Raw genomic sequence first — 57,515 nt, forward strand, 5'->3', positions numbered from 1 at the left:
TCGGAATTATGGTGTCTGTAAAATAGTATATGCCTTTCGGTACAAACACAGTTCCACCACCCATCGAAGACACAACGCTGTAGGCTAAATTAAAAACCGCTGTATTGTCCACGATGCCGTTTCCAATTGCTCCGAACCATTTGACATTCAACGCCCCTTCGTATATTCTCTTGAATCGTGCACCTGAAGTTGAGACGACAATGGTGGCGGTATTATCTATTGAGGAGGTATCTGAGGGATCATAATACCACTGCCCTCCGCCATAATCTGTGGTTTGATATACAGTAGTTGCTACAGGTGCTATAACCGCCCGTAAACCAGATAAGGTAGTGTTGAATCCATCGGCCATGTTATGTTTATTTTAAAAGTTAGCTATTTCCAATAGTTGATTCGCTAAGTTAATCGTTTTCTTTTTTAAGAACGGCCTCGATAACACGATCTTAATCTTTCATCCATTTATAAAGGATGTTGATATCGATTGATTACTACTTACACACCAAAACTAAGGAGAGAAATACAAACGGTTTTACGGTTTCCCGTAAGCTTGTAAAAATCCGAGCTTATAGATTTGCAACATGGTTATACGAACTAAAACAATCATCAAAATCATGAAGAAAATTTTACTATTAGTTATCCTTTGCCCTTTAATTGCGTGCGCACAACAGCAGGAAAAAGAACCTGTAAAAAAAGGGAATAAACCTGATAAACCTACGCTCGAAACTTTCTCAGCAGAAACGGGAACTTTAATAGAAAAGACGTTCATAAATGTTGGAAAAATTGGAAGCGCAAAAGTCCAGATTCTCGTCCTGAGAGATTTGATATCAGGTGTAAAAACGAAAGGTCTCCGTTTTGAAAAACCAACTGGTAAGCAGTATGGGGGCAACGCAATATCTTTTATCGATGAAGATGAAGTAGATGGACTAATGAAATCTATCGTCATCATTCAGGAAAAAGTTTTACCTACTGTTCCGTCGGATTACCAAGAAGTGAATTTCAACAGCCGTTCCGGTTTCGCTGCGGGGTGCTATTGGAGTAAAAACAAATGGTCTTCTTACCTGAAAATAGACAAATCAGATGCTGACTCTTATATTTGGCTTGGCGATGGCGAATTGGACACATTCAATAAACTATTAATAGACGCAAAGGCTAAACTGAACAGTATCTAACAGTGCAATATTAGCATCACCCTGATTTTCAGTAAAACCCAAAGGGAGATGATTGCAATAAATGAAACCTTGATGCTATATATCTTACAAGTACATACTTGTCTTATGATACCCGTCCGGCTTCCCAATTGAACAGCCGGCGGGTCTTTTTTATAATCACAAATTCCTGAAGACATCAACGTTTAGACGAACATGATGTTGAGATATGGTTTTTAAACTTGCTTTTGCAATTTACTTAGGAAACCGTTTATGCTCCCATCTATTGTTGGCGGTTCATAGCAGATAGGCGTTTAGCAGTGTTGTAGTATACAAAATGGTTGTAGATTAGCTTGAGCTGAAAAATTTTTGGCAACTTTATTTATGGAAAACAAACAGCATAGCTCCCTAAATCACGCGCAACTTGAGAAAAGCTTACAAGAAACCGGCTGGTATGTGGTTATGATTGAAGGTACGGCATATCAACCATCATTTGCCTATACCATTGGTCTCTGGCGGAATTTTGGGCACCCCGAGTTGATTGCCTTTGGTTTACCCCTGAAAACCATGCATCTTATATTAAATGATATTGGTCAGTTGGTGAAAAGGGGTGAAAAGATGCAAGTAAATAAATCGTACCAAGACTTTCTACAGGACTATCTAACTACGTTTATTACAGTTGAGCCTCGGAACATGAAAGATTATTTCGGTGCAGCCATTGAGTACTATGATTCTTTTGAGATACGTGCTATTCAGTTTATCTGGCCCGACAAAAATCATCACTTTCCTTGGGAACAAGGCTTCGAGCCTAGTTATAAATACCTGCAACCGCTGCTTGACCGAAATGCAGACTTTAAATTTAGGGAAGAGAAGAATTTAGCGGTGTTTACAACCCGCCAATGGCTGGAAGACAATGCGCCGATTCTTGAAGTTTACCACGATGACGACGGTGATTGGCAATTTATTACCGGGCAATGGAAGGAAGATGACATCAGAACGGTAGCGCTGGAAGAGATACTTAAAAGAGATCCCTCTATAAACGATCTATTCAATTTGGATTACGGTGAACAGGCCCTTAGATTAAGTCCGAAAGAAAAATGGCAACGGGATAATCATTGAGGCAACTGATATTTATATTATGGAATTACTATGTTAAACGCATTATTCGCTTCAACATGGTGTTGCGCCCATTGCTCAAACTCGCGGATAAATACTTCACCTTCTGCATTAATGTCCATTTTCAAACGCCACTTCATAGCTTCGGACATGTCTTCGACCATTTCTCTATAAAATCTTTTGTTTCATTCGTTCAAACACTCAACATCGATTTAATATTACTAAATTTGTGATTAGGTTTAGGTTGTGCCCTGGCAGCGAACCCCATTCGCTATAATCCGGGGCACTCTTTTCAGTTCCGTACCTAAAACTATCAACAGGCGACGCAAATCTATTTGTTGATACTTAACAGCCCTGAAAAAAAAGCTGAGCAAGAAAAAATACTCAATAGAGCAAAACAGGACAAGAAAGATCCGCTGACAGACGCTAGTTTGATTTTTTCAACTGCTTTTTATCAAAGCGGTTCTTTGCTATTGTGTGAGCTTCTTCGATAAATTTAAGTGTCTCTTCTAATTTGTCTTCCACTGGATTGAGCACACAAATAAAATGTTGAGATGCATAACTGGGGTGGGGCATAAAAACGTTTGTTTCTGTAAAATCCCACTCCTTCTTCAGGCCTGGAAAAAGCTTATTGAATGTAACTTTCGACACGCCGATATTAACACGGAATACACCTTCGCGACTCAGATTTGATACCTTATCATATTCATTATCCGCATGAGCGATGGTTACGAATGGGAGCACATGGTCTGAACCATAAAAGAAAAAAGTATAGCCAAAATGTGCTGATTTCTGAACATTGAGAAGATTGGAGGTAATGTGATTTTCGATTTTTTCTGCCGACATATCAATAATTTACGAATAGCGAATTTCGCTCACTTACGTTACATTTGCAAGTAACTACTATTTATGCATAGTGTAACCAATATGATGAAAGAAAACCAAAAATTTACCCAAGGATGGATATGGATCGGACTGATAAGTAGCGTTGCATTAATGGTTCTTTCCCTTTCAGCTTCGTCCCAAACAGATCAATTGGGATAAAATCAAAACGGTTTCTATTACGAGTTTTGACCCAATATATGATTTTAAGGAATGGAGAATACGCAAGGGTAGAAATAACGAGAAAGTGTATATTGTTATCTGGGCGCAGAATTGCACATAAAGAATTATGCCATAGTCGTTGGAATTCGTGACTAATCTTTGTATGTCGCAAGAACACCGCTGAATTGACAGATTTACACATATAAGAACTCTCTGGTACTACCTATTTTTGCAAGTAACAAGTACGATATTTTAAATCATAATCATGCGAAAAATCATTTTACAGGAATGGATTTCCCTTGAGGGATATGTTGCTGATAAGGACGACCAGCTCACCTTCTTCACGAGTATCAGTAACGAAGCAAACAAATACTCCGACCTTGACCAGGTGAAGTTTATGGACAATATTGACACTATACTGCTTGGTAGGATAACGTACGAAATGTTTGTTGATTTCTGGCCTACCGCCGATTCGGAAAAAGAGCCAATCGCGCAAAGTTTAAATAGGACGCCAAAACTCGTATTTTCTAACACGCTTAATGAAGCTAACTGGGGTAAATGGGAAAATGCAAAAGTTGTTAATGGTGATGCTGTTGAGGAAATCGCAAAACTAAAGGCTTTACCGGGAAAAAATATGGTCATTTGGGGCAGTGTAACCCTTGCACAGTCTTTAATGAAATGTGGGCTTATCGATGAGTATCATCTACAACTTTGCCCTGTTGCTTTAGGCGGTGGTAGGCCTTTATTCCCTGCCGGTGATGGATACATCAACCTCGAATTGATCGATCTTAAGAAATATGACACGGGTATTGTTCTACTAAAGTATAAACCTAGGTCACCGTTTCTATTATAGCGAAAGCAGTGGGTATTTACTATTAACATCCTTAAGTTTGCAAAAGAACTTTAAAAGCATACCAATCGGTTCTTGAAAATATTTTTGATGCATATGGAAAAGTCTATTCTTTTTCATCCTACTATAAAACGTTATTAATGTTCGTTCGTATTCTTTCCATTTTGATGTTTACCCTAGTTGCATGCGGCAGTCTGCAAAAGAAGTTGGATTCGGAACTCGTGGTGGGTGTGGGCCTTCTTGACAGTGCCTATGGCAGTCCATATCTTTCTTTTGATTCGGTGACGATCTTCAGAAATGATTCGTTGTTAACCGTATGGCTCCCGCAGAACAATCAGCGTGACACTTTACTGGTGTATCCAAACGCGGCTCAATATAATTTTAAGTTTAAAAATGCGCTGGGCAGTGTGGTAGAGAAATCGGTATCGGTGGGAAGTTCACAAAGGAAAAATACAACGCTTTTTCTTGATTCAACCGATTACCTGAAACATCTTGATGAAAGTTGGATCGCTAAACTAAAAGATACTGAAACTATAAAATTTGTCTTCAACCTACAAGGGTGTTTTAACGCGGGTAAAGATTCGGTACTGCTAAGCCGGAATGAGGGGGCATACTTTTTGCAATATGGCAAGGAAGAACGCAAGCTCAACAAGGAAGATATCGAGTACTTAACCAAGTTTGAATGTGAACTTCCGCTGCTTCCTGACCAAGGTTTCTGCACCTCTACGGAAACGTATACCCTGAAATACGGCTCCTTAAAAAAGGAATATGCCGATAGCGACTGCTGCTGGAACGGAACGCAGCGTTTCTTCACACATTTTGGTTTTAAGCGACAAAACCGATAAGCAAATGCGAAGACTGTATGTATGGTTTGGCATATTAAATGGGGTGTATAGTTATGATGGCTAAAACTGTAGATGAACAGATCGAACTTTTGCAAGATAGGACATCGAGTAGTGCTGATTTAATTCACTTGTCGTTTAAAGCTGCAGAACAAAAAATTCTGCTTGGTATTGAAGGGCGTAGTATGGTCTTCCGTAATGCACTTTAATTTATCAAAACCATTTTCGAGTTCTGCTGTCAAAGTTTGCTCGTCGTACTGCTGTATATCCAGTCCACTACACTTTGTTGGTCCGTTTGTTGAAAACGTACCAATGGTCATATAACCGTTTACGCACCGCCTTGCAATATCGAGGTACTTCGCTACCTGCTCTTTGGTCGTCAGAAAATGAAATGTTGCCCTGTCGTGCCAAATATCAAAAACCGTTTCGGACTCAAACTCGGTAATGTCGCTGATCACCCAATTTACTTTTTCGGCTTTGTCGCCCAAGCGGGCTTTGGCTCTGTCCAATGCTTTGGCTGAAATATCTAAAACGGTTATATTTTCATAACCGCTGTCCAGCAGGTGATCCACCAAATTGCTGTCGCCACCGCCAATATCAATAATGCGAGCCGTTTTATCTAAGCCGAACGAATGAATAAAATCCAGTGAAGTTTTCGGTACTTTCTGTGTCCAGCTTACCTGTTCGGGGCCTTTGGTTTCATAAACCGTTTCCCAATGCTGTTTTTTACGTAATTCTTCCATATTGCTCATTATAGGTTACCGGAATATCCTGTTTGCCCAACTTTAGTATTTCGCCGAATGCCAGTGCGGCTTTGTGTACCTGTACTGTCCAGTCTTCTGCCGCATTGCCGTCCGCTCCGTCTGAAATGTATTTGAGGCTGAGGAAAGGGATATTTTCTTTCATTGCCACAAGAGCCAAGGCGTAGGCTTCCATATCCACCACATTGTAAATAGTGGTGGAATGCGCCATTTCAAAATTATCTCCCGTTCCGCAAACGGCTTCGGGTAGTCCGTCCATCTGCAAACCGTATTCAAGGATCGGAGGCAATCCCGACAAGGGTGTTTCGTATTGCTCGTAGCCCAATCCTCTTACATCCATATCCCGTTGTATGAATTTGGAGCAGCAGACGATGTCACCTTTTTTGTAATGGTTGCTTCCGGCAGAACCTAAATTGACAATCAGTTTCGGTTTTTCCTGCTGTATGGCTTTCATCAGGTTATAGGCGGCATTTACTTTGCCAATTCCGCATATCAGATGCTTGTAATCCGTAAATACATCGGCTGCTTCAGATGCCAGTGCGAACGTAAACAGTACATCCTCAACAGAAAAAGCATATTCGGGGTTTATGGTAATCATCAATTCTTTTTAATGGATTAATACCCTGCAAAGTTAAACTTTTAGTGCTAACTGTTGTTGATGCGGCAAACCATCTTACTGTAACTGCAGCTCCGTATCGACAGTAATAAAAACTTTATCACCCAGCAATTTTTCAGGAAACTTGCTGCCTATTTCGAAATCAGAACGACTGAGCGTGCCGGTAACCTTAAAACCGGCCGTTCTTTTTTTCGTTACTGCATGGTTGATTGTTCCATTGTATACCATCTCCACCGTAACCTGTTTAGTTATATTGTGCATCGTTAACATTCCGGTAAGGGCGTACTTATTTTCATCGATTCTTGCTATAGATTTACTTTTAAACTGAATAGTTGGATAGTTTTCCGCATCAAAAAAGTCCTTATCTTTTAAATGCTTGTCACGTGCCGCTACCTCTGTATCAATTGAGCGAGTTTGAGCCCTTAATGCTATGACAGCATCACTGAAATCCGGCTTCGCTGCTTTAACATCTATTTCAAAGTCTTTAAAGATGCCACTAACCTCTGAAATCAGCATATGCGCTATCCTAAAACCCAATCTTGAATGCTCGGGGTCGCTTTTCCAATTTTGTGCCGTAGCATACAGCGTTGTAATCGCAAGAAAAAAAGTTAATTTAAATCTTTTCATAAATTGAGTTCTGTTATGTAAGACAGTGCCGATTTTGATTGACGCTGTCTTACACAAAAGTTGGCAAAAAGGGAGTAATCCGTTATTTATAAATACACCGGATCCCCAATCATAAACTTTAATCCTTGTTATTATAAAACCCACCATAATATTTGAATGGCGACCATACGGGAAGTGTTTCAGGTAATTTCGGAGACAGGCTTTTATACTCATCTGCACCAAAAACCACCCTGCCATCTACAACTGTCAATGAGGAGGCGATTGTTTTTATTTCATCATCTGGTACGGTAAAATAATCTTTATTAAGCAAGATAAAATCTGCGAAATGACCCGGAATGATTTTTCCCATTTCACGCTCCTGATCTTCAAACCAAGTTGGCGCCACTGTAAATAATTTTAATGCTTCTTCTCTTGTTAACCGATTATTTTTTGCCAGTACTTCAGTGCCCGACACGGATTTTCCGGTAACCATCCAACTTATACCAATCCACGGATTAAAGGAAGCGACCCTAAATGCGTCCGTGGTCATCGTAAGCGGAACACCGCTGTCGTACAACTCACGCAATCGCGGGGTTTGTAATGCTTTCTCCACTCCGTAGGTTTTTATAAATGCGTCGCCGTGCATGGCCAGTTTCGTATCTAAGGCAATACCACCTCCCAGTTTTTTTACTCTGGCAGCATTCTCAAGAGATATCGTTTCGGCATGTTCAATACTCCAGCGTAAACCGTCTAATGGTGTCTTTTTGTTTATAGCTTCGAGTTCGTCGAGAAAGGGCGTAATATTTTCGTCGTAGCTAATGTGCATGCGAAAGGGAATTCCTTTTTCAACAAGCTTGGTAATATCTTCCTTAATGTAACGGCGCATTATTTCCGCATCGATAACCACTGCCGGTCTGTCGAAATTTTCGTGGTCATGTAGTTCCATTCTAAGCAATTCGCCGGCACCTTCATATTCATGACCATGCGCCATAGTCGGATGCAGGTTCTCTCCCGGACTGATCGGGGATTTCTTTGTTACTGCGTTAATTTCTGCATCTACCAAACTAGCGCTGTTCGTATCGCCATATTGAAGGTCAATGAATGGCATCCGTATGTTTAGACGATTTTCCTTCGCCAGTTGTTGTATTTGCGTATGACCGTGAGGATGGCCGATCAATGCGGCTCCATCAACGGCTGAGGTAACTCCGAAACGGTTCAGACTGTTTATTACGTTTGCAATTGAACTAAGCTGCTCCTCACTTGAAGGCTGTGGCACCATCGCTTCCAGTGAGATAAATGTAAATGTATACCCGTCTACAACCCCTGTATAATTTCCTTTCTCGTCTTTTTCGAATACAGTACCCGGCAATGCCGGAAAACGATCGGTACCTACGCCAAAAGCTTTCATAGCCATTTCATTTAAAAATGCTCGGTTGTAAGCATACTGTACAATCGCAGGTCTGTTCGGAACTGCCTCTCGGATTTCTTCGATGGTGGGCAATCGATTTTCTTTAAACTGGTACGGCGACCAACCACCGATCACTTTTACCCATTGGCCCTCAGGAGTTCGTTTTGCCTGCTCACTTAACATTTCCAATGCACGCTTGAGTGTTGGTACACCCTCCCATCTGACATTGTAATTGTAACTCCTATCATTTAATATATGGATGTGGGCATCATTGATACCCGGTATCAAACGCTTACCACTTGCATCGATGACCTTGGTGCTGTTGTCTTTCAATTTCAATATCTCCGCATTTGTGCCTACAGCATAGATTTTACCTCGTTTTACTGCGAGTGCAGAAGCTTCGGGTTTGGTTAGGCTGCCGGTAGTAATTTTTGCATTGAACACGATCATATCGGCACCGATCAGTTGTTCGGTGGTTTGTGCTCTACTATGTACAGTACTGATTATAGCGATTGCTAGAACGATTAGTCTTCTCATATTTTACTTTTAAAAATCAATTTTTTGTTGTCTTGTAATCACCCAAAAAGGCACTCGGAAATTGAATTCAAAGTTAATTATGCGCAAAATGCCGGAAGACGACATTTGCCGAAAAATTCAATCGACAAATGTCTACGTCATAATCATTTTTGCAAAATAATTACACATTGTGACTTCAAAAGACGGTCGAGATGGACCAGACTATCTATCGTGAATTTGTTCATATGTATCCAGCCGAACGGCTTTTACTGATCTTATACTGATTATTGCATCATCAAAACATAAAATTATGATGATGAATGCAAAAATAGTAAAGCGACAATCCCTAAAAGTCTGCACACTGGTGATCTTCGGATCAGTTGTGCTCAGCAGCTACATTGCAGAACCGCAAAAAGGGAATGTATTCCACGAAATGAGACCGCTTCAAAGCGATAGCGTATCCTTGGATGACGTATCGGGGTATTTCCGCTTTCCAAACCGAGCTGCGTACATTCGGTTTTTTGATCAGGACGGCCAATTCGTCGCCCAGCAGACATGGGATGGACGGATTTATCCGCTACAGCGCACTGGATCGCTCACCTTCCAGTCGCGTGATGAAGCCTACCGGATTGCATTTATCGCAGGCACTGATGGAAAAATTGATAAGGCTAAGATCCTTGACCGGCTAACGCTGGAAAAAGTTTCCTTCAATCCTACGCAATATGTTTCGCTTACCGCAGACCAACTTACACCGCTTTTGGGGCAATATCGACTCCAACGAGACAGCAATATGGAAATCAACGTAACAACGCAGGGCAATAAACTTGCGATAGAGCAACTATGGGATAACAAAACCATCGTGTTTGAAGCTTTCACCCCTACGGATTTCCTTAATGCGGAATTGTCCTTTCCGCTGACATTCATCGTCTCGAATGGTACCGTCAAAGAACTTATCTGTTTTGAATCAGATCGTTGGGAAAGGATAGAACAATGAATAATCGGATATTCAAATCAATTCTCCTGATCTGGCTGCTCATGCCATTCACCTACCTATCTGCCCAAAGTGTTGCTGATCCGGCTTTTCGGTTTGAAACGGAACGCCCCCGATATAAAAACGGGAAGGCCCCGCTTGTTCTCTATGATGAGGGGCACAACAACCCCTTCACGTTAAAGGGACAGTATGCTGCATTTGCCCAGGTATTGGAAGCTGATGGTTACCGATTGGAAGCCAGCAGCCAAACCATTACTGCAGAAACCTTAACGGGTGTCCGCGTGTTTGTGACCGCCAATGCATTGCACGACCTGGACAATTGGGGTGCCCAGGTAGCAAGTGCCTATGCCGACGAAGAAGTGGAAACTTTGTACGATTGGGTGCAGCGCGGTGGCTCGCTTTTCGTTATTACAGATCAGATGCCTGCAGCAGGTGCCGCAAGTAAACTTGCGGCGCGCTTTGGCTTTGACCTCACTAACGGTATTGCACAGCGCAAGGATGGCCAACCTGAGATCTTCTCCCGTAGCAGAGGCAATCTCACGGCCAATCCGGTAACTGATGCAGCGGGTTTTGCGATAGACAGCATCCGCTTTTGGGCAGGAACGGGATTTGTTCCGCCGCCAGAAGCTATCATCGTTTCTTCGTTGGACGAAGACTACGAGCTCTTGCTCCCAGCTGATGGATCCAAAATATCGGGTAAAGGTTTAGCAAACGGTGCGATCCTGCAATTTGGGCGTGGACGGGTATGTCTGATTGCTGATGCGGGTCCGTTTTACGCGCTCTTAAGGGGGATCAAAAGTGAAAAACGAGGTATGAATCATCCCGATGCAAGGCAGAACGCCCAGTTTCTTTTGAACATTCTTCATTGGCTGGATGCACGATAAAGAGGCGATATCCCTGAAATCTGGTATATGATCTTTGTGCTGATGAAACTATTTTTGTACTTCAAGCGCCATCATTCTTCAAAGTCCGGGGAGAATAGTAATGGAGATTATTAAAAACAACTATGGGAACTGAAATGTCCTTTTATAAATTTATCATCTTGCTTTCGCTAATGTCTATCAATTTTTCTACTGCTTATGCTCAATCTCTTCAGTTAGACACCACCCTTTCAGACGTCTATCAGTTCCATATCAGGAAAGAAGATGAGGAAGGCTTTTTAATAACTTATTACGATGCCGTAGACACCAAAGACAACTCCAAACCCTTCGAAATCATCATTACCCAAACGAGCAGTAAATTAATGAACATGAATGGCGTAGCTGACGGTATTGAGAAAAACCTTAAGAATTATAATCCGGACAGCAAGTTAATGCTCATCAAACAGGAAGAACAGGGAGGTAAAAATCGTCGGCTTTATCAGTTCTCGAGCATGAATGCCACAATACTGATGCTGATGCAAGAAAGCAACGATTGGTTCGCTATGATAGAAGCTGAATTTCCGGATGATGAACTTAAAAAGATGTCTATCCAAAAATGGCAGGACATCTTTTGGAAAGCCGAATAGTGAATTTTTAAAGTGAGGTTGCAGTAATTTGGGGACGTGGTAGAAAAATTGCTGTAAGCGCTATTACAATTTATTTTGCCGTTATTGCTTTAAATTGGGTAGGCCTCATATTGGTCAATTGGCGAAAATTATTGCTGAATGCGGCTATATTTGAATACCCAACTTCATAGGCAATCTCCGTCATATTCAGGTCGGAGTCTTTGATCAATTCCATCGCCCGAATAATCCGCAACATTTTTACATGCTGAATAAAGGTAGTATGGAGTTTTGTTTGAAATAGTCTTGTCAGACTTCTTACGCTCATTCCGGACAGCTTTGCCGTTTCTTCTAAGCTCAGGTTTTCATTTAACCGATTTCTAAGATTATCAACAATTACATGGAGTCGTTGATCGTCGGTAGTGGGAAGTTGGATCGAAAATTTTTTAAGATTCTCTTTGGGCAGCAGCTTCTTCAATGTTGTCATAAATTCAAACTCCCAGGAACCTTGGCAATAATCGCCTTGCCATGTTTCGCTGAAAGCAAGCATTTCTGATAGTAGCTTACTCACGGGATAGATGCCCAACTCATCGTAAAAACCACCTAATCTTTCGCCGGGAAAATAGATATTGATAATATACAGATCCTGTGTATTAAACATCAGGTTGTGGGGATAATTTTTCGGTATCCAGATATAATGATTGGACGGAATATAGAAGTCCCTTTCGTTTGTTTGCAAGTAAGCAATTCCTCCATACACCAATAATAACTGAGCTTTAGCATGTTGATGTGAAGGCAAACGCTGCTCGGTTTGCTGTCGCATCACCAAAATAGATTCAGGATTTTGGTCAACAGCATGTATAAGTTGGTCCAGAATCTCCATATGGCCAAATATAACAAATATTAGGCTAATTATATAAAATGATACTTTGCCATCATGAATAATTTTGCTCAGTAAATAAAGCAATTATCATGAAACAGAAAATCAAAAGCCTCGATCAAAATCTTGAGTTTGTGGCTCAAAATAAAACCGCTGATAATAACGAACTCCATTCGACAGAAGAAATGGACGCCCTGTATCGCTACTGGCTGGCTTATTCTTATCCTTTTGTGCCTATGATCGATTTAACCATCATCTATGATGAAATAAGAAAAATGGTAAAGCATTGGCTCGTAAAGAAAAGAGAACATAAAAACAAGATTCATGAAAACATATAGGTCGATCGCGATATTGGGAGCCATAATACTGCTGTTGGCATCATCGCTCCGTGCACAAGATGCAGGAACTGTCCAGACGATGAGTTTGGAAGAAATATGGAAGCTTTCTGAAGCAAATAACCGCCAACTTAAACTATCAGCCTTCAATCTTCAGCAAAGCAAATTAGAAGAACTTGAGGCCAAAGATCGCCTGCTACCGGAGCTTTCGATAGGTGGAGATGTAAAACTCAATTCCAAATTCCTTATTTATGAAGGTGGATTTTTTTCCTCCCCAAGGGATGTACCTGTAAAAGGCTATGGTTACGGAGTGGGTTATAACTTAAACGTTAACATCTTTAATGGTGGTAATGAAAGAAGAAATATCAAGATAAAGCAGGAGGAAGAGGCACGTCGGCAATACGAAGTTGACCTGCAAAAGCACAGTGTAAAATACCATGTTGCCGTGGCTTATTTCGATCTGTATAAACTGCTACACTTCCGGGATTTTATCAACGCTGAAATTGTAGCAGAGAAAAGGCAGCTATCACGGATAGAAAGCCTACACAAAAACGGCATTGTACTAAAGAGTGATGTGCTGAGGACCTCGGTAAAACTGTCGCAACTGGAATTAAATCTGTCGGATATTGAAAAGAAGATCGATATCGCAAAGCAGCGTCTGAACATTTTTATGGGGCGCGATCACGAAGAGGAATTGCAAATCTCCTATCAAAACAAGGCTGAAATGGATCGCATCACAGATTCCGGTTACGGGACTTATATTGACATTGCGCGCAATCAATCGCCTGATTATAGGATTGTGAATAGCGACATTAAACAGAGTGAGCTAAATATCAAACAACTAAAAGCGACGCTATTGCCAAAAGTTTCCTTGTATTCTTATTACAATTATACCTATCCGCAGATTTCTTTTTATCCCTATTCGAATGATTTATGGGGATTTGGTCAAACAGGGATCAAAGTGCAATTTTCTATTGATAATTTATATAAAAGCAAGCATTCCATTGCCCGTGCTCAGATCGTCAATAATCAGGCAAAAGAAAAAGCCAGGATTAAAAAAGATGAAATTTCCCTCCAGATAAAAGAAGCTTATTTGCAACAGCAACAGGCATTGGAAAGCGCAGAAACCGCAGCGAAAAACATCATCAAAACGACCGAAACGGTTCGGGTCATCCGGAACAGTTATCTCCATCAGGAATCACTGTTGACCGATCTTTTAGACGCAGAAAACACCTTGCTGGAAGCAAAATTTAATTTGACAACTGCGCAAACAGATGTAAAACTTAGCCATATCCGACTACAGGCAATTGTAGGGATTCTTTAATATGAATAATCATGAACAAAAATAAAACAGATAAACTGATTGTCAACCTAACCAAATGGTTTGGCATCGCCTTCTTTATGGCAATCATCATTTGGGGAGCCGTCTATTTCTTTAAGGGCTACCGCTGTGAACAGACGAATGATGCACAGGTGGATGCATATCTGTCACCTATTAATGCAAAAGTAGGTGGCTATATCAGCAAGATTTATTATAAAGACAATCAGCGGGTTCAAAAAGGAGATACGCTTGTGGTGATTGAGCTTGATGAATATGGCCTCAAAAGAGACGCCGCATCAGCAGAACTGTTAAGCTCGCATGCCAAATTACCTATTTTGACGGCGAATGAAGAGACGCAAATCAAAAGTATTGAGGTTATAAGGGCACAATTGGCAGGAGTAAAAGCGAGATTGGACCAGCAGCAAAGAGAGTTCGACCGTTATAAGAATCTACTGGCGGATGAATCTACCACACAACAAAAATTCGATAATGTCAGCGCGTCTTTGGAGATCACACAAGCTGATTATAAACAGACAAAAGCGTCTTTGCAGGTAGCCGAATCCAAGCTAAACGATCTCAGCGCACAACGTAAAGCGATAGCGGCAGAGATAAAACTAAAGGAAGCGCTGCTGGAAAGACAGGAATTGGATATTAGATATACAGTAATCACGGCCCCTTTTGATGGACAGATCGGTAAAAAGACCATTCAGGAAGGGCAGCTGATACAAGCTGGTCAAACCCTGGCATTTTTGGTCAACAGCGCAGAAGAAAAATGGGTGATCGCTAATTTCAAGGAAACGCAGGTGGGCAGCTTCAAGGTGGGACAAACCGTAACGGTAGAAGTAGATGCTTTTCCGAATGATACGTTCAGTGGTCTTATCGAATCACTATCGCCAACCACCGGTTCGCGTTATTCATTACTGCCACCCGACAATGCCACCGGCAATTTTGTTAAAATCATCCAACGTATCCCGGTACGCATCAAACTTACCGATACTGCTGAAAAATTAGCAAAACTCTCTGCCGGAATGAATGCCAATGTTTACGTTTTAAAAGATTAAGTATGCAAGCACATAAAATTCCGATTTTCAAACCTTGGGTTTCTGAATGGATGGCAAGATCCGTGATATTTGCCATTTTAATGACCTGCCTGTTCAGTTTCGCCTACTATAGCAGTCCCGTTTCGGCAATGGGTTTTTACGGTGTACAGGCTACAGATGTCCAATATGCCATGGTGCTTCTCTACGGTTCAACCGTGGCCTTTTTGGCGTTGGATTTTCGCATTGTGAAGTATTTTGCACCGAGGAAATACTTGTTGATAGCGCTTGCCATCAATGCCCTCTGTTCTGTCATCTGTTTTCATTCCAAAGACTGGACACTGTTTGTGATCTGTCAGTTTGTACAAGGTATTACCTGCGCATTGATGTCCGGAATCGTCCTACAGCTCACCTTTCCAAGATTGCAGTCGACACGTGCACGGGTAATTGCCTATAGTCTGCTCTACGGAAGTATACAGATCGCCGTTCCGTTTTATTCCATCTATTCCGGTATAGTGCTTCATTTTTATAATTTCAACTGGCTATTTTATGGTCTCATTATCATACTCATCGTACTCACGCTGCTTGTATTGTTGACCATGAACAGCAAAGCACGGTTTACCAAAAAGATACCACTTTATCAGGTCGATTGGGTCGGTTATCTATTTTATGTTTCGTTTATTTTAATACTTGGCTATATCCTTGTTTACGGTCGGCAATTGGGCTGGTTTGATAGCCGTTTAATTGTTCTGCTTAGTCTGGGTAATTTAGCCATTCTTACCCTGTTTATCGTCAGAGCATCAAAGCTTAAACGTCCATTGATCAACCTGCAAATTTTTAAGGTAAAGAATTTCGTCATCGGGTTACTGTTGCTTTTTACGTTTTATATTTTCAAAGGAAGTACCGGACTTGCTTATGGTTATCTTGAAGTTGTTTTAGGCAATGATCCGCTCACTACGATCCCTATTTGGCTAGCCGTCATTTCAGGAACTGTACTGAGTATGTTTATCGCCTCCCGGTTTATACTGATGGGGTTTAACCTGATAAGAATCATCATCGTAGGTTTTAGTTTTATGGCCTTGTATTATGCGTATATGCTTCTCTTTGTTTCTGTACAGAGTGAAACAATGTATTTCATCCTGCCGATGTTTATTTATGGTGTAGCCACAGGCGTTTTATTTGTCCCAATTGTTTCGTTTACCGCATCCACAGCACCGCCAAAGATTGCGATCAACGCATCACTTTTAGGAATATTGGCAAGATTCACCGGTTTTACAACGGGCTTGGCACTCAATAACGAACTTCAGTTGTTTGCCAAATCGGCCGTTAGGGAAAAAGTTCGGGAAACATTGACTGGAATGAATCCGCAATTGCCTGTTACTTTACTGGATATTCAAAACCAATATATAAATGCCGGTAATGATGTGTATACCGCAAGGGGCATTTCAGGGGGATATTTTAATCAATTTGTAGGGCAACAAATATTGGCACGTGCCACCCGGGATTATTATGATTTGATGCTTCTGGCAGTAGTATGTGTTATTGTGATACTCTTATTGTTTCCACAGATTCAACAGGTAATACTTCGATTAATGAAAGGAAATATACCGTATTAAATCGTCTTCAAACCGCTCAAAACATTGTGTATTCTATTGTATATGCCGGATCTGGTAGTACAATGGCGAAAAGACGCTCGTATCAAATTGATGTAAAGCCCTTTTGGGGCAATATCAACTCCAAGGAGACAGCAATATAGCCCGCCAACGTCATCATAAATAACGTAAATTTATAATATGAGCTTTAAAATTACCGGATGAACCAAATCCACTAATAATTGACCTAATTCATAAAACGCTTCTACTTTCTATGCTGCACCTTTGTACTGTCAATACCGACAATATAATTTAACATATATAGAAATGAAACGTACAGCAAAAGCACATTGGGAAGGAAGCGTAAAAGAAGGCAAAGGCAACTTAACGACCCAAAGCGAAATTTTAAATCAGACGAATTATAGTTTCAGAACTCGCTTCGTAGGAGATGAGAAGGGAACTAATCCCGAAGAATTATTAGCGGCAGCACATGCAGGCTGCTTTACGATGGCAGTCAGTTTTGCATTGACGGAAAAAGGAATAACACCAACTTCGTTGGACACGGAAGCGATTGTATCAATGGATGGTGCCGGAATCACCGGAATCCATCTTTCCATTACTGGAAACGTACCGGATACCAACGCGGAAGAATTTGAAACCATTACAAAAGGAGCGGAACAAAACTGCTTAATTTCAAAAGTTTTGAAAGTACCTATAACTTCAGAAGCAATCCTGGTTTCATAATAACCAGTTATAATCAATAGGTTTTGCATACTGGCGAGCAATGTCCCATTCAACATTTTTATCTATATTTGATTGGGTGTTGAATGGGCATTCCGTATTTAATTTCATCGGCTATCTAAATCACAATAATTAAATAATCGGCATTTAAAAAGAATTAGCTAAGAATGGTTACTGACTACAAAAAATTTGACTTATTCGGGAAGACCTTCATTCAGAAAGTGGATTTAAAACCGCCTTTTGAGTTCGCCTTCCCGGTGGCAGAACAAGCGTGTTTCTTATATATGCTGAAAGGTGAGATGGAATACCAATCGGCTGGTGATCATTTGAAGGTACCTACCCATCACTCCCTGTTACTTAACTGCATCAACTCCGGTAAACAGATACATGATACTGGTTCAGATAGCGAAGGCGAGGTTGTCATTGTTACCTTCCACCCGGATATACTGAAAAAAGTTTATGATAAAGAAATCCCACTCATCTTTAAGCCAACTAACCAGGTAACCAATCAGTCTAGAAAGACAATTAATAATGATTTTTTGATTCAAAAATATATTGAAGGATTGCTCTTTTATTTTGAGAATCCATCTTTGGTCAATGATGAAATTTTGGTTTTGAAGTTAAAAGAAATCATACTTTTATTATCCCAAACGCAAGATGCGGAAACCATACAAATCATCCTATCGCAACTTTTCTCGCCGGTAGCCTATACGTTCAAGCAAATTATAGAAGCCAACCTATTTGAACAAGTCGGTGTAGAAGACCTGGCGCAAAAAACCAATTTGAGCGTTTCTTCGTTTAAAAGGGAATTTAAAAAATTATACGACGATTCGCCTGCCAATTATATCCGAACGAAACGATTGGAAAGAGCCGCCGAATTGCTTTTGGTTTCTAATGAACGTATCACTGATATTGCGTTTGCTTGTGGATTCAACGACTTGGCAAATTTCACTAAAAGTTTTCACGATAAATATGATAGTACACCTACAAATTATCGGGTAACGCCAAATAACAAGCAATAGCGAGCAAGGTTTTTCCTCTCTATAAACGCTGACTATCCTTTTCGCCAGATTATCCGTTAGTATTCCCCTAAATCTTAGATTCGGAAATGAACTTCTGAGATTTGGCAAATTTGGTTCTGTAGTTTTGCCGCAATTTTGCAGTAATAAAAATATTAAAAATGGAACTAAATGGAAAAGTAGCCTTGATTACCGGAGCATCAAGCGGTATAGGAGAAGGCGTAGCAAAAACTTTAGCTGCAAAAGGTGTTAAAATTGGTTTAGCAGCACGTAGTATTGACAAATTGAAGAAAATTGAAGGTGAAATTCAGCAAGTGGGTGGCGAAGCTTTTTCAGTAGAAGTAGATGTGACTAACAAAGTAAGTGTAAACGCTGGGGTGAAACGACTAATAGAAAAGTATGGTACTATCGATATTCTGATAAATAATGCAGGTATTATGCCTGCCTCAGATATTGATGCGTTTAAAATCGACGAATGGGACGAGATGGTTAATATAAATATAACCGGAGTGTTGAATGTTACTGCAGCTGTGTTGCCCGAATTAATAAACAAACACAGCGGACACATTGTCAATTTATCGTCTATTGCCGGAAGGAAACTGTTCAAAGGTCTAGCCATTTATTGCGCTACTAAACACTTTGTCGCAGCTTTTTCGGATATTATGCGGATGGAAATTGGCAAGAAACACAATATTCGTGTAACGAGTATCCAGCCTGGTGCCGTTGCTACAAATCTATTTAACCAAATCACAGATGAAACGTATAAAGAAGGTATGGAAAGCTTACGCGATCAGATGACCTTTTTAACCTCCAATGACATAGCCAATAGTATGGTTTATGCTTTGGAGTCTCCCGACAATGTGGATGTATCAGAAATCTTTATACTACCAACAGATCAAGAATGGTAAAATGATTTTCTCGGGGCATAATCTGGCTTCTACAAATTATGCTCCCTTTCTAATTAATTTTTAAATTTACGGAATGCAGGCGAATATAAAGTTAAATACCATTTATGAATTTCATCAATTTGCTCGCTTGCCCAAACCGGAACATCCGTTGGTGAGTTTGATTGATTATAGTCTTGTAAAATATCCCCCGGAATATACCGATATCAGGTGGGTACAGAATTTTTATTCCATCGGACTGAAACGAAACGTAGCTAAAAAATTCAACTACGGACAACAACCTTATGATTTTGACGAAGGCGTACTTGCCATGGTTGGCCCACAACAAGTCATTCATATAGAAATCGATCCGAACGCAGAAGCAGAACCTTCAGGCTGGTTGTTATTGATTCATCCTGATTTTTTATGGCAAACTGCATTGGCGGCAAAAATACGTAGTTATGCGTTTTTCGGTTATGCAGTGAAAGAAGCATTGTTTTTATCAGAAAAAGAGGAGCAGATGATGGTAGCGGTTTTCAAAAGTATCCAACAGGAATATCAATCGAATATAGATAGGTTCAGCCATAATATTATTATCTCCCAAATCGAATTATTGCTCAACTATACCGAACGGTTTTACGAAAGACAGTTTCTCACCCGCCGAATTTCAAATAATAAAACCCTCAGCCGTTTAGAAGCATTATTAGATAGGTATTTCAATTCTGGGGACCTTTTGGAAAAAGGAATTCCAAGTGTGCAGGATGTGGCAAAAGAGTTAAACCTAACGCCTAATTATCTGAGCAGCTTGTTGAAAGTCCTGACGGGACAAAGTACTCAGGATCATATTCACGATAAGCTAATAGAAAAAGCCAAGGAAAAACTTTCAACAACGGATTTATCCGTAAGTGAAATCGCTTACGAATTAGGTTTTGAATACCCCTCTTCATTCAGTAAATTATTTAAGCAAAAAACGAATCAATCGCCTTTAGTATTTAGGCAATTGTTTCATTAAATAAGGCAATATTCTGACCTTCAAATAAAATAGCGAAGTTTTAGTCCGCTTCCTTCTGGCCCAAATAGACAGATTATTGGACTGATTCACAAAATGCTTTCCTTCCTTGAATTGCAATTTTGCATTGTCAATAGTGACGTAACGAATTATTTTATCAGACAATGAAAAATTTAAAATTAGCGATGACAGTAAGCATTTTTACTATTCTGTTTTCAGTCAATGCCTTTGCGCAAAGCGCTCCCAAAATTATCGCAGTCATAAACAAAGCCAATTGGTGCAGTGTATGTAAGGCAAACGAAGAAAGAGCAATGGCCGCCTTTAAGGAAAACAACAAGGATGGAGCCTATCGGTTTGTGGTTAACGACCTCTCTAATGCCGAAACTGCGAAAAAATCGGCGGTAGCAATTAATCAGCTCGGGCTTACGAAATTAATGGAACCTTATCAGGCAACAGGCATCGTGTGCTTATTTGACGCCAAAACCAAAAAACCAATCAATCAATTACTCATGTCTCTGTCTTCTGAAGATATTGGCAGGGCAATGGCTATGCTCAAAAAAGACAGATAATTCTGTTAATACTCCTCTTGGAAAGGCAGCCTGAAACGAGGCTGCCTTCCATGCTTTTATGGAGGAATTAGGTAGGTAATAAGTCTTATGGTGAAAAATGAAACAATTCCATACTGTTCATTCCTCTAAATAGTAACAATTAAATAATCAGAATATGTCAGTTATGAAAAGAACAATCTTTTTTTCAATATTGCTTGTATGTCTTGTTGTTACCAAAAATTATGCGCAGCTACAAGAAAATCCGGTGGGATGGAAAACAAGTATCCGGCAAGGAAAAGGCGATACCTTATTGGTAAACCTTAGAGCAACTATAAAAGAAGGATGGCATATCAACAGTCAGTTCAATGCCATTCAGAACGGACCGCTGCCGACAGTTTTTGATTTTGAGCAATCGGAACAATATACGGTAGTAGGTAAAGTAATTGAGCCGAAACCACGCAGCAGAGTCGAAGAAGCATATAGCAACCAAACACTGTATTACTTTGAGCATGAAGTTAATTTCATCCAGAAAATAATTCCCAAAACGAATGATAGTCTCGCTATTAAAGTTGCCATAACGTATATGTCTTGCAGCAGTACCATGTGCCTACCACCGGAAACGGAAGAAGTAGCCTTAGTATACAAACCTCAACATGTGCTTACCCTGGCAGATCAAACGGCTCTTTCTGTAAAAGAAACCAATATCGGATGGATTTTTTTAGGTGGGCTATTGGGTGGATTTTTGGCCTTGCTTACACCTTGTGTATTTTCTATGATCCCGCTTACGGTAAGCTACTTTACCAAAAACGGTGGTTTAAAAAAAGCTATTCTATATGCTGTATCTATCGTTGTTATTTATGTCGCATTGGGATTAACCATTACACTTACGCTAGGCCCCGATGCTCTGAATGCGTTGGCGAGCAATGGGATTGTGAATCTAATTTTCTTTTTGATATTCATGGCATTTGCCCTTTCATTCTTAGGTGCATTTGAAATAACCCTACCTAGTAGCTGGTTGAATAAATCAGACAAAATGGCTGATAGAGGTGGATTTATCGGAATATTCTTCATGGCGTTTACACTGGCGTTGGTTTCGTTTTCCTGCACCGGACCTATTATAGGAAGTTTATTGGTAGAAGCAGCAATTAATGGAAGCATAGCGGGGCCTGCAGCCGGAATGTTCGGTTTTGCACTTGCCTTGTCTATTCCGTTTATGCTCTTTGCTGCATTCCCGAGCATGCTGAAAAAGTTACCAAAATCAGGCAGTTGGTTGGGTAAAGTAAAAGTGATATTGGGATTCCTGGAATTGGCTTTAGCCATGAAATTTCTATCCACATTTGATTTGGTGTATCAATTGGGCTTCTTAAAAAGAGAGGTTTTTATAGCGGTCTGGATTGTGATTTTCACCTCGTTCGGTTTTTACATGCTTGGCAAATTATCTTTTGAAGATGGGGAGTCGAAATCAAAAACATCGATAAGTGGATTTATATCTTCTGTTGCGATCTTCAGTTTTGTGGTGTACCTCATTCCTGGACTGTGGGGAGCACCCGTGAAATTGGCAAGTGGCTTTTTACCTCCTTCATTTTATAAGGAATGGAATCAAAATACCCCGACGGCCAATACAAGTATCAGTGCAAATGCTGTCCCTACAAAAAAGCATACGCAACCCTGCCCGCAAAACCTGAATTGCTTTCACGATTATGAAGAAGGAGTAGCTTATGCGAAAGAAATGAACAAACCCATTTTACTTGATTTCACCGGGTGGAGCTGTGTTAATTGCCGCAAGATGGAAGACAATGTATGGAGCGACCCAATGGTTTGGGAAAAATTAAACAATGACTATGTGTTGATTTCACTTTATGTAGATGATACAACACCACTGCCGGAAGACGAGCAATATGCTTCCGAAACTACAGGGAAGAAGATAAAAACTATTGGTAATAAATGGAGTGATTTCCAAACGACTAAATTTCGCACCAATTCGCAGCCGTTTTATGTTGCTGTCGATACGAAGGGAGCAATACTTCATGAACCCGTAGCCTATGAACCCAATGCAAAAACGTACGCCGCATTTCTACAGGAGGGCATGGAAAAATTCAAATAAATGCAAGCAAAGCGTTCTGAACCAAATCACCAAATAATTGGACTGATTTACAAATTCATCCTGTTTCGGGCGGTGTAATTTTGCACTATCAATAATTGTTAAATTTTAAAACTAAACTCATGGGACTATCACATTTAGGTATTTTTCATACTGTTATAGGTGTTGCTGCTATTATTGCAGCCATTGTATCTTTAATAAGAAGGGGTAAAATAGATTTAAGCCAATTGAGTGGCAAGATCTATTTTTATGGTACCTTAGTTACTTCATTAACCGCTTTAGGACTGTCCAGTGTTAAGGGTTTGAATCCGGGGCATATTCTGGCCTTGCTAATTGTTATATTAATTTCGGTGGCTTACTATCTTTACGCAAAAAAAAAGGGAAACAATCGATCGCGTTTTATTGAAAACTTTTTCCTTACGTTCAGCTTTTTTCTGTCGCTGATTCCGACAGTTAATGAAACTTTTAACCGTATTCCGGTAGGTCATCCTTTAGCCAATGGACCGCAAGATCCACTAATCGGAAAAACCCTCCTCGTCCTTTTTGTACTGTTTGTGATCGGTTCTATTTTGCAATTCAGGAAGCAAAAGAGCATAAATAAAGTGGTGTAATTTAGATCCATTTGCAAGAAAGTCAATTAACGGGACGATCGTTCCGTTATTGCTTTGCTAAATGCCCATATGGGCATTTTCTGCTTATGGGATTGCTAATTTGTATGTCCTTTTCATTCTGATCAAAAGCACAATAAAGTTCAAATCCTGCATGTAGTGCTTATTTATTATTCCTCCATTTATGAAATCTTACTAAAAATTGCATCTTCTAAAGAGATAGTACAAAACACCATACATGACCTTATAATCCTTAAACTTATGATTAAAAAGAGACAATTATTGGATCTTACCATCTTATCGGTACGCATTTTACTGGCGCTTATTTTTATTTCATACGGAATCGGAAAATTGTCCGGCGGACAGTTCGGCAATTTGACTGAAGAAGAACTAGCTACACCCATCAAGGAGCTGAGCCTATTTAAAATTGCCTGGTATTTATTTGATCATCAACCATTCAAAATATTCATAGGCATCTCTCAAATTATAGCCTCCCTCATGTTATTGTATAACAGAACAATGATCTTGGGAGCGCTGCTACTTACCCCTATTGTGCTGAACATTTTGGTCATCGATCTGACAATTATGCCCTATGGTCTCAAAATTGCGTTTGCTTTCAGATTAACTGCTTATTTGTGTTATATAGGTTTTTTATTGTTTTATTACAAAAATCAATTGGCGCCAGCCTGGAACGCTGTCTTGAATATAAACCCCTTCCGTTATGCGAATCACACGAAGATTTCTTATTTTCTTGTTATTCTATTTATTCCGGCTTTGGAGCTTGCGCCCGCAGTATTGAAAATGATATATTTTGCCCTAAGCCACCCCCAATCTTTCTGGAATGGCCTTAAAGCCCTGTTTTGAAAAATTATGCGCCTTTAGCCATTGACCGTACAATAACTATTGCCCACAGTTTTCCATTTCAAGCCCCAGTGATGTAAATCCAAAATGATGGCTAAGAGTTCCCTGCCCTTTTCAGTTGTTGCATAACGAATCTGTGGTGGTGTGGTTTCCGGAATATCGCTGGCCGTAATGAGTGACTCTGCTCTTAATTCTTTTAGCCTCTTGCCCAAGATCTGATCGGAAAGTGTGGGAAAGGTTTTTTTTAAGGTGGTGAACTGAGCCACGCCCTCGTTGATACAGTATAATAATTGCATTTTCCATCGCAATGAAATACCAGCCAGGACGTCATTTACGTCGCAGGCCGCTGCTAATGTCTGCCGATTTTCACTATTGGTTGATAGCTCTTTTCTGGGTGTTGCCATATGTAGTCGTCTTATCCTTTACTCACTTTGGGATGAGTTATTGTGTCGCGTAATGCGTCACCATACTTTTGTAGTCGTCATTTAATCATACAAATTTATTAAAAATGAAAAAGTTTAAAAGCGTAGTATTGCTCCTATTATTGGTAGGTGTCCATGCCTTTGCAACGGCAAAAGCTCTCAAAAATGATCCTGTTTTTGTACTTGTCCATGGTGCTTGGCATGGGGGATGGTGTTGGTCAGATGTAAAGCGAGACCTCACCCAGAAGGGCTATGAGGTTTTCACACCTACATTGACCGGACTTGGTGAACGTAAACATTTGGATAACGGAAAGGTAAATCTGGATACACATATTGACGATATTGTCCACTTGATAGAGATGGAAGATTTGCACGATGTTTACCTGGTCGGACATAGTTATGCCGGCGCTGTTATTGCGGGGGTTGCCGACCGTATTCCGGAACGATTGTCGAAATTGATTTTTCTTGATGCCATGATTGTCGAGAATGGACAAAGTCCTATTTCGCTACAGCCGGATAGTGTGCAACGATTACAGTTAAAAAATATCAAGCGGAAGGAAAATTTTGAGCCTTTTGATGTGGCCTTATTTGGCGTTACCGATACGACTATAGCTGCTTCGGTGAAGAAAAGATTGACACCTCAACCTTTTAATACATTTGTTCAACCATTGAAACTGAAGCATCAGTATGGAAATGGCTTACCGCTCGTGTATATCGCTTGTACGAATCCGCAGTTACCGATTATGAAAGAAATGAGTGATAAGGTACAGGCGGACAAAAACCTGGATTGGCAACACATCGCATTTCACACCGGTCATGATGCGATGATTACGGCCCCAAACGAATTGACGGATATTTTTGTAGGGTTGATCGATTAGTTAGCCCTGAACTAGAGTTTACCTCCTTTTCGACCGGAAGAAAAGCTATTTTTTAGTAATTAGCTTATAGCAGTCTTCAAAAATGACCAAGGGAAGGGTTGTGGAAGACTTAGCGATGCAAACTCGTGCCAAGTTCGTATATTCGGGTGCATCGCAAATTAGTTGGGGACATTATCGCATTTGAACGAAATGAAAACGCACGAAAAGTATATGCATCGCTGCATCGAACTTGGTAAAGCCGCCAAAGGACATGGCGAAAGTCCGGTAGGCGCAATATTGGTGAAGGATAATAAGATACTTGCCGAAGGCATAGAGGCCGTAAAGAATCATAATGACATTACCTATCATGCCGAAATAGAAGCAATACGACGTATTATACACAATTATGGAGTTACCGATCTCTCGGATTATACCCTTTACACTACGCATGAACCTTGTATTATGTGCGCCTATGTTATCCGGCATCATAAGATCGGTAGGATTGTCTGGGGAATATCCATTGATGAAACGGGTGGACACAGTTCTGCTTACGATATTCTACAGGACAAGACAATAAAAAAATGGGGAAGCATTCCCAAATTGATACCTCGGGTATGTGAATCAGAATGCAGGGAGCTTCATGAATAAGAACGAGCTGTTTATCGTGTATAGATAGTTTCTTGTGCTTGATTTAAGAGAGTAAGGCCTATATGCAAACAAAGTCGTCAAGATATCAATATATTTGATGCACAGAAAGCCTCCATTTTTATTAAAAAGAACAGGAATGAAACAAGGCCGAATCATTATAATTACCGGTTCGCCAGGGACCGGTAAAAGTACAACAGCATCAATCGTTGCCAAAGAATCTACCTTATCAAAGTCGGTACATATGCACACCGATGATTTCTATCACTATATCCGCAAGGGGGCAATTGCACCATTTTTACCGGAATCGCAGGAGCAGAACTTCATTGTTATTGAAGCCTTTTTAGAGGCTGCAAAACGTTTTGCACGGGGTGGCTTCGATGTAATCGTTGATGGAATTGTTGGCCCCTGGTTCTTAGCACCCTGGTTAAAAGCCGTACAAGATAATTATGAAGTCCATTACATAGTCTTAAGGGCAACAAAAGAGGAAACCTTGAAACGGGCAACCAGCCGTCCCAAGCTGGACGAAGAAGCCAATACGGAGTTGGTAGAAAAAATGTGGGAGCAGTTTAACAACTTGGGTCCCTACGAATCAAATATCATTGATATAACAAATCAATCAATTGAACAAAGTGTTTTCAGCATAAAAGCGACGATTGAAGAAAAATCTTCTTTACTTACTGCTTGATGCGATGAAAAAGTTAAATAAAGGCATGCATCCGTAGCTTCTATTTTCAACTGTCATAGTTTCGCATGATGTATGTGAAGTAATGGATCATCTTCTGATAGTTTTCGATGCTAATGTATTCATTGGTACTATGAATGCTTTGTTGCTCGGCACTATTAATTTTAAAAGGTATAAATCGATAGACATTTTCACTGACTATCTGGTACTTATACGCATCTGTTCCGCCAACGGTAAGGTAAGGTGTGGTTAGAACATTAGGGAAGATTTGCCGGATACCGGCCACGATCATTTGGTAGGCTTTTGTACTGGTTGGGGAGACATTAGAGGCTGCCCTTGTATTATCAATTTCCTCGACTTCTACATCGAAACCCTTTGTCGCTTTTGCAATGTGCTCCTTCACCTCCTGAATAGAATTGCCGGGCAACAGCCTGAAATTGACAACAAAGGAGACTTCCGGTGAAAGAACGTTTGTGCCATCGCTTCCTTTCATCATCGTTAAGGCTGTGGTGGTGCGAACCAATGCGTTGGTGGAATTGTTTTTTGTTAATTGCGACAGGAAGACGGGCTTCAATAACCATTTATTGGCAATAGCCATCCGTGTACTGAAGGACATCGCTCCGCCAACGTTATCAAAAAATTCTTGTATAAGTGGTGTAATCGCTGGTTTCATCTGGTCGTCTTCTAGTCGCTGCATAATGATGGCAGCCTTACCAATAGCACTTTCTAGTGGCGGCATGGATGAATGCCCGCCTAAGCCTTTAACTTTTATCCTGGCTGATAGAAATCCTTTTTCAGCGCAGCCGATCAGGGCCACATCGGCATCTATGCCGCCGATGCTCCCCTTTTCTAATATGACGCCCCCTTCATCATAAACAGCATCGAACTCCAATCCTTTTTGTTTAAAATCCGCCACAATTTTTTCAGCACCTTTTCTTCCGCCAACTTCTTCATCAAAACCAAAAGCCAAATAAATATCGCGCTGTGGGGTATAGCCTTCTTTAATCAAACCGGTCATAGACTCCATCAACGAAAAAAGCATCCCTTTCATGTCCAAGGCTCCTCTCCCGTATATCCTTCCGTTGGCAACAGCTCCGGAAAAAGGGGGATAGTCCCATTTTTCGGCCACTTTTTGTACAGCCGGTAAAGCTTTATCCAGCGGATTAAAAACGGCTCCTTCTTTATGGATAATAGGCGCATCTCCCGGAGGAACAACATCCATGTGCGATAAAAATAAAATGGGTTTCAAGGCAGGGTTACTTCCCTTCAACTTGAAAACCAGTCCATAGCCATTTACTTCATAATAAGCTGTTCGCTGATACACCAAGGAATAGGTTTGCATTAAGTATTTTTTGAACACATCGAAACTCGTATAATCAAAGTCGCCGAGTTCACCGGTAGAAATTGTCGGAATCTTTATTCCACCGGAAAAGCGATAGATAACAGAATCATCCTTTTGAATAGTGAAAGCCTGAGATTTGCTGATCGGTACTTCCTTAAAAGGGTAGGTAATGGTGCGAATTAGCATGAAGCCTATTAAAATGAGCAGCACAGTTAATAAGCCGAAAAATACCTTTTTCATAATGGATTATAATTTTCTCAATTCTTTAACGCTCATTCATAATAGCGCTCGCAACATGCGTCCTTATCAAATATAATTAAATTCGTGACGGATAAAAAAGAATGCAATAGCCCGGAATGATTTTTTCATTCTTTGCTATGCACTGAAATCACCGATGCACACAATTCATCCCTTAAAAAATGAAGTTCATCAGAAAAGTAACGGATTTGACCATAAATCTTGGATGGAAGTTTTACTTTTGAAAATGAGCAAGGCAAAAGGAATCAATATAAAGAAAATGTTCATTTTTTTCTGTTCCTCATTGATTTATGCGTTGTGTCAAATGCTTTTCAGCATTATTTTAATGAAGGAAGATTTATGGAACAATTTTCATATACAATTATCCGCTCATTATGTCGTAATCTTTACCATGTGTATTGCTGATTACGGACTATTGGTATTCTTGAATAAATACCTCCCCTATTCTAAAAACATATTGCTTCGGATACTGGCTGACCTGACGGGATTAACCGTCATATGTTTGGTTTTATTATGGTTATTCAATTACCTGATTTACGATGTGTTTCTCATTCCTGAAGAGGGCCTCCCCTCTTTCTCGGTAAAGTTTGCCTTTGCGATGGCAGCCAATATTCCCATTCTGCTGGTATTCGAACTTATTTATTATTTCCAGTCCGAACAAAAGGCGATCGCTGATTCTGAAATAGCAAAACGTAAAGCGTTGCTATTTCAGCACGAAACATTACGCGCACAGATTAATCCACATTTTCTGTTTAATTCACTGAATGTGCTCTCCTCCCTAATATACATCAATCCCGAAAATGCCAACAAGTTCACAAAAGCGCTTTCAAAGACCTACCGATATGTGCTTTCCCTTAACCGACATCCCTTAATTTCTGTTGCGGAAGAGTTGGATACATTGGATTCGTATATTTTCCTGATGAAGATGAGGTTTGAAAATGCCTTTACGTTTACCGTAGATAAAAAATATGCCGGTGAAAAAAACAACATCATTCCGCTTACACTGCAATTATTAATAGAAAATGTATTTAAGCATAATGTGGCGACAGAGGAAATGCCTTTAACTATAAAAATTACGATCAGTAGCGAATACATTATGGTAGAAAACAATATTCAGCCATCCAACGATATCGATAAGGGCGGAATCGGACTTAAATACCTTACGAAGCAATATAAATTGTACAACAAGGAAGTGATTGTTACGCATACAGAGCACCTATTTATTGTAAAAATCCCTTACATACAAGTATGAAGTACCTGATTGTAGAAGATGAACGGTTTGCATACGAAGAACTGAAACGTATGATGACGAAACTGCGTCCCGATTACGTATTAGAGAAACAAACGAAAACCGTCATCGACACCATTGGATTCCTGAAAGCAGCTACCGTTGATTTGATTCTGATGGATATCCGTCTTGCTGACGGTAGCTGTTTTGAGATATTCAATCATATAAAGGTTTCCACACCGGTTATATTTACCACCGCCTATGACAAGCATGCGATTAAAGCGTTTAAGTTGAACAGCATTGATTACCTGCTGAAACCTTTTGATGAACACGAGTTAGCCACGGCACTAGTTAAATTCGAAAATATCTATCATAGCCAAGCGCATGCAACCGACCCGAAAGATTTTGAGCAACTATTATCTTTCAAAACAAAAAATCGCTTCCTGATCTCAAAAGGAGAAAACTATCATTACATAGAAACTGCAGATATAGCTCATTTTTATAGTGAAGAAGGCGTGGTGTTTCTTCACACGCTACACAATAAACGATATATCATTAACTATACCCTCGAACAACTGGAACAACAGCTTGATAAGCGTTTATTCTTTCGCGTTTCGCGTAATTGCATCGGGAATGTAAAAGCCATTGAGAATGTGGCTAAATATTTCAATAGCAGACTGAAACTTTCCTTTGCACCGGAATGCCCCCATGAGGTACTGGTAAGTCGCATACGCGTCCCTGATTTTCTGAAATGGATGGACGGTGTGATGGAATAACGCTAAGTTTCTAAAAACTTCATTGCGATGAGGGTGTATTTCATACTGTAAATTCTAAGCCTCATCGTTTAACGCTTCTTGTCTCCATGTATTCTCCATTTTTTTGTGCTAAAGTTAAAAACAAGATTAAATTTTAGAACAATGAAAAAAAACGTAGTAACATTGGTGGCTTTCGTAATGGGTGCCTTTATTTTATCTACTCGCTTATTGGCACAAGATAAACCGCTGTCTTTCGGCATCAAAGCCGGGCCGAACTTATCTAACCATCGCTTAGGTGGGAATATGAAGGGTTTTAAAAGTAAAATGAACATTGGCGGTTCGGTGGGTGGTTTTGTCAAATACGACTTAGGGGCAAATTTTGCCCTGCAATCCGGTATTGATGTGCATTATAAGATCTCGAATCTGGAGGCTAAAACAGATCAATCATCCGCTAAATTCAAATCGTTTGGCGTAGAGATCCCTCTTTATGGAATCCTTCAGGGGGCCTTAGGGAGTGGAAAAGCTTTTATAGGAGCCGGGCCTTATGTGGGTTATGGTATCACCGCAAAGTACAATGGCACAAACCTGTTCAAAAAGAACGCTGAAACCGGGGGTGCTGCTTTGAACCGTTTTGACTATGGTGTTGGCGGTATCATTGGTTACGACTTTGATAAAAATTTCCAGATAAATGCCAGTTATCAGTTTGGACTTGCAGACTTACATAAAGCCCAGGGAGGTTCTATGAAAAGCCAAGGCGCTGCTATCGGATTTGTGTATAAGTTCTGAAAATTAAGAAGCTATTAAAAATAGCTTGCTTAGGGAATTCAGGTAGCGAACGTCGGCATAGAGGAACCATACGGCTTGCTATAGACATAGAGAAGATGGATAAAATAAATCCCCTAAATCACGCCAAGCCCAGCGGGGTGATTTAGGGGATTAGTCCGTTCTAGTTTTTTCTTAGTAAATCAAGCAACTTTTCTGCTGTCCTTTCTGAGGAGGCCGGGTTTTGTCCGGTAATGAGATTTCCATCCTGTACCGAATAACTCTTCCAGTCCTCGGTTTTACTATAGTTTCCGCCAAGGTTTTTCAACGCATCTTCTACCAAGTAGGGAACAACATCTGTTAATTGAACTGCTTCTTCTTCCGTATTGGAAAAACCGGTAACTTTTTTACCTTTTACCAGGGGATTCCCTGCTTCATCTTTTACGAATCGTAATACGCCCGGCGCATGGCACACCGCTGCAACCGGTTTTCCTTCTTTCCAGAACGACTCGATCAGCTGAATGGAATGCACATCATTCGTTAAATCCCAAAGGGGGCCGTGACCGCCTGGATAAAATATCGCATCATAATCTTTTTCGTTCACATCGCTCAGTGGGATGCTATGTGCCAGCTTTTCCTGCAGTGCCTTATCAGCATCAAACCGCTTGGTGGCTTCCGTTTGAAAATCGGGCAGGGCGCTTTTAGGATCTATGGGAGGTTGTCCTCCTTTTGGTGAAGCGATTGTAATCTCGACACCGGCATCGGCCAAAACGTAATAAGGAGCGGCAAACTCTTCCACCCAAAAACCTGTTTTCTGGCCTGTATCTCCCAGCTGATCATGCGAGGTAAGTACAATCAATACATTAAAAATTGTTTTGTCCATCTTTTTAAATTTTTATGGTCATAAAATGATAGTACAAAATAGCGGATAAAAAACAGCATCATTAGGTGATGTAGATCACATTATGTACAGCGACTATTTTTTGTGAGGTAGGTCACCTTATTTACTATTATAAAGTCTGCTGAGCGTTTCCCTTGAAACCCCGAGATATGCCGCAATCAGATGTTTTGGAACCAGGTTGTACAGTTCGGGATATTGCTGCATCAGTTCCTCATATCGGCTACGGGCATCGTTATTTAATAGCGATAAAATTCTTTTTTGCAAACTGATATAACCTTTATTGGAACGCCATCTTAAAAAGGTTTCTACTTCGCGAATTTCTTTACACACCTTCTCCCTGTCTTCAGCGTGAAGACAGAGCGTTTCGGTATCCGTCACGCAGTCAATATTTACCGACGCTTTTTCATGATTGTACAAGGCTCTATAGTCGGATGCCCACCAAGTTTGCAGGGCAAATTGTAAGATATGCATTTTTTGATCGTCATTCACAAAAAACGTTTTCAGACAGCCGCTTAACACAAAATATTCGCAGTCAACATCATCGCCCACACGGATAAGTTGTTGTCCTTTCTTGAAAGACATTGGCTTGAAGAAAGAAAAAAAATAACTAAACTGTTCATCGCTGAGCAGAATAGTTTTTTGGATATGTTGCCTAAGAATTTCTCGTGGCGTCATAAGAACAGATTTATCTTGTTAAAGATAATGATATTCCCGACACATTTAACTCATAGGTCGCTTGGCTGAACAGCTTGCGGGACAAAGCAACATCCATCATTCATTGAACACCTAGGCGTTTAATGAATGATGGATGCGGAGCAGTTTATATCCTATGGGATATAGGGAAATTTAAAATGAAATCTGATGAGCAGCGGAAGGACTCGTTGCCATTTTTTTGATGGGTGGCGCAAACTGAGTTAGTTTAATGCCTTTAACCGCAGCTTTGTATTCTTCGATAGTAGGGGTTCTTCCAAAAATAGCAGAAAGAACAACCACCGGTGTAGAAGCCAATAAGGACTCGCCTTTCTTACGGTCCGAATCTTTAACCACACGCCCCTGAAACAGACGAGTAGAGGTTGCCATTACGGTATCGCCCTTCTCTGCCTTTTCCTGGTTACCCATACACAAATTACATCCAGGTCGCTCTAGGTACAGGATGTTCTCATAACTTGTGCGAGCAGTACTCTTAGGAGCCGCATCGTCGAATTCAAAGCCGGAATACTTTTGCAACACATCCCAATCACCCTCTTCTTTGAGTTCATCAATAATATTATAAGTAGGGGCTGCCACCACTAGAGGAGCCTGGAATTCGACTTTTCCGTATTGTTCCTCCAAGTTTTTCAACATTTTGGATACGATTTTGATGTCGCCTTTATGGACCATGCATGATCCAACAAAACCAAGGTCGACATGCTTGTCGCCGCCATAATAGGTAAGATCTCGAATCGTATCGTGCGTATATCGCTTGGAGGCATCCACGTTATTTACGTCAGGGTCAGCAATCATCGGCTCATCAATAATATCCAGGTCAACGACAAATTCTGCATAATATTTAGCATTTTCATCAGGCGTTAACGGTGGTTTTTCCCCCGATTTGATTTCGTCGATCCGTTTATTAGCTTTATCGATAAGGCCATTAAGTACCTGCTTCTCATTGTCCATGCCCTTTTCGATCATGATCTTGATTCTGTCTTTGGCAATCTCTAATGATTCAATGAGCGTATCCGGTTGGGAAATACAGATAGACGCTTTGGCTTTCATTTCTGCTGTCCAATCGGTGAACGTGAATGCCTGATCAGAAAGCAGGGTACCAATATGCACTTCGATAACTCTTCCCTGAAATACATTTTCCCCCTTAAATTCCTTTAACATCTGTAATTGGGTAGCATGTACCACATCGCGGAAATCCAGGTGATCCTTCATTTTGCCTTTGAAGGTCACTTTTACAGATTCAGGAATAGGCATAGAAGCCTCACCCGTAGCCAATGCAAGAGCTACTGTACCGGAGTCTGCGCCGAAAGCAACCCCTTTAGACATCCGTGTATGGGAATCGCCACCAATAATAATGGCCCAATCATCTACCGTAATATCATTAAGGACCTTATGGATGACATCGGTCATGGAATGGTATACGCCTTTGGGATCTCTAGCCGTTATAAGGCCGAAGTCATTCATAAATCGCATCAGTCTAGGAATATTCTGCTGCGATTTACTATCCCAAACGGATGCCGTATGACAACCCGATTGATAACCCGCATCTACTGTTGGAGCAATCACGGTTGCCGCCATTGACTCCAGCTCCTGGGCGGTCATCAAGCCAGTCGTATCCTGAGAACCGACAATATTAACCTTTACGCGAACATAGGAACCTGCATGTAAGGTGGCACCGGAAGTACCAACTGCATTTTTATTGAATATTTTTTCTACTGCGGTAAGCCCTTGATCTTGATGTGAAATTTCTTTGGACGGCGCGAATACCGATGGAGCAGTAATGCCAAGGGTATTGGCGGCAAAAGTTTGTAGCTTTTTACCAAATTCGATCGAGTAAGAACCTCCGGCCTTCATGAACTCGATTTTTTGAGGTGTGAAAGCCGAGCTTACATCCATGATCTCCTGACCATCTTTATATAGCTTCTTCGTTTTTGTATTAATGGTAAGAACCGTACCGGTATCAACCGAATAGGCTTGTTCTAAAACGGGTTGCCCGTCAGCATCTACCACCAGTTTCCCGTTTTCATCGAACTTTTTAACCCAGTTTTTAAGGTCTAAGCCAATACCTCCGGTTACGCCAACGGTAGTTAGAAATATTGGAGAAATACCGTTGGTTCCGGCCACTACCGGTGCAATGTTAACGAAGGGCACAAAAGGACTGGCTTGTTTTCCAATCCAAAGTGCCACGTTGTTCACACCGGACATTCTGGAAGAGCCAACTCCCATGGTACCTTTTTCGGCAACCAGCATGACTCTTTTGTCAGGATGCTTTTCTTTAAGCGCCTGTAGTTCTTTTTGTTGTTCTTTATTGTGCTCAAACATACATTGGCCATGCAACTCGCGATCTGATCTGGAGTGTGCATCGCTTCCCGGAGAAAGCAAGTCTGTAGAAATATCACCGATACCTGCAACGAAAGTTACTAATTCAATTTCTTCAGGTATGTCCGGTAATTTGGTATAGAACTCTGCTTGCGCATAACTTTCAAGAATATCCTTGGCAATTGGATTGCCATTTTTGAACGCTTTTTCCAAACGGTCCGTATCGGCATCGTAGAGAAAAACTTGTGTTTTTAATATTTCTGCAGCGTTTTTTGCAATTGCATGATCTTCGCCCAGGGCTAAATCCAATAAAACCTCAATGGAAGGCCCTCCTTTCATATGAGATAACTGTTCAAAAGCAAATTCAGGTGAAATTTCTTTTACTTGAGACTCACCAAGAATAATTTCCTTCAAAAACTTCGCCTTTAAACGGGCCGCGCTTGTGGTTCCTGGTAATACATTATAAATAAAGAAGTTGAGCGAATCTGCCCGGTGTTCATGATTTACATCTTTGATTTGTTCAATAACTTCATACAGTAATTCAGCACCATCAATTGGCAATGGATGAAGCCCTTGTGCTTTTCTCTCAACAATCTGCTCTAGATATTCATTATATCTGCTCATAAATTAATCTTTTATTCAAGAAGGAATGGTAAATTATCCAAACTCGCGAATCTAAGCAATTTATTTAAAAAATAATGAACCATACCGCTAGGAATTGCTCAATATTCCCTTGATAAACAAAGAAATTACACCCATACCGGATTTCCTGCAGGCTGTTGTTATTTGACGAAGGTGTTACCTCACTGACAAACGACCAGGCCTCCTTCCTACCTTTTTGAATAGCGGCGAACTCGACTCAGGGTTTCTTTCGTAATACCTAAATACGAGGCGATAATACGGGAAGGGAAACGTTCTATAAATTGCGGGTGAGACTTCAATAAGTCTGCATAGCGTTGTTCGGCATTCATACTAATGTAAGACAGTAAACGTTTTTGTGAAGCGATGGAGTGGTTCTCGTCTAATTTAATTCGCATTTCAACAAATGCAGGGATGCTAAGTAACCGATCTAAACCTTCTCTGGAAATTAACAGCAGATCGGTCTCCTCACAAGCATCAATGTTATAGATAGATGGCTGCTCTCGAAAATAACTGTCTCGATCCCCCGCCCACCAATTCTCTATGGCAAGACTAAGCGTATGTTCTACTCCTCGTTCATCTATTGTATATTGTCTGACGGCGCCGCTAATAATAAATCCATAACATTTGCATACCTCTCCTTCTTGCAACAGAAATTGCCGTTTGCGCAATTTTTTTGGAATAAATGCTTTGTGAATTGCTGTGATGTCTTTGTCGGTAAGCGATGTTAGGGAATATGCTTGTATAAATGCGATAAGTTTTTTATGCATGCGTAAGTAATGTCGCGTTTTGTACGCTTCTAAATACTGAAAATCATTATAAAAAGATTTTGGGAGCGATAATAATTACAGTACCAGAAAACTTTCTGGATGATTTTTTAAGCAATCTTTTATTCTGCGTGTATCACCCACAAGCCATACAATATCATTGGCAAAAATTGTTTCTGATGAATTTGGGTTGAGAATACGATTTCCTGTTCTTTCAATCCCAACAACGTGACTATGCAGGTCCTTTCGGATACCGGAGGCTTTGATCGTTTTACCAGCATAGGGACTGGCTTCCGTAAACTGCGCTTTAACAAGCTGTATCGCATCGATGTCAATACCATCCTCGTTTTCTACATGGTAGGCTGTTTGATCAAAAACAAGTTTTAATCGGAAGATTTGCTCATCCGTTCCCAATATCCCCACTTTATCGTAGGGCAATATCCTTTGTTTTCCATTAGGTAGATGTAGGGTCCGGTCATTTCTGCGTATGTATACGATATTGATCCCATATTGTTCCTTCCAGTTGAGTTCGTGTAAAGTTTTTCCGGCAAAAGAAATCATAGTACCGGCCTCAAGTTCTGTTACATAGGCATTCCATTCCTCAAAATGCTTTTTTGCTTCCTCGTTTTTGTGTTGCAATTCTATACTTCCTTTGTTTCGAATATATTCGATCCGCTCTCTTTCCGTGAGGTTCGACATAAACTGTTGCTCTATTTTTTGGTGGATTTGCTGAACCTTGTCTGAGAAAAACCAAAGCAATATGACAATGATCGGAACGGCAATTAGCAGCGCATAGCTGGTTGTGGTAATTTGATCAATAAAAAAACCGATAAGGAATACCCCCAGAAGGAAACGGATGGCATGGAGTGAAATACCCGTCACCGTATAATTCAGGTGATAGGATTTAATACGTTCTTCATCATCTTTCAGTTTAACATTTTTGATCAGAATAGCCCATAGAAAAGGTGATGCCAGCAGGGTTGCAGAACTGATTAATAGCACGTTTCTCCAAATGACACTTTCTATTTGTGCATGTAAAAATGGAATAAATGTATACTTGAATAGTAAGGTAATCGCCACGAGTATAATGCTATTGGTGATCAGGATACGGTTATATTCCCGCAACATTTTTTTCCAAAGGGGATTATCTTTGTTTTTCTGTGCTTCGGACGTATAGATAGCCAGACGTGTCACCCACTGGCGAGGAAGTATTTTTACGATGATATCATACAGCGGTTCTGAGAATTGAATTAGATAGGGTGTGGTAAAGGTTGTAATGGCCGATACACCTACCGCAATTGGAAACAGAAATTCTGAAATAACACCTAGTGACAGGCCCAATGCGGCAACAATAAAAGCGAATTCGCCAATCTGGGCCATGCTGGAACCTATCTGTACGGCTTGTTTTAGGGGCTGGCCGGAAATCAGCGCGCCTAATGCACTGAAAAAAAACTTTCCCGTTATTGTTAATAAAGTGACGAAGAATATGGGGATAGCGTAAGTATACATGGCTTGTGGATCGATCATCATTCCCACCGAAACAAAGAATATGGTGCCGAAAAACTGTTTGATCGGTTGTGTAAGGTGTTCAATCTTTTCTGCCAGTACGGTTTCGGCTATTAAGGACCCCATGACAAAAGCACCCAATTCAGCAGAAAATCCTACCTGTGTAGCCAGCAATACCATGCCGAAACAAAGCCCAACGGCCAGAATAAGAACTGTTTCTTCGTCCATCCATTTTTTTGTTTTTGTTATGAATAACGGTAGCAGATAAATCCCGAGTAAAAACCACAACACCAAAAAGAAACCGAGTTTGAGTATCGTAAAAAAAATCGCTGAGCCGTTGAAGGTTTGAGTGATGGCAACGGTAGAGAGTAATACCATCAGTAGGATGACAATGATATCTTCAACCACCAACACGCCAAAAACTACTTTGGCAAATTGTTTAGATTTTAAGCCGAGCTCGTCAAAGGCCCGTAAGATAATGGTAGTGGAAGAACTTGCCAGCATACCGGCAAGAAAAAGACTGTCCATCTGATTCCAACCCAGTAAATAACCGGTAAGGTAGCCGCCCAATCCGACAAATGCAATTTCCACAACCGCCGTGATGGAGGCCGAACCACCTACTTTCACCAGTTTTTTAAAACTGAATTCCAGCCCTAAGCTAAACAATAGCATGATAACACCTATCTCCGCGAAGGTGTCTATGTTTTCGTTATCTACAATAGTAGGCAGATAATCGAAGTGCGGCCCTACCAGAAATCCCGCAATGATATACCCTAAAACCAAGGGTTGCTTAATCCGTTTAAAAAGAATGGTTACCAATGCACCAACCAAAAGGATCAACGCCATATCTTGTATCAATTCGGGTAAATGAGCCATCTATATCTTTATTGTTTGCTATTGAGACTTTATTGATTTTTTAAATGTATACGCTGGAAAACCACGCAAAATAGGTTTCCAGTAGCATTCATGGATAACAACCGGCTTAAGTTTTCCTGTGTTATCCATTGTCTAATTTTTATTTATTCATTCGATCGAAACAACATGTCGATCACTGCAACATGTTGTTTAGCTCTTGTATGCTCAGCTTGTGCTTAAAAATCAAGATTTGATTAATGTCCTTTCGAAGCAACCGGAGGAGGCGTTGCCAATAATTGTAGCTCCCAGGCCAACGCAACACCACTTGCGCCACCATGATCAAATAGAACACTTGACAACTCGGCTGCTGTTTCGGTACGGGCCCAATCTCGTTGCCATTCTGAAATTACAGCGATCCAATTGATGGGCACGATACCTGCCTGAACCATACGGCGCACCGCCATATCATGTGCTTCCAAAGAAGTGGAACCACTGGCATCGGTTACAACAAATACATCATAATCTTCTCCTACGGCCTGAATAGCAGGCATGGCAACGCAGATTTCTGTCCACAACCCTGCTATGATCAATTGCTTACGACCGCTTTCTTTAACGATATCAGTAACCTTTGGATCTTCCCAGGTATTAATAAACGTCCTGTTAATAGGTTTTTGATCAGGAAATACGTCTTGAAGACCTTTAATAATAAAACCCCCACGGTCTTCAATAACGGTGGTCAGGATCGTTGGTACATGGAAGACCTTTGCTCCTTTCGCAAGACCGACCACATTATTAATGACCATCGTAGGCTCATGACTGTTCAGGTTCGTGAACTGATACGGTTGGTGATCGATTAGTACCAAGATACTGTCTTCTGGACGAAGTAGGCCTTCAAGACCTGTTTTTGGTTTCTTTGACATTGCGTTAAATTTTGAATGATTAATAAGCACAAAATTGCATACAACCAGTTACTGAAGACGATGACAAATGATAAAAAAGGGCATTGATATTTGTCAACATATCGGAGATTGTATCCAATCCAGGTGTAAAAAAAAGCCATTCCGATAATGGAAATGGCTTTTTTGGAAAGTGTTGAAAAGGTAACTACCAATCAAAAAAAGTACTAGTCGCTCCCTTTATTGACGAGTGGCATAACCTTCGTACCAATTAGTTCTATAGAACGCAAAAGCTGTGCATGGCTAAGTCCTGCATTATCCATCTGAAAAGTGAAGCGATCAACACCTCCCAATGCCTCGCTATGCCTGATTAATTTTTCTGCTACCTGTTCAGGGCTACCTACCACAAGTACGCCCTTAGGAGCTATTAATGCATCAAACCCTGCTCTGGTTACAGGAGGCCACCCGCGTTCTTTGCCCGCTTTGGTCCACAGTTCGGCATAACCCGGATAATAGTCTGCAATCGCTTCCTCATTGCTTGCAGCCACATAGCCCGGTGAATGTAAACCAACTTTTAACTGTTCAGGTGCGAAGCCCGCCCGACGTCCTGCCTCCCGATAAAGATCGATCAAAGGACGAAAACGTGCTGTTTCACCACCTATGATGGCAACCATGAGCGGAAGCCCCAAAGTACCTGCCCTGACAAACGATTCCGGCGTACCTCCAACACCAAGCCACACGGGAAGTGTTTCTTGAGTTGACCGAGGATAAACCGGTTGATTTTTCAAGGCTGCCCGAAACTTTCCGGACCAAGTGACAAATTCTTGTTCACGGATCTTTAATAAGAGCTCCAATTTTTCTTTGAACAGAGCATCGTAGTCATTCAAATCAAATCCAAATAATGGATATGCTTCAATGGCGGATCCTCGGCCAACAACAAGTTCTGCCCGCCCTTTGGATATCAGATCTAAGGTGGCAAAGCTTTGGTAAACCCGAACCGGATCTGAAGTGCTCAGTACGGTAACCGCACTGGTCAAACGTATATTTTTTGTGCGTGCCGCAGCGGCGGCAAGAATCACCGCCGGGACGGAGTCGAGAAATTCCTTTTTATGGTGTTCGCCGATACCGAAAACATCCAGTCCTACTTGATCGGCTTGAACGATCCGTTCCAATAGCTGCTCCATAGCGTCGACGCTGCTGAGCGTCTTGCTGCCATACATAGCCGACGCGAAGCTATCAATTCCTATTTCCATTTATTTCCTATTTTTATATATTCTTCTACTTGATGGTCAGGTTTTAACCGATCATCTTGGCCGTTGATGAAGAGCTTCGTGTATCTTCTATTATGGTTTCGATTTGATATGGGGTCAAGAAAGTGCATTGGGGGGAGGGCCTCCTGCTGGTTTGCCTTTACTTTCAGGCAAGGGCACATATTCTTCATTATCCATGGGAGGCAAATCAATACGCCCTTGTTTCCAGTCTTCTTTGGCCTGTTCAATCCGCTCTTTTCTACTGGAAACAAAATTCCACCAGATGTACCGATCTCCTAGGTGTTCTCCGCCAAGCATCATTAAGGTACTTTGTTCTTTGGCCGTAATGATTGGATCTACCCCCTTGGTGAACACCATGAGCTTTCCTGCAGTATAGATTACCCCATTTACTTCGACGCTGCCCCGAACGATATATGCCCCTCTTTCACTATGCCCAAGAGGCAAACCAAAATGAACACCCGGCTCTAATACAACATGTACATAGAATAAGGGCGAATGCGTGCTGACCTTACTTTTCAAACCATAGGCCTCTCCAGCTATCAAACGCATCCAAACACCTTTATCCGTAAAAATAGGCAACTGCTCCGCTTTATAATTATGAAAGGCCGGATCGCTTTCTTCATCCTTTTCGGGAAGCGCTACCCAGGTCTGGATCATTTCCAATTCGCCTCCGTTCAACATGGCGGGATCTTCGAAGCGCTCACTATGGGCAATACCTTTTCCGGCCGTCATCCAGTTCACCTCCCCGGGTTTTATCACCTGCTCTACACCAAGACTATCTCGATGGGTTACATGCCCACTGAACAGATAACTAACCGTGGATAGCCCAATATGGGGGTGCGGTAATACATCCAGGTTATTCTCGGCCGATGCCGGGATATTCACCGGGCCACCGTGATCCATAAAAATGAATGGACCAACCATTCGGCGAAGCTGGTAAGGCAATATACGTTTAACGGCAAAGCCAGGTGCAATTTCTGCCTGTCTGGATTCTATAATGATATCAAGCATAATAATTTTAAATAACGATGAGTAAAGTTAAGGACATTAACAACTACAGAAAATAACATATGATAAGAAAATTTGTTGATAAATGATAACAATCTATTTTCGGATGCACCTGTTAATTTTTTACCTTTATGCAGCAATTTAGCTGTTATCTACCGCGCTATGCATGAAATATTATTCAAATACCTTAACAGACACCTAGCTGCGCCGATTTCCGAAAGTGACCGTGAATTGATCAAAAGTGTATTTACTCCCTTTAAAATAAGAAAACGACATTTTTTTTTGAACGAGGGAGAGATATGCAAACATTATGGGTTTATTATTAAGGGGGCCATGCGGCAGTACATGATTGATGACAAGGGCGTAGAACATATCGTTCATCTTGGACTGGAAAATTGGTGGGTAGGCGACCGTGAAAGCTGGGTAATGCGCTCACCAAGTAACTATTATATTGATGCCTGGGAAAACAGTGAGCTACTGATTGTTACAAGGGAAGACACTGCCAGACTGCTGCAAGAACTTCCTGCTTTCGGTGAAGTGTTAAGGGTCTTGGACGATCGAAATAATATTGCAAACCAAAAGCGGATTACCTCTTCGATCAGTTCTACCGCCGAAGGACGATATAATGATTTTGTTAGCTGTCATCCTGATTTTCTGCAAAGATTTCCCCAGCATATCATTGCTTCCTATCTGGGTATTACCAAAGAGACATTGAGCCGTATTCGCCGGCAGACTTTGCAGCGGTAACTTTTTGCAATCGCTTTTTCCCTAACCCGAGTTAGATTAACCGTTTAATTAAAAGATTTACGGAACGCTTGCGGTGATAGCTTGGTTTTGGTTTTAAAAAGCTTGCTGAATGACTGTGAATGTTCAAAGCCCAATGCATAGGCTACTTCACTGACAGATAGGTTGGTGGTGGAAAGCTTTTCTTTCGCTTTTTCAATTACTTTTGCATGAATATGTTGTTGCGCGTTCTGTCCTGTTAGGGAACGCAACATATCACTCAAATAACTAGGTGAGAGATGGAGTTTTTCGGCCAGGTAGCCGACTGTAGGTGTACCCTGGCTCGACGGCATTTCTTGATCAAAGTAATGATTTAACAGCTCCTCCAACTTTTGCAACAATTCATTGCTGACTCCTTTACGCGTGATAAATTGCCGCTTGTAAAAGCGATTGGCATAATTAAGCAACAACTCGATCTGAGAGATCATGACATCCTGGCTGAAGTCGTCAATCCGGTTATTGAGCTCTGTTTCGATATTACGGAAAATGGACATGATGATTGCCTTCTCTTCTTCCGATAAATGGAGTGTTTCGTTGGTAGCATAGGAAAAAAAACCATACTGCCGGATTTTTTTTGTTAAGGGATATCCTAGAAAGAAATCGGGATGAATCAACAAGGTGTATTCTGAACATACAGCGCCCTCATCATCGTTGCCGCCTATAACTTGCCCAGGGGAAGCGAATAACAGGCCTCCTTCATCAAAATCGTAGTAACCTTGACCGTACTTCAGCTTTCCGCTCAGCTTTGGCTTATATGAGATTTTGTAAAAACCCAAGACATGACGTTGCGGAATTTTAAATAGTTCTATCTGGGTGTGCGCGCCATTGATAAGACTAATGAGCGGGTGCCGGGGTTGGGGCAATCCAAACACTCGATGTGCATCCGAAAGTGATTCAAATTGATGCAAGCTTTTCTCTTCCTTTTTCATGCTAACAGCTAATATAGCCATAACCGGTTAGTTATCAATAACCGGTTATGGTCGATTTTATTTCGCTCCACCCTGGGCAGTCTTGGATACCTCATCCCAAGCCTCCCAAACAGCCAGTCGCTCGGCATAGGCTGCGCGAGTATCTGAAAGGTTATGGCTGCCGAGATTGAAGCGCAGCGGTGGTTGTGCTGCATCTACCATTTTAAACAAGGCCTGTGGCGTTGCTGCCGGATCGCCTCTTTCTACGGCTTTTAACGTGTCAGCAAAAAACTTAGTTTTGAAATCGGTATATTCGTCCATGCCCTGTGCAAATTTTAAAGACTCCTGACTGCCGAATTCGGTAGCGTAGGCCCCGGGTTCAATGATGGTTACCTGAATACCGAAAGGCGCTACCTCCGCCGCCAAGCTTTCATGAATGGCCTCAAATGCCCATTTAGATGAACAATAATAGCCAATTACCGGCATGGTCACATGACCAAGGTTGCTGGAAGTACCAAGGATATGGCCATAACCCTGCTCTCTGAGTAAGGGTAAAGCGGCCTGTATCACCGCAACCGGACCTAAAACATTGGTTTCGTAAAGTGCCCGAACATCGGCTGCACTTGCTTCTTCGATAGTCCCTACCAATGAATACCCCGCATTATTGAGCACGATATCCAGCCTACCGAAATGGGCATGAGCGGTTGTAACGGCTTCTTTCACCTGATCGGGATTGGTTACATCGAGGGTTAAGACTAACACCTGCTCACCATACTTATCTTTAAGATCGGCAATGCTTTCCTGTTTACGTGCCGTTGCTGCGACTTTATCACCACGCGCTAAGGCAGCCTCCGTCCAAACACGGCCAAAACCACGCGATGCGCCGGTAATGAACCAAACTTTATCTTTTTGTTGTGTCATGATCATTTATCTTTTTGTTCACAACAAAAGTAAGCCAAGCGCTTTCTTTACTTGTATGCTAAGCGCGGATATTTGTAGTCATAATGAGGATTGATTTACTGTATCCCGAGTTATCGGTTCACCTTTCATCAGAAATTTCTTGCTCAACCATTTTCGCAGGGGTTCATCGTAGAACTTTAAGCAGAGGTACGCTAATAAAATATTGCCTGAGAACAGTAGCAACGTTATCGGCCAAATGTGGGCGAAAGTAAGATTTTCGCGCCATACCCATGCATAAAACAGGTACATGAAAGGATAGTGCACCATATATAGTGGATACGATATATCGCCTAAGAATTTACAGATTTTAGTGGAGCGCTTGTCGGTTGTATTTCCGGAGGCACCCAGGTAGACCAATAGGGGAAAAATAAGGGTGGTACATACGGCATCATAAATACCGTTCATCCAGAGGGCTTGCGCTCCGCCAACATGGGGTATGGAAAGTAAAACGACAATTGCCAAACTACATAGTAAGAAGGCGCCTTTAATGGGAATCGGTTTAAATTTTCGTGACATCAATACCCCTGCGGAGAATGAAAATAACAAGCGCAAAAATCCACCGATCAGGTTATGGTCTGCCATCGTCCATCCTACGCCTAAATGCCCATAACCGGAAAAGTTGAATACAGCAAAGGAGGCCAATCCGATTCCGGCCAACAGGACGAGTACTGAAAGTGCTTTCGTAGATAACCTACGGATAAACAGAGCATATAGGATATTACCGATATACTCAAAGAATAAAGACCAACTAGGGCCATTGAGCGGATACATCTCTCCATTTCCACGAACTTCGGCACCCGAGCCGGGTGCAGCTGGAATTAAGAAGAGATTAATGAGTAAAGCTAGCATTAACATCGATAAGGAGACCTGCGAACCATCCCATTTCACGTTGCCTTGTATATAGAAGGTAATCGCACCTAAAATAGCGCCTATAACAACCATGGGATGTAAACGGATTAATCGGCGCTTGATAAAATCTTTTGTTTTCATTGTTTTCCAACGATCGTTATAAGCATAACCGATGACGAAGCCGGAAAGTATAAAGAAGAAATCAACCGCTAAATACCCATGATTGAATCGTTGATCGATAGCGCTTGTTGCAAAGGCTTCAAATACGTGATACCATATAACCATAAGTGCTGCAACGCCTCTTAAGCCGTCAAGAAGAATATAATGTGGTTTAGTGTCTGCAAATGCAGCAGAAGCGATTTTTTGCATAAAAATGTAAAATTGAATGGTTATTCCAATATCAAATGACCATACGGTGAAGCGCTAGCTAGCACTATTCTTTCTTGGTGCGCAATTTAGGAAATGAGTTGACAAAAACGGCTACTTGGGGTAAATAAATGCAGAAATAAGCCATCTCTTGTTTTGATGAGATGGCTTATTAAGTCGACTATTTTATTTTGCCTTCGTCAAAGGCTTGATTTTGATGTTCCGGAAATCAACCGGTGTACCCTCATTCTGAAAAAGGAGGTGTCCTTTTTCAGCTTTTCCGAAATTTTGAAGGTCTTTGTATTTACTGACTTGAACCAATTGTGCAAATGCAGGACTACTCCGATCATATGCAACCACTTCTTTGCCATTAAGCCAATGGCTGATATGATGGCCATTTACGATAATCTTGGCGGTATTCCATTCGCCAAGTGCTTTTACTTTCTTTTTTGGATCGGCTGGAATGAGATCGTAAAGTGAGGCTACAGACCGCAATTCGCCCCGCTCGGGATACCGGTAATGCAGATCGTCCAGAATTTGATACTCCAAGCCCAAATAGGCACCCTTTTGACCTGGAAAGGTATTTGTAACCAAATATTTAACACCACTATTGGTGTTTTTTGCTGCCCTAAATTCAAAGGTCAGTTCAAAATTATCAAAGCTAGCTTTGGTAATAATATCCATTTGCCTCCCATGCGGAATGGGAGTTGCCATCAACAGACCATCTTTTACCGCCCAACCTCCGTCCGCTAGTTTTTGCAAACCCGCAAAGCTTTTTCCATCAAAAATAAGCTGCCATCCGCTTGCTTTTTCTTCTGCGGTTAATCTATTTTGTGTTTGCGCCTGTATTTTGTACATAGGTAGTACAAAAAGCAAGACCATGATTTTTAGCCTATTCATCTGTGTTGGTTTATTATTGATCAACAAACAAAAGTATAGAATCTGCAGGTCCGTTCATTGCCCTAAGCTTTGAACTTTCCTGCAGTTCTTTTCCTTTAAATTTTAGGTTCCCATCCCGGCTCATAGTGCCGGCTCCACAACTTTTCGGCCTCGGCATCCCCTACAATATGTCCATTTTTAGAATCGATCTTTAAATCACGGCCTACTCGCCAAGATATATTGCCTAACAACATGGCCACCGTACTTTTATAACCGAGTTCGATATCGCAATTAGGTTGCCTATTATTTTTGACCGCATCTAGAAAATCAGCTACATGTAGGCTGTCCATACCTAAACTGGGGCTTGCGGTATTCCTACCTGCTAAACCTCCCGTTGAGGAAGTCGATTTTTCTTCTTTGATGAGTTTACCTTGTAAATTATAGATCTTGTAGGCGTCTTCTCCCGTATCTAGACTTCCCTTATCGCCATAGAAAATAACGCCTCGTTCCAAACCTTCTACCTGGCGTCCGTTGCAGCTTCTATTTTCCCAGACCAGGGTCGCCGTCGGATATTCTACGGTTACGATTTGCGTGTCAGGTGTTTCCCAATCATCCTGAAATTGATAACGCCCGCCAATTGAGCTTACCCGTGTTGGGAAATCTACACCTAAACCCCAGCGGGCAACATCTACCTCATGGGTACCATTGTTCAAAGCTTCACCTGTTCCCCAATGCCAGAACCAATGCCAATCGTAATGGATTAAACCATCCTTGTAGGGCATCCGCGGTGCAGGTCCTTGCCACAGATCATAATCGAGCCAGGAAGGAACAGTACCGGGTTTCAGAAAGGTTGCTTTCCGGGTGTTGGTATACCACGTTTTGGCCATGTACACCTTACCTATGATTCCACGATGAAGGAGTTCAATACCTTTGGTAAGTGTGGGTGCCGAACGACGCTGTGCCCCCATTTGTACCACACGGCTATATTTTCTGGCCGCTGCTACTGCCATTTCTCCTTCTGCCGGATTATGTGCCATAGGCTTTTCAACATATACATGTTTGCCTGCCTGACAAGCCATGATCGTTAATGGCGCATGCCAATGATCGGGTGTTGCGGTATAAATGGCATCAATGCTTTTGTCTTCCAACACCTTCCGCAGATCTTTTTCGGAACGGGGTGTAGTGCTTTGTCCGGCATCGGCAACACGTTTCATCGCTTTCGGAATGGCTCTTTCGTCTACATCACAAATGCAGGCTACGGTTGCATTTTTTTGTTTGGCAAAGGTACCGCTCATGCTACTTCCGCGACTATTTACACCGATGGTAGCAACTTGAACGCGTTCGTTTGCACCGACGATGTTACGGTAGCTTTTGGCACTGAAGGCCATTGCCGGGTGATGATCAAATAGGTTGGTGCCAACGGCTAAGGCTGCTGTGCCTACACCTATTTTTTTAATAAATGCTCTTCTTGATTTCGTATTCATCCTATCTTTTTTATAAAATGTTATAATGCTTTTATTTTCACGTTTTTAAAATAGACGATGTCGCCATGGTCTTGCAATAAAATATGGCCTTTATTGACGGAACCAAAGGCAGGTTTTGCTTCTTTAAATTTGCTTAGTTGCCGCGCTTTCTCAAATGCCGGGCTCTTTCGGTCATAACGTAATACTTCCTGGCCATTCAGGTAATGACTTACTTGACTGCCTTTTGCCACCACGCGGGCCTGATTCCATTCACCAACCTTAACGGGCACTTTTTTCTTAACCGCCAGCATATCATACAAGGCACTGAGCTGACGGTTACCATCGCGGCCGAGCTTGGCGTCAGGGTGGCGATCATTATCAATAAGCTGATATTCCATACCGAGCCATCCGCCCTCGCTATAACGGGTGAAGAAATATTTGATGCCGCTATTGGCGCCTTCTGTTAATTTAAAATCGACACGTAGGTCAAAATCACTATATTCCGCTGCACTGATGATATCGAGATGTTGTTTACCGCCCGCTCCTTTTAGCGAGAGTTGGCCATTCTCAATCTTCCAACTTACATCAGGAGACGTACCTTTCGTGGAAGTCCACCCTTCAAAATCTTTTCCGTTAAAGAGTAACTGCCAGCCATCTGCCTTTTCTTGTGTCGTTAGGGCGTTATCCTGTGCATAAACACCGAGGCTACTTATACTGAAGAAACTTGCGAGTACGCATGAAAGAAAGAGATTTACTTGAATTGTCATGATCTAAAAATTTTATAATTGTGTATAACCTTTGTTTTGGATAATCTGTTGTGGATTGGCTTGCATGACGGTCATTGGGATGGGATAAGCCATGGCGTCATCACTCCAGGTAAAATTACTAAAACCATCAGCTTTCTGCTCCGCAATCATGACGTCCTTCGCCCTGCCTGTTCTAACGAGGTCAAACCATCGGTGATTTTCAAAAGCAAGTTCGACACGACGCTCCTTTTCGATCGCCAGCAGGAAAGCCTGATCATTGGCAAAATCTCCTAATTGATAATCGCTTAGCAGGTTAGCCGGAGCCGGCACATTTGGATCACCGGGTGTATTTCTAGCCCGCTCCCGTATTTTATTTAAATAAATCAAGGCGGTCGCTTGATCCGTACCGGTGCGTACCAAGGCTTCCGCATAGAGTAAATAAATATCGGCTAAACGCAGCTCGATCCAGTTATTTCCGTTATCGGAAGCACTGGTAGCTACATCATAATATTTGCGAACATATTTATCGGTTTCAAAGGCACCGGTTTTAGCGTTCACCCAGCCATCGCGCATGGACACGTATTTTCTAGGATCTCCGGTTTCATAAGCATTGGACATGTCCTGCGTAGGCGCGTTTTGCCCACTTTTGTCTCCCACTAATACCACCTCTTTATCCGAGAAACGAGGAGCAAAATTGTTATTCCAGGGGCTTCCCGTAGCACCATTTGGCGAACCTTTCATGTATTGAATTTCAAAAAGTGATTCTACACTGTTTTTCTTGTTTACATCAAATAGATCGGCATAGTTTGCTACCAGCGCATATTGCCCGTTATTCGTTACCTCTCGGAATTTTTCAATGGCTTTGGTGTAAAATTCATTTCCTTTATTCAAAGGATATCCGGCCATGGTCATATAAACCTTTCCCAACAACGCGCTGGCCGCCGCTTTGGTAACACGTCCTTTGTCACTTCCACCATAACTTTCCGGCAAGTTGGATTCGGCAAATTGGAGATCACTAATAATCAAACCATAAATTTCTTCCAGGGGAGATCGACGCAATTGATAGGCTTCATCGGGCGTCAGTTCTTTATCTACTTTAATGACACCTAAGAGCTCTCCGTTCAGTGCATAACCACCAAATACCCGATTTAACCAAAAATAGGTAGATGCGCGTATGAAACTGGCCTCTGCTTTATATTGGTTCCGAAGATTTTCGTCGGTAAAGGTAGCGCCATCGCTTCTTCCTAAAACCAAGTTACACCTCAAAATAGTGTTATAACTATCATCCCAACAATCCATTACAAAATTATTCTCCGGCAACAGAGGGGAAGCAAACTCATCTACTCCCTTCTCATTTGCCGGATTGCCGGCCAACCAAGAGTATGTCGTATTATCGGAACGAATTTCGCCCAGCCGATAATACGTACCATTATAGAGTTCACGCAGGCTGGCATAAGCCGATAAGGTGGCCTGGTTAATATCTTGTTGGGTTTTATAAAAATCACTGCTGTTCAAATTAGATGGCGGTGTAAGTTCAATGAAATCCTTACTGCAAGATGACAGCATCAAAACCGTCATACCTAATAAAAAAATCTTTTTCATAGCTGTTGTATATCGCATAAACTAGGAGTTAAAAAGTTAGATTAGCACCAAAAATGAAAGACCTGGCCGTTGGATAGCCTAAGTAATCGCCTCCTTTTTGAAGACCACTTTCACTGCTGGTTTCCGGATCATAGCCTGTATAATTGGTAATGGTAAATAAGTTACTACCGGTTACGTATAGGCGCAATCCTTTAATTTTTAATTTGTCCAATACGGACTGTCCGAAATTATAAGAGAAGTTTACGTTACGTAAGCGAAGGTAGGACGCATTTTGTACCCATGCCGACGAAGGATCGCGTTGCCAACCGGTAGGATTACGGGTAGCACGGAAATGAATGCCATCACCTGGCTCTTCCGGCGATCGCCAGCGATCGATCTGTTCGATCATACCATTCCGGTCGCCGTGATAAATGCCTACCATGCGTTTAAAAAAGCTAAATACTTCTGCACCGTAAGACCCAGTAAACTGTACGCTTAAGGAGAAGTTTTTATAGGAGAAATTATTGGTGATACCGCCGGTAAAATCGGGCATATTATTGCCTAAAATGGTTTTATCGTTTTGATCTAATTTACCATCGCCATTGATATCAGCATAACGACCATCGCCTATTTTATCGGCAGCTAAATGGGGATAGCGGTCCAATTCTTCCTGCGACATGAAAACACCTTCTTGTTTGTAGCCATAGAAGCTTGCGATAGGCAAGCCAATGGTGGTGATGAATGCATTATTGGCATTTGGCGCAGTGCCATAGATGGGTCGTTGGTCCGGCCCCACTTCCAGCACCTTATTCTTATTAAAGGAGATGTTAAAATTGGTACTCCACTGAAATGCCTTGATAAAGTTTCTTGTGGTTACCGAAAACTCCATCCCTCGGTTCTGCACTTTGCCAATATTCTGAAACTGAGATGTATAACCAGTTATGGTAGGCACGGGTACATCCAACAATAAATCAAGGGATTGGCTGTCGTAGAAATCGCCCTCTACCCGAATCCGATCATTGGCCAAGCCAAATTCGAAACCTAAATTATATTGCTTGGTCTTTTCCCAGCCTAGATCTGCATTGGCCATGGATTCCGGATTCACATCTACTGTGTTTTGCAAGGTTCCTCCTGTTGGGTAATAACCGGGATCCAATAAACCGATGGATGCATAATCACCTATCCGGTTATTTCCGGAAATACCAAATCCGGCCCTGATTTTTAAATCGCTGATTTGATCGACATCTTTCATGAAGCCTTCTTCGGAAACTCTCCAGCCTACCGAGACAGATGGAAAGGTTCCCCATTTCCGGTTTTGTCCAAAGCGCGAAGAGCCATCGCTACGTATCGTAGCTGTAAAGAGGTAACGATCATCATATGAATAGTTGACTCTACTTAAATAAGAAATCATGGAATAGGCGGACTCTGTACTAGAGAGTTGATACATATTGCCGGCATTTAAGGTTTCAACATCGTCGTTAGCAAAACCTCTTGCTTCACCGTACATATAATTTCTAGTGTGTTTTTGCGTCGTGTATCCAACCAAGGCGGAAAAGTTATGTTTTTCACCAAATGTCTTCGTATAATTTAAGGTGTTTTCAATGACCCAATCATAGTCGGTATAACGTTCGTCAACTCCTTTTGCCGGACGCGGTGCCCTGGAAGCATCCAGATCTACTGTGGAAGGTTCAAATCTTTTTAATTGATCATCTTGGATTCCACCATTAATGCTCAGGTGGTATTTCAGATCTTTCATGATTTCCCAATCGGCAGAAATAGTTCCTAACCAACCATAACGCCGCCTGTTAATATTGACCAGCTCGGCCACTCCTATCGGACTGGCGACATCGCCAACCAGGGTTTCCGGATTCCGGACCATCGATCCATAGGTACCATCGGCATTTCTAACGGGATAAATAGGTGGTAATTGCAGCGCATACATAACGGCCGAATATTTACCTTGATCTTGTTCGCGACCGCGTGCTGAATAAGCCATTAGATTAGCACCCAGATTGATGGTCTTGCTTATTTTTGAATTTACACTCGAACGGAAATTGAAGCGATCATAATTGGTATTGATCACAATACCATCCTGTTTCATGTAACTTCCTGAAAAGTTATACTGGGTATTTTCCGAACCGCCATTGACGGAAAGTTCATTTTGCTGTGTTAAGGCATTCCGATATAATAGATCCTGCCAATTATTATCAGGCATAGTGGCAACGGATGCCGGATCTAAAAAGTTATAGAGATAACCACCCGTACCGTCCGGAATCATGTACTGCCCGCTTGCACCGGGATAAAGGCTTCGGCGCGAATTGGGATCATTGATGCTATGTGGCGACTGGTCAGGATCATTTGGAATAACAGCGGCATCTAACCAGGCCTGATTTCGACCGTCAACAAACCAATCAACATATTGATCGCGGTTCATCATTTTAATTTCTGTTCCCCGTTGTTGGAACCCCACAAATGAATTGACATTGATAATGGGAGGGCCTTTTTTACCTTTTTTGGTCGAGATCACCACCACGCCATTTGCACCTCTTGAACCATAAATAGCAGTTGATGAGGCGTCTTTGAGCACCTGTATACTCTCAATATCGGAAGGGTTGATAAGACGAAATGCATTTCCTTCCATGGGATACCCGTCTACCACGTATAGCGGATCATTTGATTGCGTGATAGAGCCGGTACCTCGTATCCGAATGGCTAAACCTTCACCTCCTGGTGCGCCGTTGGTCTGTTGTACTTGAACACCGGCCATTTGGCCTGCAATAGCTTCTCCGAAATTTTGGACCGGGCGATTTTGGATATTTTCTGCCGATACCGAAGCTACAGCTGTGGTGACATCGGCTCGCCTTTGGGTTCCATAACCAATGACAACGACTTCGTCTAGTGCAGACGATTCTTCTTTTAGGGTCACATTAATCAGGGTATTCGTACCTACATTGATTTCCTGTAGTGCATAACCTAAAATGCTAAATACTAAGGTTGCTTCTGCTCCAGGCACTTGCAAGGTATATAAGCCTTCTGCATTGCTGGTGGTCCCGGCGGTTGTACCTTTTATTTTGACACTAACGCCGGGAACGGGTAAACCCTCTGCATCGATTATTTTTCCTTTCACTTCCCGTTGTTGTATGGGTGGACGAACCTCAACGGATTCATTTTTCCTTTTGATCAGTACATTGTGTCCACTGATTTTATAGGTGAAAGGCTGGTTTTGAAGGCATTGGTTCATGATGTCTTCGATGGTAGAACGCTGTGCGTTTACGCTCACCTTTAAGCTGTTGATTTCTTTGCTGTTATAAACAAAGACATAGTCGCTCTGCTGCTTAATGGACCGAAAAATCTCTGCTAAGGTTGCATTTTGTTTATTGACAGAGATTTTTTGTGCGTATGTTGCTGCGTGTAGCTGCATCAGGGCAATGAACAAAAAGAAAAATGTAAGATTTAACTGCATTATAATTTTCCTTTTAATATCGGTTGTTTGGTATTGAACCGGGTTTGATTTTCCAAAAAAATTGGATAATGGCCTACCCCAGGCCATTGTCTTAGGTCTAATTTTCATTATTTTTGTAAAGCTTGAGTTAATAAAGGTTTTAACAAATTGGCGTTCCGGATTTATCCGGAAAGAGTTAACTCCAAGTATTCCGTTTCCTAATGGCGTTAGGAAACGGTTTTTTTGTTAACCCTGTTCTTGTTTAAGTGATTGTTGATTTTCTCATAATGTATGGATTAACGTTTATTGGATAATGACGATTTTCTTGGTACTTCCCATGGCCAAAATTTTATATTTTAAATCGAAATAGCTTAAAATCTCCAACGCTTCGATGGCATTGGCATTTCGATGCACTTCTCCCCAAAGCTGGATATCAGGTGCATCTCCTTCAAATTCGATCGATATGTCATACCAACGGGCCATCTGCCGTAATGCTTCGTGGATGCCGGAACCCTGAAACTGAAAGAGACCACTTTTCCATGCAATTGCATTTTCAGCATTGATCTGATCTACCTTTAATTTCCCACTTTTCTTTAAGGCTGCCTGTTCTCCCGGCTTCAGAAGGATGGTATGCTTGGTTTGAAGCGCTGATACTTTAACGCTACCTTCTAATAGGGTTGTTTTAATTTCGGGTTCGTCTTCATAACTGTTGATATTAAAATGAGTACCTAACACCAACAGTTCCTGCCGATCCGTCAATACCTTAAATGGTTGTTTTTCATTTTTGGCTACTTCAAAGTAAGCTTCCCCTTTTAATAGGACCTTTCGCTCATTTCCGGTAAATACCGTAGGATAGCTGAGGGAGGAAGCTGCATTTAACCAAACCTTGGTGCCATCTGATAAAATGACCTGATATTGCCCGCCTTTTGGTGTACTCAATGTATTTGATTTTGCCTCTTGGGTCCCCGGATTAATTTGATAGGTAATCAAACCATCCTCATTCTTCGTAATTTTTATTCCTTCTTTGTCGAGTATCTTCTGGTCCGGCGCATTATCCAATGCTATTTGCGATCCATCGGCCAATGTTAATAGCGCCTTATTGGTACCGGGAGCAAAATCATTTGGGTTGATCTTCGATTTGTCAATGACTTGCGCAAGTGGCTGGCTTGGTTCTTTTTCTTTGAAAAAATAAAAACCAATGGAAACAAAAAGTAAGAATACCGCTGCGGCAACGATCTTGGGCCAAAGGGTAAAGCTTTTATTTTTCGATAAAGCAGGTATGCGTTGATAAACATCTGCTAAATCTGCTTGTATCATTTCTTCCGTCAGATCGGAAGATGGCGGATTAGCCAGTTCATCGTAAAAGGATTCAATCCAAGCTTTTTCAGCATCGGTGCACAGACCTTTTCTGTATTTATGAAGCAACTCTTTGATTCTTTTTTTCTCCATAAGCTCGGTAAATGAGGATCGTTAAAAGTAAAGTACGACAAGGAGGCCTTTGGGGGTAGAAAAAAAATATTTTTTTTATCATTGGCTTAAAACAGCCAATAAAATAGGAGAAGAATAGTATATAGAAAAGCCTCTAATTTGCTTCTTAATATTCGTAAAGCATTCTTAACCTGCGTCTTAACCGTTGCCTCTGACAAATGCAGTTTAGCGGCAATTTCTTTATGGGAAAGATGTGCTTTTCTACTGAGGTTAAATACTTGCCGCATTTTTGAAGGTAATTTACCGACTTCACCTTCCACCAGTTCATGCAGCTGTTTCTCAAGGATACCATAATTGGCCGTATCGGGTACCTCCTTGCTCATCGTCTGGAGCCAATCGAAATAAACAGCGCTGATCTTCCTGTGTGCCATTAATTTAATCACTTGGTTACGATTGGCAATGTATAAGTATCCTGCAAGGTTATTGATGCACAACTCGGTTCTTTTATTCCAAAGGGCGGTAAAAATATCCTGCACGATGTCTTTTGCATCTTCGCGGTTCCTTAGCACATGGTATGCCTGTTTATATAAACGTTCGCCATAGCGCGTGTAAATTTCGGAAAAAGCAGTTCGATCATCCGCTTTTAACAAATGTATTAATTCATTATCCGTATATAATTTATAGGATGACATACACTAGGTGACACTAATTGGATTGAGTAGTTTATCGGTTCGCCGCTACGAATCTACTAAATCATTTTAATATAAAGAAGAAAACGTATTTTGGTACGCATGTTTAGACGTCGGATTGGTTCAATTCGAATTAGGCTGCTTCGTTCTATAGGCTATCACGAAAGTGAATTTTGTTTTTTTAAGTGAGGTAAAAACCGCATCAAAAATCGGATAATTTTATGAAGGGTTATGGGGAGCAACCTTGTGAAAAGCATTATCCAGTTGAATTGCTTCTTTTAAAAGTATTTTTATGGGCTTCTCCTCAATTTCTTCGGGTGTATGGTAAATTCTATAAAAAATTTGTTTGTTGGTTCCATGCGTCAAAAAACCATCCGGATCCTTTAATTTGCATCCATACCAAAAACCGAAAAGAACACCTTTTTTGATACCTCCTCTTGGAACAGTAGCAGGCCAAATAATACAGATCCCTTTGTTACCCTGAAAAAATGGAACATTGTAGGATATTTTCTCTTTACAATATGAAGGAAGTGTTTCAATAACGATCTGTCGTAAAATATCCACCATTATTTTTTCGTCTTCCGGGAGAATAGCAAATAAATCAACCAGGTTTGTAATTTTCATAACTTCTTAAGATAAGTCTTACTCCGTCCTTAAGCTCTTTATCGGTTTTGCAAATTTAGTACCTTTGAATAGATAACTGAATGGATAACAGCAAATAGATGAAGGTTTGTTTAGTACTAAGCGATATACCCCTGCTACGACCAGCTATTTGTTGTGAAAAAACAAAAAGAAATTATGCGTAAAATCATCACCCTCGCGGGCATAGGTATGCTGGGCATGCTAACAGCCAGGGCCCAAGACCAACCTGTACCTGTACAAGATACGATGGCTGTTTATAGGAAAAAGATTGACGAATTGGATAAAGAGATTATTCATTTGTTAGGGGAACGCATGCAGGCGGCCAGAATTATCGGAACGTATAAAATGAAACACAATGTAGCGGTTGTGCAACCCGACCGTTTCAAGAAGGTATTACAACAAGCCATCGTTGAAGGTGAGAAAGTGGGGCTATCGGCTGATTTTGTTAAACAACTCTATGAAGATGTGCATGCTGAAAGTGTGCGTCAGGAAAAAGAATTGAAACAGAAAGATGGTGTACAAACAACGCAGTAGCAACGGCTGTTGTTCATTTTCAACTGCTTTTGGAAAAATGAATGATTTACGCTTATTGTAAATCATTCATCACTTAATTATCCGCCCGATTGTTTTCCCGTTGGTGCTTC

58 protein-coding genes (2 of these 58 cut by a window edge) are annotated in these 57,515 nt (G+C 41.3%); 28 read left to right on the top strand and 30 right to left on the bottom strand.

Going from position 1 to position 57,515, the window contains the following annotated elements:
- Positions 1 to 349, bottom strand: partial view of a right-handed parallel beta-helix repeat-containing protein gene (locus tag RYH73_RS01335; RefSeq protein WP_335311448.1) — the 5' portion only. Its footprint begins 1,562 nt before the window's first position; the window shows 349 of its 1,911 coding nt (coding positions 1–349); it begins with the start codon at positions 347 to 349; the stop codon falls past the left edge of the window.
- Positions 350 to 608: 259 nt separating this feature from the next.
- Between RYH73_RS01335 and RYH73_RS01340 the strand changes: the two genes are divergently transcribed.
- Together RYH73_RS01340 and RYH73_RS01345 are read left to right on the top strand one after the other, a co-directional pair.
- Positions 609 to 1,166, top strand: a complete 558-nt coding sequence (locus tag RYH73_RS01340; protein ID WP_335311449.1) for a hypothetical protein — start codon at positions 609 to 611, stop codon at positions 1,164 to 1,166.
- 360 nt (positions 1,167 to 1,526) lie between these two features.
- Entirely contained in the window at positions 1,527 to 2,261 is a 735-nt protein-coding gene (locus tag RYH73_RS01345) for a DUF4262 domain-containing protein (RefSeq protein ID WP_335311450.1), read from the top strand.
- Positions 2,262 to 2,278: 17 nt separating this feature from the next.
- Here RYH73_RS01345 and RYH73_RS01350 read toward each other — a convergent pair whose 3' ends face one another.
- Together RYH73_RS01350 and RYH73_RS01355 are read right to left on the bottom strand one after the other, a co-directional pair.
- The gene (locus RYH73_RS01350; protein ID WP_335311451.1) at positions 2,279 to 2,422 is read right to left on the bottom strand and encodes a hypothetical protein; all 144 of its coding nucleotides are present in this window, start codon (positions 2,420 to 2,422) and stop codon (positions 2,279 to 2,281) included.
- Positions 2,423 to 2,684: 262 nt separating this feature from the next.
- A complete protein-coding gene (locus RYH73_RS01355) occupies positions 2,685 to 3,104 on the bottom strand; it encodes a DUF6194 family protein (protein ID WP_335311452.1) in 420 nt (139 codons plus the stop codon).
- Between the two features lie 63 nt (positions 3,105 to 3,167).
- Here RYH73_RS01355 and RYH73_RS01360 point away from each other — a divergent pair, with 63 nt between their 5' ends.
- The 3 genes from RYH73_RS01360 (at position 3,168) to RYH73_RS01370 (ending at position 4,997) form a co-directional block, all read left to right on the top strand.
- Positions 3,168 to 3,302 (top strand): hypothetical protein, encoded by a 135-nt coding sequence (locus RYH73_RS01360; RefSeq protein WP_335311453.1) that lies wholly within the window; start codon positions 3,168 to 3,170, stop codon positions 3,300 to 3,302.
- A 265-nt stretch (positions 3,303 to 3,567) separates the two neighbouring features.
- Complete coding sequence (locus RYH73_RS01365) at positions 3,568 to 4,155, top strand: dihydrofolate reductase family protein (protein WP_335311454.1); 588 nt, start codon at positions 3,568 to 3,570, stop codon at positions 4,153 to 4,155.
- A gap of 137 nt (positions 4,156 to 4,292) precedes the next feature.
- The gene (locus tag RYH73_RS01370; RefSeq protein WP_335311455.1) at positions 4,293 to 4,997 is read left to right on the top strand and encodes a hypothetical protein; all 705 of its coding nucleotides are present in this window, start codon (positions 4,293 to 4,295) and stop codon (positions 4,995 to 4,997) included.
- Positions 4,998 to 5,116: 119 nt separating this feature from the next.
- Here the strand turns inward: RYH73_RS01370 and RYH73_RS01375 are convergent, their stop codons facing one another.
- The 4 genes from RYH73_RS01375 to RYH73_RS01390 form a co-directional block, all read right to left on the bottom strand.
- Positions 5,117 to 5,737, bottom strand: a complete 621-nt coding sequence (locus tag RYH73_RS01375) for a class I SAM-dependent methyltransferase (protein ID WP_335311456.1) — start codon at positions 5,735 to 5,737, stop codon at positions 5,117 to 5,119.
- Complete coding sequence (locus tag RYH73_RS01380) at positions 5,721 to 6,353, bottom strand: 5'-methylthioadenosine/S-adenosylhomocysteine nucleosidase family protein (RefSeq protein WP_335311457.1); 633 nt, start codon at positions 6,351 to 6,353, stop codon at positions 5,721 to 5,723. The genes RYH73_RS01375 and RYH73_RS01380 overlap by 17 nt, the downstream gene beginning before the upstream one ends.
- A gap of 75 nt (positions 6,354 to 6,428) precedes the next feature.
- A complete protein-coding gene (locus RYH73_RS01385) occupies positions 6,429 to 6,998 on the bottom strand; it encodes a YceI family protein (protein ID WP_335311458.1) in 570 nt (189 codons plus the stop codon).
- A gap of 118 nt (positions 6,999 to 7,116) precedes the next feature.
- Positions 7,117 to 8,922 carry an amidohydrolase gene (locus RYH73_RS01390; RefSeq protein WP_335311459.1) on the bottom strand — a complete coding sequence of 602 codons (1,806 nt, stop codon included), beginning with the start codon at positions 8,920 to 8,922 and terminating at the stop codon, positions 7,117 to 7,119.
- 289 nt (positions 8,923 to 9,211) lie between these two features.
- On the opposite strand from RYH73_RS01390, the gene RYH73_RS01395 reads away from it, so the two are divergent.
- The 3 genes from RYH73_RS01395 to RYH73_RS01405 all read left to right on the top strand — a co-directional run bounded on the left by RYH73_RS01395 (position 9,212) and on the right by RYH73_RS01405 (position 11,399).
- Positions 9,212 to 9,895 (top strand): hypothetical protein, encoded by a 684-nt coding sequence (locus RYH73_RS01395; protein WP_335311460.1) that lies wholly within the window; start codon positions 9,212 to 9,214, stop codon positions 9,893 to 9,895.
- Positions 9,892 to 10,776 carry a DUF4350 domain-containing protein gene (locus RYH73_RS01400; RefSeq protein WP_335311461.1) on the top strand — a complete coding sequence of 295 codons (885 nt, stop codon included), beginning with the start codon at positions 9,892 to 9,894 and terminating at the stop codon, positions 10,774 to 10,776. Before RYH73_RS01395 ends, RYH73_RS01400 begins: the two co-directional genes overlap by 4 nt.
- Positions 10,777 to 10,898: 122 nt before the next feature.
- Positions 10,899 to 11,399: a hypothetical protein gene (locus RYH73_RS01405; RefSeq protein ID WP_335311462.1), complete on the top strand. Its 501-nt coding sequence runs from the start codon at positions 10,899 to 10,901 to the stop codon at positions 11,397 to 11,399.
- 70 nt (positions 11,400 to 11,469) lie between these two features.
- On the opposite strand, the gene RYH73_RS01410 is transcribed toward RYH73_RS01405, so the two are convergent.
- Entirely contained in the window at positions 11,470 to 12,258 is a 789-nt protein-coding gene (locus RYH73_RS01410) for an AraC family transcriptional regulator (protein WP_335311463.1), read from the bottom strand.
- Between the two features lie 89 nt (positions 12,259 to 12,347).
- Here RYH73_RS01410 and RYH73_RS01415 point away from each other — a divergent pair, with 89 nt between their 5' ends.
- The 12 genes from RYH73_RS01415 (at position 12,348) to RYH73_RS01470 (ending at position 24,314) form a co-directional block, all read left to right on the top strand.
- Positions 12,348 to 12,593: a hypothetical protein gene (locus tag RYH73_RS01415; protein ID WP_335311464.1), complete on the top strand. Its 246-nt coding sequence runs from the start codon at positions 12,348 to 12,350 to the stop codon at positions 12,591 to 12,593.
- Positions 12,580 to 13,914 (top strand): TolC family protein, encoded by a 1,335-nt coding sequence (locus RYH73_RS01420; protein WP_335311465.1) that lies wholly within the window; start codon positions 12,580 to 12,582, stop codon positions 13,912 to 13,914. Before RYH73_RS01415 ends, RYH73_RS01420 begins: the two co-directional genes overlap by 14 nt.
- An 11-nt stretch (positions 13,915 to 13,925) precedes the next feature.
- Complete coding sequence (locus RYH73_RS01425; RefSeq protein ID WP_335311466.1) at positions 13,926 to 14,972, top strand: HlyD family secretion protein; 1,047 nt, start codon at positions 13,926 to 13,928, stop codon at positions 14,970 to 14,972.
- Between the two features lie 2 nt (positions 14,973 to 14,974).
- Positions 14,975 to 16,564 carry an MFS transporter gene (locus RYH73_RS01430; RefSeq protein ID WP_335311467.1) on the top strand — a complete coding sequence of 530 codons (1,590 nt, stop codon included), beginning with the start codon at positions 14,975 to 14,977 and terminating at the stop codon, positions 16,562 to 16,564.
- 303 nt (positions 16,565 to 16,867) lie between these two features.
- Entirely contained in the window at positions 16,868 to 17,284 is a 417-nt protein-coding gene (locus tag RYH73_RS01435; protein ID WP_335311468.1) for an OsmC family peroxiredoxin, read from the top strand.
- Positions 17,285 to 17,448: 164 nt separating this feature from the next.
- Positions 17,449 to 18,303 carry a helix-turn-helix domain-containing protein gene (locus RYH73_RS01440; RefSeq protein WP_335311469.1) on the top strand — a complete coding sequence of 285 codons (855 nt, stop codon included), beginning with the start codon at positions 17,449 to 17,451 and terminating at the stop codon, positions 18,301 to 18,303.
- A 158-nt stretch (positions 18,304 to 18,461) separates the two neighbouring features.
- On the top strand, positions 18,462 to 19,208 hold the full coding sequence (locus RYH73_RS01445; RefSeq protein ID WP_335311470.1) for an SDR family oxidoreductase: 747 nt from the start codon (positions 18,462 to 18,464) through the stop codon (positions 19,206 to 19,208).
- A 73-nt stretch (positions 19,209 to 19,281) separates the two neighbouring features.
- Entirely contained in the window at positions 19,282 to 20,196 is a 915-nt protein-coding gene (locus tag RYH73_RS01450; protein ID WP_335311471.1) for a helix-turn-helix domain-containing protein, read from the top strand.
- Between the two features lie 161 nt (positions 20,197 to 20,357).
- Entirely contained in the window at positions 20,358 to 20,762 is a 405-nt protein-coding gene (locus RYH73_RS01455) for a hypothetical protein (RefSeq protein ID WP_335311472.1), read from the top strand.
- Between the two features lie 163 nt (positions 20,763 to 20,925).
- Positions 20,926 to 22,845 (top strand): protein-disulfide reductase DsbD family protein, encoded by a 1,920-nt coding sequence (locus tag RYH73_RS01460; RefSeq protein ID WP_335311473.1) that lies wholly within the window; start codon positions 20,926 to 20,928, stop codon positions 22,843 to 22,845.
- Between the two features lie 119 nt (positions 22,846 to 22,964).
- Complete coding sequence (locus RYH73_RS01465) at positions 22,965 to 23,453, top strand: hypothetical protein (protein ID WP_335311474.1); 489 nt, start codon at positions 22,965 to 22,967, stop codon at positions 23,451 to 23,453.
- A gap of 258 nt (positions 23,454 to 23,711) precedes the next feature.
- The gene (locus RYH73_RS01470) at positions 23,712 to 24,314 is read left to right on the top strand and encodes a DoxX family membrane protein (protein ID WP_335311475.1); all 603 of its coding nucleotides are present in this window, start codon (positions 23,712 to 23,714) and stop codon (positions 24,312 to 24,314) included.
- Between the two features lie 14 nt (positions 24,315 to 24,328).
- Here RYH73_RS01470 and RYH73_RS01475 read toward each other — a convergent pair whose 3' ends face one another.
- A complete protein-coding gene (locus tag RYH73_RS01475; protein ID WP_335311476.1) occupies positions 24,329 to 24,715 on the bottom strand; it encodes a winged helix-turn-helix transcriptional regulator in 387 nt (128 codons plus the stop codon).
- A 104-nt stretch (positions 24,716 to 24,819) separates the two neighbouring features.
- On the opposite strand from RYH73_RS01475, the gene RYH73_RS01480 reads away from it, so the two are divergent.
- The 3 genes from RYH73_RS01480 to RYH73_RS01490 all read left to right on the top strand — a co-directional run bounded on the left by RYH73_RS01480 (position 24,820) and on the right by RYH73_RS01490 (position 26,923).
- A complete protein-coding gene (locus RYH73_RS01480) occupies positions 24,820 to 25,611 on the top strand; it encodes an alpha/beta hydrolase (protein WP_335311477.1) in 792 nt (263 codons plus the stop codon).
- 189 nt (positions 25,612 to 25,800) lie between these two features.
- Complete coding sequence (locus tag RYH73_RS01485) at positions 25,801 to 26,238, top strand: nucleoside deaminase (RefSeq protein WP_335311478.1); 438 nt, start codon at positions 25,801 to 25,803, stop codon at positions 26,236 to 26,238.
- A gap of 136 nt (positions 26,239 to 26,374) precedes the next feature.
- The gene (locus tag RYH73_RS01490) at positions 26,375 to 26,923 is read left to right on the top strand and encodes an AAA family ATPase (protein WP_335311479.1); all 549 of its coding nucleotides are present in this window, start codon (positions 26,375 to 26,377) and stop codon (positions 26,921 to 26,923) included.
- A gap of 46 nt (positions 26,924 to 26,969) precedes the next feature.
- Here the strand turns inward: RYH73_RS01490 and RYH73_RS01495 are convergent, their stop codons facing one another.
- A complete protein-coding gene (locus tag RYH73_RS01495) occupies positions 26,970 to 28,502 on the bottom strand; it encodes a M20/M25/M40 family metallo-hydrolase (RefSeq protein WP_335311480.1) in 1,533 nt (510 codons plus the stop codon).
- A 154-nt stretch (positions 28,503 to 28,656) separates the two neighbouring features.
- Between RYH73_RS01495 and RYH73_RS01500 the strand changes: the two genes are divergently transcribed.
- The 3 genes from RYH73_RS01500 (at position 28,657) to RYH73_RS01510 (ending at position 31,289) form a co-directional block, all read left to right on the top strand.
- Positions 28,657 to 29,772: a sensor histidine kinase gene (locus RYH73_RS01500; RefSeq protein WP_335311481.1), complete on the top strand. Its 1,116-nt coding sequence runs from the start codon at positions 28,657 to 28,659 to the stop codon at positions 29,770 to 29,772.
- A complete protein-coding gene (locus tag RYH73_RS01505; protein ID WP_335311482.1) occupies positions 29,769 to 30,524 on the top strand; it encodes a LytR/AlgR family response regulator transcription factor in 756 nt (251 codons plus the stop codon). The genes RYH73_RS01500 and RYH73_RS01505 overlap by 4 nt, the downstream gene beginning before the upstream one ends.
- A gap of 141 nt (positions 30,525 to 30,665) precedes the next feature.
- Complete coding sequence (locus RYH73_RS01510) at positions 30,666 to 31,289, top strand: porin family protein (protein ID WP_335311483.1); 624 nt, start codon at positions 30,666 to 30,668, stop codon at positions 31,287 to 31,289.
- Between the two features lie 160 nt (positions 31,290 to 31,449).
- Here the strand turns inward: RYH73_RS01510 and RYH73_RS01515 are convergent, their stop codons facing one another.
- The 8 genes from RYH73_RS01515 to RYH73_RS01550 all read right to left on the bottom strand — a co-directional run bounded on the left by RYH73_RS01515 (position 31,450) and on the right by RYH73_RS01550 (position 42,138).
- Positions 31,450 to 32,148, bottom strand: coding sequence for a type 1 glutamine amidotransferase domain-containing protein (locus tag RYH73_RS01515; RefSeq protein ID WP_335311484.1), 699 nt, complete (start codon positions 32,146 to 32,148; stop codon positions 31,450 to 31,452).
- Positions 32,149 to 32,265: 117 nt separating this feature from the next.
- The gene (locus RYH73_RS01520) at positions 32,266 to 32,841 is read right to left on the bottom strand and encodes a Crp/Fnr family transcriptional regulator (RefSeq protein ID WP_335311485.1); all 576 of its coding nucleotides are present in this window, start codon (positions 32,839 to 32,841) and stop codon (positions 32,266 to 32,268) included.
- Between the two features lie 171 nt (positions 32,842 to 33,012).
- Positions 33,013 to 35,817: a bifunctional aconitate hydratase 2/2-methylisocitrate dehydratase gene (locus tag RYH73_RS01525; RefSeq protein ID WP_335311486.1), complete on the bottom strand. Its 2,805-nt coding sequence runs from the start codon at positions 35,815 to 35,817 to the stop codon at positions 33,013 to 33,015.
- Positions 35,818 to 36,023: 206 nt separating this feature from the next.
- The gene (locus RYH73_RS01530; RefSeq protein ID WP_335311487.1) at positions 36,024 to 36,602 is read right to left on the bottom strand and encodes a Crp/Fnr family transcriptional regulator; all 579 of its coding nucleotides are present in this window, start codon (positions 36,600 to 36,602) and stop codon (positions 36,024 to 36,026) included.
- Between the two features lie 75 nt (positions 36,603 to 36,677).
- Positions 36,678 to 38,981, bottom strand: a complete 2,304-nt coding sequence (locus RYH73_RS01535) for a cation:proton antiporter (protein WP_335311488.1) — start codon at positions 38,979 to 38,981, stop codon at positions 36,678 to 36,680.
- 233 nt (positions 38,982 to 39,214) lie between these two features.
- Positions 39,215 to 39,880 carry a hydrolase gene (locus RYH73_RS01540; protein ID WP_335311489.1) on the bottom strand — a complete coding sequence of 222 codons (666 nt, stop codon included), beginning with the start codon at positions 39,878 to 39,880 and terminating at the stop codon, positions 39,215 to 39,217.
- A gap of 203 nt (positions 39,881 to 40,083) precedes the next feature.
- Complete coding sequence (locus tag RYH73_RS01545) at positions 40,084 to 41,109, bottom strand: LLM class flavin-dependent oxidoreductase (protein ID WP_335311490.1); 1,026 nt, start codon at positions 41,107 to 41,109, stop codon at positions 40,084 to 40,086.
- A 114-nt stretch (positions 41,110 to 41,223) separates the two neighbouring features.
- On the bottom strand, positions 41,224 to 42,138 hold the full coding sequence (locus tag RYH73_RS01550; protein WP_335311491.1) for a pirin family protein: 915 nt from the start codon (positions 42,136 to 42,138) through the stop codon (positions 41,224 to 41,226).
- A 159-nt stretch (positions 42,139 to 42,297) separates the two neighbouring features.
- Here RYH73_RS01550 and RYH73_RS01555 point away from each other — a divergent pair, with 159 nt between their 5' ends.
- On the top strand, positions 42,298 to 42,882 hold the full coding sequence (locus RYH73_RS01555; RefSeq protein ID WP_335311492.1) for a Crp/Fnr family transcriptional regulator: 585 nt from the start codon (positions 42,298 to 42,300) through the stop codon (positions 42,880 to 42,882).
- Between the two features lie 44 nt (positions 42,883 to 42,926).
- On the opposite strand, the gene RYH73_RS01560 is transcribed toward RYH73_RS01555, so the two are convergent.
- From RYH73_RS01560 to RYH73_RS01610, 11 genes are all read right to left on the bottom strand, one after another.
- Positions 42,927 to 43,868, bottom strand: a complete 942-nt coding sequence (locus RYH73_RS01560; protein ID WP_335311493.1) for a helix-turn-helix domain-containing protein — start codon at positions 43,866 to 43,868, stop codon at positions 42,927 to 42,929.
- A 36-nt stretch (positions 43,869 to 43,904) separates the two neighbouring features.
- Positions 43,905 to 44,747, bottom strand: coding sequence for an SDR family NAD(P)-dependent oxidoreductase (locus RYH73_RS01565; protein ID WP_335311494.1), 843 nt, complete (start codon positions 44,745 to 44,747; stop codon positions 43,905 to 43,907).
- A 78-nt stretch (positions 44,748 to 44,825) separates the two neighbouring features.
- Complete coding sequence (locus tag RYH73_RS01570) at positions 44,826 to 46,004, bottom strand: acyltransferase family protein (protein ID WP_335311495.1); 1,179 nt, start codon at positions 46,002 to 46,004, stop codon at positions 44,826 to 44,828.
- Between the two features lie 183 nt (positions 46,005 to 46,187).
- Positions 46,188 to 46,901 (bottom strand): 3-keto-disaccharide hydrolase, encoded by a 714-nt coding sequence (locus RYH73_RS01575; RefSeq protein WP_335311496.1) that lies wholly within the window; start codon positions 46,899 to 46,901, stop codon positions 46,188 to 46,190.
- A gap of 95 nt (positions 46,902 to 46,996) precedes the next feature.
- Complete coding sequence (locus RYH73_RS01580; RefSeq protein ID WP_335311497.1) at positions 46,997 to 48,364, bottom strand: Gfo/Idh/MocA family protein; 1,368 nt, start codon at positions 48,362 to 48,364, stop codon at positions 46,997 to 46,999.
- A gap of 20 nt (positions 48,365 to 48,384) precedes the next feature.
- Positions 48,385 to 49,110: a 3-keto-disaccharide hydrolase gene (locus tag RYH73_RS01585; protein ID WP_335311498.1), complete on the bottom strand. Its 726-nt coding sequence runs from the start codon at positions 49,108 to 49,110 to the stop codon at positions 48,385 to 48,387.
- A gap of 12 nt (positions 49,111 to 49,122) precedes the next feature.
- Positions 49,123 to 50,691, bottom strand: a complete 1,569-nt coding sequence (locus RYH73_RS01590; protein WP_335311499.1) for a RagB/SusD family nutrient uptake outer membrane protein — start codon at positions 50,689 to 50,691, stop codon at positions 49,123 to 49,125.
- A 28-nt stretch (positions 50,692 to 50,719) separates the two neighbouring features.
- Positions 50,720 to 54,241, bottom strand: a complete 3,522-nt coding sequence (locus tag RYH73_RS01595) for a TonB-dependent receptor (protein ID WP_335311500.1) — start codon at positions 54,239 to 54,241, stop codon at positions 50,720 to 50,722.
- A gap of 174 nt (positions 54,242 to 54,415) precedes the next feature.
- A complete protein-coding gene (locus RYH73_RS01600; RefSeq protein WP_335311501.1) occupies positions 54,416 to 55,561 on the bottom strand; it encodes a FecR family protein in 1,146 nt (381 codons plus the stop codon).
- Positions 55,562 to 55,647: 86 nt separating this feature from the next.
- Positions 55,648 to 56,232: an RNA polymerase sigma factor gene (locus tag RYH73_RS01605; RefSeq protein WP_335311502.1), complete on the bottom strand. Its 585-nt coding sequence runs from the start codon at positions 56,230 to 56,232 to the stop codon at positions 55,648 to 55,650.
- Positions 56,233 to 56,448: 216 nt separating this feature from the next.
- On the bottom strand, positions 56,449 to 56,853 hold the full coding sequence (locus RYH73_RS01610; RefSeq protein WP_335311503.1) for a DUF1801 domain-containing protein: 405 nt from the start codon (positions 56,851 to 56,853) through the stop codon (positions 56,449 to 56,451).
- A 174-nt stretch (positions 56,854 to 57,027) separates the two neighbouring features.
- On the opposite strand from RYH73_RS01610, the gene RYH73_RS01615 reads away from it, so the two are divergent.
- Complete coding sequence (locus tag RYH73_RS01615; protein WP_335311504.1) at positions 57,028 to 57,405, top strand: chorismate mutase; 378 nt, start codon at positions 57,028 to 57,030, stop codon at positions 57,403 to 57,405.
- Positions 57,406 to 57,478: 73 nt separating this feature from the next.
- Here the strand turns inward: RYH73_RS01615 and RYH73_RS01620 are convergent, their stop codons facing one another.
- Positions 57,479 to 57,515, bottom strand: partial view of an ABC transporter ATP-binding protein gene (locus tag RYH73_RS01620; RefSeq protein WP_335311505.1) — the end only. 1,742 nt of this gene lie beyond the right edge of the window; the window shows 37 of its 1,779 coding nt (coding positions 1,743–1,779); its start codon lies beyond the right edge, outside the window; its stop codon occupies positions 57,479 to 57,481.

It is taken from the genome of Olivibacter sp. CPCC 100613 (assembly GCF_036959255.1).
Taxonomy (GTDB): Bacteria; Bacteroidota; Bacteroidia; order Sphingobacteriales; family Sphingobacteriaceae; genus Olivibacter.

Excerpts from the sequence above, each read along its gene's own strand:
- RYH73_RS01430 (WP_335311467.1), top strand. The coding sequence starts at position 14,975 with ATGCAAGCACATAAAATTCCGATTTTCAAACCTTGGGTTTCTGAATGG.
- RYH73_RS01595 (WP_335311500.1), bottom strand. The coding sequence starts at position 54,241 with ATGAAAATTAGACCTAAGACAATGGCCTGGGGTAGGCCATTATCCAAT.
- RYH73_RS01390 (WP_335311459.1), bottom strand. The coding sequence starts at position 8,922 with ATGAGAAGACTAATCGTTCTAGCAATCGCTATAATCAGTACTGTACAT.
- RYH73_RS01475 (WP_335311476.1), bottom strand. The coding sequence starts at position 24,715 with ATGGCAACACCCAGAAAAGAGCTATCAACCAATAGTGAAAATCGGCAG.
- RYH73_RS01525 (WP_335311486.1), bottom strand. The coding sequence starts at position 35,817 with ATGAGCAGATATAATGAATATCTAGAGCAGATTGTTGAGAGAAAAGCA.
- RYH73_RS01375 (WP_335311456.1), bottom strand. The coding sequence starts at position 5,737 with ATGGAAGAATTACGTAAAAAACAGCATTGGGAAACGGTTTATGAAACC.
- RYH73_RS01465 (WP_335311474.1), top strand. The coding sequence starts at position 22,965 with ATGGGACTATCACATTTAGGTATTTTTCATACTGTTATAGGTGTTGCT.
- RYH73_RS01590 (WP_335311499.1), bottom strand. The coding sequence starts at position 50,691 with ATGAAAAAGATTTTTTTATTAGGTATGACGGTTTTGATGCTGTCATCT.
- RYH73_RS01435 (WP_335311468.1), top strand. The coding sequence starts at position 16,868 with ATGAAACGTACAGCAAAAGCACATTGGGAAGGAAGCGTAAAAGAAGGC.
- RYH73_RS01565 (WP_335311494.1), bottom strand. The coding sequence starts at position 44,747 with ATGACACAACAAAAAGATAAAGTTTGGTTCATTACCGGCGCATCGCGT.
- RYH73_RS01560 (WP_335311493.1), bottom strand. The coding sequence starts at position 43,868 with ATGGCTATATTAGCTGTTAGCATGAAAAAGGAAGAGAAAAGCTTGCAT.
- RYH73_RS01480 (WP_335311477.1), top strand. The coding sequence starts at position 24,820 with ATGAAAAAGTTTAAAAGCGTAGTATTGCTCCTATTATTGGTAGGTGTC.
- RYH73_RS01580 (WP_335311497.1), bottom strand. The coding sequence starts at position 48,364 with ATGAATACGAAATCAAGAAGAGCATTTATTAAAAAAATAGGTGTAGGC.
- RYH73_RS01505 (WP_335311482.1), top strand. The coding sequence starts at position 29,769 with ATGAAGTACCTGATTGTAGAAGATGAACGGTTTGCATACGAAGAACTG.
- RYH73_RS01455 (WP_335311472.1), top strand. The coding sequence starts at position 20,358 with ATGAAAAATTTAAAATTAGCGATGACAGTAAGCATTTTTACTATTCTG.
- RYH73_RS01550 (WP_335311491.1), bottom strand. The coding sequence starts at position 42,138 with ATGCTTGATATCATTATAGAATCCAGACAGGCAGAAATTGCACCTGGC.
- RYH73_RS01410 (WP_335311463.1), bottom strand. The coding sequence starts at position 12,258 with ATGGAGATTCTGGACCAACTTATACATGCTGTTGACCAAAATCCTGAA.
- RYH73_RS01470 (WP_335311475.1), top strand. The coding sequence starts at position 23,712 with ATGATTAAAAAGAGACAATTATTGGATCTTACCATCTTATCGGTACGC.
- RYH73_RS01380 (WP_335311457.1), bottom strand. The coding sequence starts at position 6,353 with ATGATTACCATAAACCCCGAATATGCTTTTTCTGTTGAGGATGTACTG.
- RYH73_RS01395 (WP_335311460.1), top strand. The coding sequence starts at position 9,212 with ATGATGATGAATGCAAAAATAGTAAAGCGACAATCCCTAAAAGTCTGC.
- RYH73_RS01610 (WP_335311503.1), bottom strand. The coding sequence starts at position 56,853 with ATGAAAATTACAAACCTGGTTGATTTATTTGCTATTCTCCCGGAAGAC.
- RYH73_RS01420 (WP_335311465.1), top strand. The coding sequence starts at position 12,580 with ATGAAAACATATAGGTCGATCGCGATATTGGGAGCCATAATACTGCTG.
- RYH73_RS01400 (WP_335311461.1), top strand. The coding sequence starts at position 9,892 with ATGAATAATCGGATATTCAAATCAATTCTCCTGATCTGGCTGCTCATG.
- RYH73_RS01515 (WP_335311484.1), bottom strand. The coding sequence starts at position 32,148 with ATGGACAAAACAATTTTTAATGTATTGATTGTACTTACCTCGCATGAT.
- RYH73_RS01545 (WP_335311490.1), bottom strand. The coding sequence starts at position 41,109 with ATGGAAATAGGAATTGATAGCTTCGCGTCGGCTATGTATGGCAGCAAG.
- RYH73_RS01570 (WP_335311495.1), bottom strand. The coding sequence starts at position 46,004 with ATGCAAAAAATCGCTTCTGCTGCATTTGCAGACACTAAACCACATTAT.
- RYH73_RS01615 (WP_335311504.1), top strand. The coding sequence starts at position 57,028 with ATGCGTAAAATCATCACCCTCGCGGGCATAGGTATGCTGGGCATGCTA.
- RYH73_RS01520 (WP_335311485.1), bottom strand. The coding sequence starts at position 32,841 with ATGACGCCACGAGAAATTCTTAGGCAACATATCCAAAAAACTATTCTG.
- RYH73_RS01490 (WP_335311479.1), top strand. The coding sequence starts at position 26,375 with ATGAAACAAGGCCGAATCATTATAATTACCGGTTCGCCAGGGACCGGT.
- RYH73_RS01345 (WP_335311450.1), top strand. The coding sequence starts at position 1,527 with ATGGAAAACAAACAGCATAGCTCCCTAAATCACGCGCAACTTGAGAAA.
- RYH73_RS01445 (WP_335311470.1), top strand. The coding sequence starts at position 18,462 with ATGGAACTAAATGGAAAAGTAGCCTTGATTACCGGAGCATCAAGCGGT.
- RYH73_RS01450 (WP_335311471.1), top strand. The coding sequence starts at position 19,282 with ATGCAGGCGAATATAAAGTTAAATACCATTTATGAATTTCATCAATTT.
- RYH73_RS01485 (WP_335311478.1), top strand. The coding sequence starts at position 25,801 with ATGAAAACGCACGAAAAGTATATGCATCGCTGCATCGAACTTGGTAAA.
- RYH73_RS01555 (WP_335311492.1), top strand. The coding sequence starts at position 42,298 with ATGCATGAAATATTATTCAAATACCTTAACAGACACCTAGCTGCGCCG.
- RYH73_RS01585 (WP_335311498.1), bottom strand. The coding sequence starts at position 49,110 with ATGACAATTCAAGTAAATCTCTTTCTTTCATGCGTACTCGCAAGTTTC.
- RYH73_RS01360 (WP_335311453.1), top strand. The coding sequence starts at position 3,168 with ATGCATAGTGTAACCAATATGATGAAAGAAAACCAAAAATTTACCCAA.
- RYH73_RS01350 (WP_335311451.1), bottom strand. The coding sequence starts at position 2,422 with ATGGTCGAAGACATGTCCGAAGCTATGAAGTGGCGTTTGAAAATGGAC.
- RYH73_RS01440 (WP_335311469.1), top strand. The coding sequence starts at position 17,449 with ATGGTTACTGACTACAAAAAATTTGACTTATTCGGGAAGACCTTCATT.
- RYH73_RS01425 (WP_335311466.1), top strand. The coding sequence starts at position 13,926 with ATGAACAAAAATAAAACAGATAAACTGATTGTCAACCTAACCAAATGG.
- RYH73_RS01605 (WP_335311502.1), bottom strand. The coding sequence starts at position 56,232 with ATGTCATCCTATAAATTATATACGGATAATGAATTAATACATTTGTTA.
- RYH73_RS01495 (WP_335311480.1), bottom strand. The coding sequence starts at position 28,502 with ATGAAAAAGGTATTTTTCGGCTTATTAACTGTGCTGCTCATTTTAATA.
- RYH73_RS01600 (WP_335311501.1), bottom strand. The coding sequence starts at position 55,561 with ATGGAGAAAAAAAGAATCAAAGAGTTGCTTCATAAATACAGAAAAGGT.
- RYH73_RS01415 (WP_335311464.1), top strand. The coding sequence starts at position 12,348 with ATGAAACAGAAAATCAAAAGCCTCGATCAAAATCTTGAGTTTGTGGCT.
- RYH73_RS01575 (WP_335311496.1), bottom strand. The coding sequence starts at position 46,901 with ATGAATAGGCTAAAAATCATGGTCTTGCTTTTTGTACTACCTATGTAC.
- RYH73_RS01540 (WP_335311489.1), bottom strand. The coding sequence starts at position 39,880 with ATGTCAAAGAAACCAAAAACAGGTCTTGAAGGCCTACTTCGTCCAGAA.
- RYH73_RS01460 (WP_335311473.1), top strand. The coding sequence starts at position 20,926 with ATGAAAAGAACAATCTTTTTTTCAATATTGCTTGTATGTCTTGTTGTT.
- RYH73_RS01365 (WP_335311454.1), top strand. The coding sequence starts at position 3,568 with ATGCGAAAAATCATTTTACAGGAATGGATTTCCCTTGAGGGATATGTT.
- RYH73_RS01340 (WP_335311449.1), top strand. The coding sequence starts at position 609 with ATGAAGAAAATTTTACTATTAGTTATCCTTTGCCCTTTAATTGCGTGC.
- RYH73_RS01355 (WP_335311452.1), bottom strand. The coding sequence starts at position 3,104 with ATGTCGGCAGAAAAAATCGAAAATCACATTACCTCCAATCTTCTCAAT.
- RYH73_RS01510 (WP_335311483.1), top strand. The coding sequence starts at position 30,666 with ATGAAAAAAAACGTAGTAACATTGGTGGCTTTCGTAATGGGTGCCTTT.
- RYH73_RS01370 (WP_335311455.1), top strand. The coding sequence starts at position 4,293 with ATGTTCGTTCGTATTCTTTCCATTTTGATGTTTACCCTAGTTGCATGC.
- RYH73_RS01500 (WP_335311481.1), top strand. The coding sequence starts at position 28,657 with ATGCACACAATTCATCCCTTAAAAAATGAAGTTCATCAGAAAAGTAAC.
- RYH73_RS01530 (WP_335311487.1), bottom strand. The coding sequence starts at position 36,602 with ATGCATAAAAAACTTATCGCATTTATACAAGCATATTCCCTAACATCG.
- RYH73_RS01535 (WP_335311488.1), bottom strand. The coding sequence starts at position 38,981 with ATGGCTCATTTACCCGAATTGATACAAGATATGGCGTTGATCCTTTTG.
- RYH73_RS01405 (WP_335311462.1), top strand. The coding sequence starts at position 10,899 with ATGGGAACTGAAATGTCCTTTTATAAATTTATCATCTTGCTTTCGCTA.
- RYH73_RS01385 (WP_335311458.1), bottom strand. The coding sequence starts at position 6,998 with ATGAAAAGATTTAAATTAACTTTTTTTCTTGCGATTACAACGCTGTAT.